Raw genomic sequence first — 44,101 nt, forward strand, 5'->3', positions numbered from 1 at the left:
CCGTGGTTCGGGAGTGGCCAGCTCCATTCTGGCGGCGCTTGAGGCCGAGGCCTACAAACAGGGCATTACCCGGGTCAAAGCGGAGGCCGGCTCGGCACAGCCGGACGGCCGCAACTTCTACCAGAACTCCGGCTTCGAACCCGTCCCCAACTTCGGCGCCTATATCGGGGTGGCACACTCGTACTGCTACGCCAAGGTGATCGATTCCCACAGCGCAGCGCACACCGCCATGGCCTGACCGGGAGAGCCGGCGCCGTCATACTGCCACCGCCACTGCACCCCGCGCGCCGCCGTCGACTAATCTCGCCGTATGGAATCCGCTGACATCACCTTCCGCACCCGCAAGTGGGTCCGCCCCGAGGACCTCAATGCCAACGGCACTTTGTTCGGCGGAAGCCTGCTGAAGTGGATCGATGAAGAGGCTGCGATCTACGCCATCCTCCAGCTCGGAAACGGCCGCGCTGTCACCAAATACATCTCAGAGATCAACTTCGTGAGCTCCGCAGTGCAGGGTGACCTGATCGAAATGGGCCTGACCGCAACCCGGTTTGGCCGTACGTCGCTGACCATGCGGGCCGAGGTCCGCAACATGATCACCCGCCAGAGCATCCTGACCATCGAAGAGATCGTCTTTGTGAACCTGAGCCCGGCGGGAAAGCCTGAACCTCACGGCTACACCGAGATCACTTATGACCGGGACAGGATCCCGACGCACCACCTCACGGAAACGCTCAACCAGGATTGATGCCCGACGGCGGCAGATCAGGGTTTGCCGTCCGTTTACCTCCCGCACGCTGAACGTTTCAGTGCTCGCATCAGACTGATCAGCCGGGCTGTTTATCAAATCGATAGCAATAGACGCCTCCATTCGACGCGCTCAGCTATAGGCTTGCCGAACAATGCTCCGGTCCGCTCCAGCCCAGAAATGAGTCCTGATCGTGCGAAAATTCCATACCTTGGCCGCCGCCGTCGTCGCCGCTACCCTGCTTGCCGGTTGCGGGGGTGGATCCCCTACCCCGGCCGCGTCCGGTGATGCTTCATCCGCGCCCGCCGGTGCGTCCGGCGAAACCCTGGTCATCTACACCAACTCCAATGGTGAGGGCCGTGGCGAATGGCTGACTGCCGAGGCCGCGAAGGCAGGCTTCAAGGTCGAGGTTGTGGGCGCAGGCGGGGCGGATGCCACCAACAAGCTGATCGCCGAAAAGAACAACCCCATCGCAGACATCGCTTTCGGCCTGAACAACATGTACTTCGCACAGATCAAGGCCGAGGGTGCGCTTGAGCCGTACAAGCCGGCCTGGGCGGGCGACGTTGACGCGGAACTTGGCGACGGTGAGGCGTACTGGCCCCTGGTGAAGCAGGCCATTCTCCTCGGCTACAACTCGGACAAAATCAAGGCTGATGCCGCTCCGAAGGACTGGACCGATCTCTGGACCAAGGACGAGTTCAAGGACCGCTACGAGCGTGTCACCGGAATGGGCACCGCCACTGCGCAGCTGGTGTTCGCCAGCATCCTCACCCGCTACAAGGATGACTCGGGTGACCTGGGCATCTCGGATGAAGGCTGGAAGCAGGCGGAGCAGTACTTCCAGAACGGCAGCCCGGCGGTGGCGAAGACGGACTTGTTTGCCCGCATCGCATCGGGGGAAGTGGACATGGGCCAGATGCCGTCCTCGATCATCACCGAACGCGAGAAGACCTTCAAGGTCAATGTGGAGACCGTCATGCCGTCGGTCGGAGTTCCGCTTGCGGTGGAGCAGATTGCCCTGGTCAAGGGCACGGACAAGAAGGAAGAGGCCCAGAAGTTCATCGACTGGTACGGCAGCGCCGAGGTCCAGGGTGCATTCGCCAAGCAGTTCAACTCGATGCCGGTCAACAAGGTCGCGGCAGAACAGGCCAACACTGAGGTCGTGGACTTCTTCGCCGACCTCAAGCAGCAGGACATCGACTGGGACTTCGTCCAGAAGAACATGGGCCCGTGGGTGGAGAAGATCGAACTCGAGTACATGCCGTAGTTCGTCCCTGCCCGCACGTTCCTCAGTTTCACCGGACTCTCCAGTCCCACCGTTCCTTCAGTCCCACCCAGACAGGTTCCGCCATGATCCGCTTGGACAACATCGAAGTTTCCTTTGGTGATTTCATTGCCATTCCCAACCTTGACCTGCACGTCAAACCCGGGGAGTTCTTCACCCTGCTCGGCCCGAGCGGGTGTGGCAAAACAACGGCGCTGCGGACCCTGGCAGGGTTCATTGAGCCCTCCAAGGGAACTGTCCAGGTGGACGGGAAGAACGTGACGAAGCTGCCCAGCGACAAACGCCAGGTGGGCATGGTGTTCCAGAACTATGCCCTGTTCCCCAGCATGAGTGTCTGGGAAAACATCGCGTTCGGCCTCCGGGTGCGGAAGGAAAAGTCAGCTGAGAGCGACCGCCTGGTGCGCGATATCGCGCACCGGGTGGAACTTAGCGATGAACAGCTGCACAAGAACGTGGCCGAGCTTTCGGGTGGGCAGCAGCAGCGCGTGGCTGTGGCCCGCGCCCTGGTGCTCAAGCCCAAGATCCTGCTGCTCGATGAGCCGCTGTCCAACCTTGATGCGAAGCTCAGGCACCAGCTGCGGCAACAGCTCAAGGACCTGCAGAGCGAGTTCGGGATCACCACGGTCTACGTCACCCATGACCAGGATGAGGCCCTGGCCATGAGCGACCGGGTGGCTGTCTTCAACAAGGGCAAGGTAGAGCAGATCGGAACACCGCAGGACATCTACGACAATGCGGCCACCGAATTTGTCTGCAACTTTATTGGTGACAGCTCCGCCCTCACGCCGGAGTTCGTAGCGGAGGTCAGCAGGGCCTCCGGTGAGGAACTCAGCACCGGAGCCAATTCCTACCTCCGGGTGGAAAAAGCCTCCCTGACCCCGCCGGCGGACGGAGGCGCCGCCGTCGGACTTTCCGGGCAGGTGCTCTCACGGACCTACCACGGCCTCCACAGCCGCTATCTGGTCCGCAGCCACGGGGCGGAGATCCGGCTGCTCGTCAAAGAGGACGGCGGTGTGCAGCCGGAGCCCGGCACGGACACCACCGTCTATGTCCAGCCCAACCACATCCTGCAGTATGACCGGGACACCGGGCTGGCCCTGGACAGGCAGGGCGAACCAGTGGCCCTGCCATGAGCGCCCCGTCCTCCACCAAGGCCATGCTCCGCTCCCCGTTCGTGCTGATCGTGGGCGTGATCCTCACGTGGTTCATCACCGCTTTCCTGGTGTGGCCCAACCTGAACGTCCTGATGGTCACGTTCTTTCCGGACGGCAACTTTTCCGGCCGCGCGGCAGAGAAACTGTTCTCTTCGCAGCGGGCCATGAAGTCCCTGGGCAACAGCTTCCTCCTGGCAGTGGCACTGTCCATCACCGTCAATGTGGTGGGCATCTTCATTGTGCTGGTCACGCATTACTTCAAGATCCGCGGATCGAGGATCCTGTTCCTGGGCTACGCCTCGACATTCATCTACGGCGGCATTGTGCTGGCCGCGGGCTACAAGTTCATCTACGGGGACAAGGGAATTGTCACCTCGCTCCTGGTGAAGGTCTTTCCCGGGATGGATCCGGCCTGGTTCTCGGGGTTCTTCGCCGTCCTGGTGGTGATGACGTTCGCCACCACCACCAACCACATGCTGTTCGTGGCCAATGCGCTCAAAGGCGTGGACTACCAGACCATCGAGGCGGCCAAAAACCTGGGCGCCTCAACGTGGACCATTCTGCGCCGGATTGTGCTGCCGATGCTCAAACCCACCTTGTTCGCGGTGACCATTCTGTCCTTCCTGACCGGCCTGGGTGCTTTGAGCGCTCCCCAGGTGCTGGGCGGGCGCGACTTCCAGACCATCACCCCCATGATCCTGACGTTCACCAACAGCCCCACATCACGGGACCTGGCCGCCCTGCTGGCCGTCATCCTGGGTGTGGCCACGATCCTGATGCTTGCGGTCATGTCCCGGCTGGAGAAGGGCGGCACCTACTTCTCGGTGTCCAAGGTGTCCTCCGCGCTGCAAAAACAGCAGATCACCAGCCCGGCAGCGAACGCCGCCGTCCATATCCTGGCCTACCTGCTGTTCGCGATCTACACCCTTCCGGTGGTCCTGATCGTGCTCTACTCCTTTGCTGACGGCGCTGCCATCCAGACCGGGCAGATCTCCTTCGGCAGCCTGACCCTGGACAACTACATCCATGTCCTGACCCAGCCGTCGGGCCTCCGGCCGTTCATCGTCAGCGTTGTCTACAGCGCGCTGGCTGCGGTCATCGCCGTGGGCGGGCTCCTCTTTGTGGCCCGACTGCTGCAGAAGTACAAGAACTGGGTCAGCACGGTGTTCGAATACCTGCTGCACATCCCCTGGGTCCTTCCGTCCGCGCTGCTGGCCCTGGGCCTGATCCTCAGCTATGACCACCCGAATCCCCTCGTGGGCGGCGCCGTCCTCACCGGGACCACGGTGATCCTGCTGATTGCCTTCGTGACGGTCAAGATTCCCTTCACGCTGCGGATGCTCAAAGCCTCTTTCGCCTCGGTCAACTCCTCCCTTGAGGAAGCTGCTGCGATCATGGGCGCCAAAACGCTGTACGTCTTCCGGCGCATCCTGCTCCCGCTGGTCCTGCCCGCCGCCGCCGCCATCACTGCCCTGAACTTCAACAGCATGCTGGACGACTACGACACCGCCATCTTCCTGGCGCACCCCCTCGTCCAGCCGCTGGGCCTGGTGATCAAGGCAAACACCGATGGCGCTGAAGGCGTTCAGGGCGTGGCCAACACCTTCGTCTACACCGTCCTGCTCATGGTGATCACCGGCGTGACCATGTACCTGGTCTACGGCCGCTCCAGCCGGCGCGGCACCTCGGGGAAGCGGGCCGGAGCGGCGGTGGCCCCCACTCTTCCGGGGCCAGCCCTGGCTGAAGTTCCGGGCGGCGTCCCCGGCGGCAAGGAGCCGGCCGCGCCGGTGCGCTGAGTCCCGGTGCGCTGATCCCTTCGCACTTGCTACCGGGCGGTTGACTACCGGGTGGCTGATTACCGGGTGGCTGACTGCCTGGTGGCTGACTACCGGGTACCTGATTACCGGCTGGAACCACTTACGACGGCGGCGCGCGCCTTCCGCCGTCCGGCCACGGCCAGGAGCCGGTCCCGTAACGGCTGGGCAGCCTCGGCGAGAGCCACCCTTCCTACGGCCGAAGATGCCAGGCTCATGCCCTGGGTGCGGAGCCGGCGGGAGCGGTCGTAGGTGCGCAGCGCCTCTGCGCGGGGCCGGGTATTGAGCAGGCCCGCCAGCGTGACGGCGTCCACCAGCGATTCACAGGCGCCGCGGCCAAGGTTGGGCGTCATGGCATGAGCGGCGTCGCCGATCAGGACGGCGTTGCCGCGGACGTAGGACCGCAGCAGAGGAGTTCTCCAGATCCGCTGGGCCAGCGAGAGTTCGGGGGTGGCCCCGGCGAGGACCTGCCGGATAGCCGGCCCGTGCCCTGCGAAGCGCAGCCGGACCTCCTCGAGGGTTGACGCGACGTCGATGCCGGTGGGCCCAAGTCCGGAACGGTAGCCTGCGAACCACAGGGTCCCGGTGGCGATGGGGCCGATCCCGAACAGGTCCCCACGCCCCCAGTACTCCCCCACATGGTCAGGATTGACGGGTACCGGGACGACACCGCGCACCGCGAGGTACGGCGTGAGCCTGGCGCCCGTATGTGGGCCCCAGACGCTGCGGCGCACGGCGCTGTGCACGCCGTCCGCACCCACCACAAGCTCTGGTCCGGACGGAAGTTCCGCTCCGGACGGAACCGTGTCCACCCGTTTGGTGATCCGGCGGACTGAGTCCGGGACCGCGGCGTCAAGCAGGCGCAGCAGGTCAATCCGGGAGACACCCACCACATTCTCGTCGTCGAAACTTACCCACGGAGTCCCTGCAGCATCCCGGAGGGCCCCGCTGCTGATGGCCGGGCTGCACCGCCTGACGTCGTCGAGGATACCCACCGTTTCCAGTGCGCGCTGGGCGTTCGGCCACATGGCCAGCACCGTTCCCACCACCGGCAGTTCGGGCCGCTTCTCGGTGACGGTCACTTCGAAGCGGTCAGGGTCCAGGCAAGCAGCAAGGGCGAGGCCGGCGATACCGCCGCCAATGATCGAGATCGATTCCATGGGCATGATTTTACTACTTTTGTAGTGAAACGGAAGATCCCATCTAGACTTGGCACATGCCTGACCGCCGGACGCAACTCATCGATAACGCATTATCAGTCGTGGCGGACAAAGGAATGAAGGGCCTCACCCACCGCTCCGTGGACGCCGCGGCGCAGCTTCCGGAGGGGACCACGTCCAACTACTACCGGAACCGCGCAAGCCTGGTGGACGCTGTACTGGACCGGCTGGAGGAGCTGGACGTCGAACTGCTGCAACGGCTGGGCCCCACCGGACCCCCACAGGACACCGCGGAAATTGCCGAACAGCTGGCCGCCCTGGTCATGACCTTCCTCCAGCAGCACGCCCCCCTTACGCGTGCCCGCCTGGCCCTCTCGCTGGACCGCCCCGAGGCCGTAACGGCAGGGCACTACCGGCTGGTGGGCGGCCTGGAGCAGGCCCTCGCCGGCCTGGGCGTCCCCGATGCACATGCACGCGCCCGCGATCTGGCCGACTACGGCGACGGCCTGCTGCTCCACCTGCTGACCGCCCGGCGCGCCGAACAGCCGGACCAGGCCGCAGTGGCCAACGCGATCCGGCGGCTGCTGGGACCGTAAACTCTGGGCCTACTGCGCCCCGGGCCAGCCCGTGTAGGCCTCGGCCAGGTAGGCCATGCCGTGCTTCGATGAGACCACGGAGTTCAGTTCGCCGAGCTGGCGGGCGCGGGAGAAGTCGTCCGCGTCGGTGGGGGTGTGCAGCATGGTGGTCATCCAGTACGAGAACTGCTGGGCCTTCCACACCCGTTCCAGCGCACGGTCACTGAAGGAGTCCAGCAGCGCGGTGGAGCCGTTGCCGTAGAAGGAATCCAGCCCTTCGAACAGGACCTTGACGTCATGGATGGCCAGGTTCAGGCCCTTCGCGCCGGTGGGCGGAACCGTGTGGGCGGCGTCGCCGGCGAGGAACAGGTTCCCGTAGCGCATCGGGGTGTGCACAAAGCTGCGGAACGGCAGCACCATCTTGTCGATGACCGGGCCCTCCTTGAGCTCGAACCCGTTGCCGTTGACCCGGCCGCGGAATTCCGCCCAAATCCGGTCATCGTCCCATTCGGCCACGTTCTCCTTGGGATCGCACTGGAAGTACATCCGCTGCACGGTCTCTGTGCGCTGGCTGATGAGGGCGAAGCCGTTGTCCGAGTTGGCATAGATCAGCTCATCGGAGCTGCGCGGGGCCTCGGCCAGGATGCCGAACCAGGCGAACGGGTATTCATGGAAGTACCACTTGCGGTTCGCTTCCGGGATCTGGAAACGGCAGTGGCTGCGGGAGCCGTCAGCGCCCACCAGGAAATCCGCCTGGATCTCGAACTCCACGCCCTCAGCATCCGTGAACCAGACTTTGGGCTTGCCTTCCAGATCATGCACAGTGGTGTCGGTGACGCTGTAGCGGACATCGCCGCCGTCGGCCTTCCGCCGGGCGGCGAGGTCCAGGAAGACGTCCGTCTGCGGGTAGAGCCACACGGACTCCCCCACGAGTTCCTTGAAGTCGATGCGGTGGCTTTCGCCGTTGAAGCGCAGCTCGATGCCGTCGTGCCGGTCACCGTCGCGGAGCACCCGGTCTGACGCGCCGCTTTCCACCAGCATGTTGACGGTGCCGTGCTCCAGGATGCCGGCGCGGACGGTCTCAGAGATTTCCTTGTGGCTGCGGACCTCGATCACGGTGGACTCGATGCCTGATTTTGCCAGCAGGTGGGAAAGCATCAGCCCTGCAGGGCCGGCGCCCATGATGGCGACTTGGGTGGTGATGACTTTGCGTGGAGCCATGACTTGTCTCGCTTCGTTGCGGGACTCCTGCCCGGCAGGAGTCGGTGGGTGCGTCCTGCTACCAGTGTCCGCCGCCTGCCCCCACTCCCCTAGAGCGCTTCCGTTGAATGGAAGGACTCTTCAGTCGGTGAACTGCCGTGCGATGCCACGCGCCGCGGTCTGCAGGGCCGGAACCAACGCCTGCAAGCGCATCTCCTGCAAAGGAACCACGACGCCGAGGGCCGCCACTGCGCGCTGCCTTCCGTCCAGGACGGGGACGGCAATGCCCCACGTGTCCGGATCCACGACGCCGGCCAACTGCGCGAAGCCCTGGTGGGCGGTCTCGGCGAGCAGCAGCCTGACGGCGTCCGGTGTGAGCTTTCCGGCCGGATCAGTGAACTGCTTGAGGTACTCCGCCTGCAGCGGTTTCTCCTGATGCGCCATCAGCGCAAGCCCGGCCGAGGACACATGAACCGGCATCCTTCCTGCAACTTTTGCCCGGTTGGCCACGGATCCGCGGCGGGACATCCGCTCCACGAACAGCGCCTCCCAGCCATCAAGCACTGCCAGGTTTACGTTCTGGTTGAGTACCTGCTGGATGTCCTCCATAAAGGGAAGGGCGGCTTGCCGCAGAGCCAGGGTGGGCGAATTCCGGTTCACCAGTTCCCAGAGCCGCAGGCCGAGCCGGACATTACCGCCGTCGCCAGTTTCCAACAGCCCATGGGCTGACAGCTGCCGCACGATGCGGTGCGCGCTGGTGAGGGGCAGGCCTGAACGGGCGGCGAGCTCGGAGAGCTGGAGGCTGCTCACGCCCTCGGGGAAAGCGGAGATCACCCGGACCACCCGGTCCACCACAGAATCGCCGGACGTCGAATTGGCCATGGCTGCTTCTTCCGTTCAATGGTGCAATCTGCTTCCAGACTACAGCCCTCGCAGCCGCCGCCAGGCCGCAGGAGCGAGCACCACACCAACCCCCACAGCTGCGCCGATCACCGTCTCAATGATCCTGTCCCTGAGCAGGACCGCAGGTGAGGACGGCACCACCAAGAGAGTGGAGATCAGGGCCAGGGGCGTGATGAAGACCTGCGCCAGCAAGTACTGCCGGATGATGAACATCTCCGCCCCGAACTGGCACAGCGCCATCACCAGCACTGTCTGCCAGGGTTCCAGGCCGAGCAGCAGGATGGCGGCCAGCACCACGAGCCCCAGCACTGTCCCGATGATTCTCTGGATGCCGCGGCGGATCCGGTGCCGGGTGGTGTGCCCCACCAGGGGCACCACGGCAGCCACCATGGCCCAGTAGTTGTGGCCGAATCCCAGCCACTGCCCCGCCAAGGTGGCCAGCGAGCCTGCCACACCGGCAGCGACGAGGTAGCCGAGGCCTTCCAGCCAGGCGGCGCGCCTTTCGCCAGGCGGGCGCCGGATGGGCGGCGGCCGCACCCAGGGTGTGCGGCGGCTGGGAAGAATCCGTGACGAGAAGCCGATCAGCAGGGAAAGCGCTGTGGTGAGTAGGGCAACCAGCATTCCCTCCCCCAGGGGTGGCTGGTTGGGGATGGAGGCGATGGCTGCGAACGCGAAGATGTGGAACAGTGAGCCGGCTGGCCGGAGCCGGAGCAGGGAGATCGCCAGGGAGCAGCCGCCTGCCACCACGGTCGTGGCCAGGACCAGGAACCAGGTGGCAGCCATGGCATCCAAGCCCCAGGCGCCGCCCAGCCGGGCCGCGAGGGCCGCCAGGAGTATGACCAGGAGCATCAGCAGGCCCGCCCGGAGCTGCAGCACGAAACGGGTGCCATGGGGTTCGCCGCGCCCGTAGATCCCGGTGAAAGCGCCGAACGACGCGAAGATGGCCAGATCCAGCCGGCCCAGCAGCACCAGGGTGATCAGGGGCACAAACACTCCCACGGCGCAGCGCAGCGCAGGATGGTGGTCCTTGTTGCCGGGAGCAATGCTGAACATTTCAGCGAGGAACTTCACCTTGTGATCCTATGGCCTGGACCTTTCGCACGATCGGAACAGCAGGGCAACACCCCTGAAACACCGTCCTGTGACGCTGATGACATGAAGGACTCTGGGGATAAGAAGCCTGCTGCCACGAACCCTGCCGCCGACCTGAGCTGCGAAGTCTGCGGCCTTATGCCCGAACCCACCAAGACCCGCCTGACGCTCGCCAACATCGCGGTGATGCTCCCGATCGAACTGCTGGTCCACGCCCTGGTGGTGGAAACCCACCTCCCGTACGTGGCGAAAGTCCTGGTGCTCACGCTCACGGCAACCGCGCTGGTGATCTGGGTGGCGGAACCCTCCGCGGCCCGCATCCTGCGTGGCTGGCTGCATGCACCTGCGCTGAAGCTCCGCAGGAAAATGGGCACCGCACCGGCCCTGTGGCGCGCCCGCACGGTCATGCAGGACACACCCGGCTCCCTGCACAGGGTCACCCAGGCTCTGGCCCGCCTGGACACCAACATCCTGAGCATCCACGTCCACCCGGTGCCCGGTGGGGTGCTGGATGAGTTTGTGCTCTCCGCTCCGGGGAACCTCAGTGAACGCCAGCTGCTGGAGGCACTGCACGACGCCGGCGGCTCGCGTTGCCAGGTCTGGCCCACCACGGCGCTTGCCATGGCGGACGGACAGACCAAGGCTTTGAGCCTCGCCGCGCGGATCGCCGGGGCCCCGGACGAACTCCCGCTGGCAGTGGCCGAGCTGCTCCGGGCCCGGATCCTCACCCCTGCAGAGGCCGCGCTGGAAAAGTACGACGCCGGCACGCGCCTGAAGATCCCCACCGCCTGGCACGGGCCCATCACCTTTGCCCGTCCCGGCGAGCCGTTCACGCCGGCTGAATCAGCCCGCGCCCACCGGCTCGCCGAGCTCGCGGAAATCCTTTCGCACCAGCCGGCGGCCGCAGCTCAGTGAACCCAGGGCGTGGTGCCAAACGTTAGTTGGCCGCCATCCGGATGGTCAGGGCCTCGGGATCCATGGTCATGACCACGTGTTTGCCCTCGCCCTCGTGGTCGCCGTCCAGCTGGTAGTCGTCGTTGCGCTCCAACCTGATCTCCACGGATTTGCCCTGGAAGTATTCAACCGAGGTGTCCGGGCCCTTGCCCTTGCCGATCATGCCGGCAATCACGGAGAACCAGCCAAGCTTCCCCTTCGGCGCGAGGACCACCACATCCAGAAGGCCGTCGTCCACCTTGGCGTCGGGGAAGATCTCCAGGTTGCCCTGGACCTTGCCGCAGTTTCCCACCATCACGCTGCGGACACCGCGGTGGACCACGTCCTTGCCGTCCACAATGATGGTGGCCTTCACGGGCTTGCCGGGCAGGTTCCGGATGCCGGCGTCAACGTAGGCCAGCCAGCCCACCTTGTCCTTGAGGTCCTCGTTGGTGTCGGCCATGATGGTGGCGTCGTACCCCACCCCTGCCATGACCAGGAACACCTGCTCCTTGTCCGGGTTGCTCCGGACCGCCCGGACGACGTCGATTTTGCGCTCCCAGCCGGTCAGGGCACCCACCATGGCACCCTCGATATCGGTGACATCCATGCCGAGGTTGCGGGCCAGCAGGTTTCCGGTGCCCAGCGGCAGCAGCCCCATCGGGATGCCGGTGCCGGCGAGCACCTCGGCGACGCACCGCACGGTGCCGTCCCCGCCGGCCGCAATAACGACGTCGGCCCCCTGCTCGAGAGCCTCCTTCGCCTGGCCAACGCCCGGGTCATCCTTGGTGGTCTCCAGCCAGATGGGCTCGCCCCAGCCGTTGTTCTCGGAGTGCTTGGCCATCAGGCCGCGCACGTCGATGTCCACCGGCTTGGCGGGGTTAATGATGACGGCTGCGCGCTTGGGGGAAGTGGAGCTCGTATCTGACATGGTGGTCCTTCGCTGACGGAGAGGTGGGCCTAGGAGCAAGCGTACTTTGCTACAGCGCCTTAACGGCGCCGAGGACCTTGGCCAGGGAATCCTTGGCGTCGCCGAAAAGCAGGGAGGTCTGCGGCTCATAGAGAAGATCGTTCTCGATTCCGGCAAACCCTGGCCGCATGGAGCGCTTCAGGAAGATCACCTGGCGGGCCTCCGCCACTTCGAGGATGGGCATGCCGTAGATGGGTGAGCCTGAGGAGGTCTTGGCGGCGGGATTCACCACATCGTTGGCGCCCACCACCAGCGCCACGTCCGCGGTGCGGAACTCGGAGTTGATCTCGCCCATTTCCTTGAGCGATTCATACGGCACATTGGCCTCGGCCAGGAGCACGTTCATGTGCCCGGGCATCCGGCCGGCCACAGGGTGGATGGCGAAGTCCACCACAATGCCGCGGGCCTCCAGGGCCAGCGCCAGTTCGGCCGCGGTGTGCTGTCCCTGCGCCACGGCCAGGCCGTAGCCCGGCACGATGATCACCCGCTGGGCGTACCCCAGGAGCACGGCTACGTCCTCCGCGCTGGAGGATCTGACGGGACGTTCACTCACAACGGTGGATCCCGCCGTCGACCCTCCCTTGAAGGCGCCGAACAGGATCCCTGCCACGCTGCGGCCCATGGCGGCGGCCATCGCCCGGGTCAGGATGGTACCGGAGGCCCCCACCAGGGTGCCCGCCACCACCAGGAGCACGTTGCCGAGCACCACGCCGGACGCCGCGACGGCCAGGCCCGTGAATGCGTTCAGCAGCGAGATGACGATGGGCACGTCCGCGCCGCCAACCGGCAGCACCAGCAGCGCACCGGCAGCGAGCCCCAGCACCATGAGCAGCACGGCAAGGGGCAGCGAGCCGGTCAGGACCACAGCCACGCCGGTGCCCACTGCAGCGAGCAGTACCGCCGCCATGACCACGGGGAGCCCTGGGAACACGACCGGCCGGGTGGTCATCAGCTCCTGGAGTTTGGCGAAGGTGACCCCCGAGCCGGCAAAGGACACTGCACCCACCAGGAGGGTGAAGACGATGGCGAGCCGCACCCAGGGGTCGCCGGTGTGGCTGAGTTCGAGCAGTGCCACCAGGGCTGCGGCGCCGCCGCCCACCCCGTTGAAGAGCGCCACCAGCTGGGGCATCTGCGTCATCTTGACGCGCCGGGCCACCGGGGCGGCGACGGCGGTGCCCACCGCGATTGCGCCGATGATCCAGGGAATGTTGTCCAGCCGCGCGGAAAGGAACACTGTAACCACGGCGAGCAGCGCCCCGAAGGCACCGATCAGGTTGCCGCGCCGTGCCGTCCGCGGAGAGCTCAGGCCTCGCAGCGCCAGGATGAAGAACACCGCGGCGGCAAGGTAGAGGAGCGAGGTCCAGACCGGATCGAGGAGGGTCATTTCCCCTCCCCTTTCGCCGGCAGCTCTTTTGGCCCGGGGCTATCTTTGCGGGCAGTGGTCTCTTTGCGGGCATGGAACATGTGCAGCATCCGGTCCGTGACCACAAACCCGCCCACCAGGTTCGCCGTGGCCAGGACCACGGCGAGCAGCGCCACCGCGAGGACCCACGGGTCCGCCGCCTGGCCGGCCACAATGATGGCGCCCACCAGGATGATGCCGTGGATGGCGTTGGCTCCGGACATAAGGGGTGTGTGCAGGGTGCTGGAGACTTTGGAGACCACTTCGAAGCCCACAAACACCGCCAGCACGGTGACCGTCAGCAGGCTCATGCCGTCCATCAGCGCTCACCCCTGTCCTGCACGCTGGGTGCGTGGTCCGGTACATGGGGTGCGTGAGCCGGCGGGGCCGGGATGAGCGCCGCGAGAGCTTCCGCCGTGGGCAGATGCCGCACCGCGCCGTCGTGGGTGAGGCACGCACCCGCTATGACGTCGTCGTCGAAATCGGGGGCAACAACACCGTCCCGGGTCATCAGGGCCAGCAGGTTGGCGACGTTTTTGGCGTAGAGGCGGGATGCGTCCGAGGCCAGCGCGGACGGGGCATCCTTCAGCCCCACCAGGGTGACATGGCCATGGCCGTCGGCAGTGGGAACCAGGATGTCCTCGCCGGGAACGGAGCCTTCCACGTTCCCGCCGGATTCGGCGGCGAGGTCGACGACGACTGAACCTGGGCGCATTGCCTGCACCATTTGGCGGGAAACAAGGAGGGGGGCGCGCCTGCCGGGGACAGCCGCCGTCGTAATGAGGACGTCGGACTGGGCCACATGCGGGGCGAGCAGCTCACGCTGGAGGGCGCCGCGATCGGCACTGAGCTCGCGGGCGTAGCCTCCCGATGCTTCGGCAGTTTCCAGGTCCAGCTTGACGAAAGTCCCGCCCATCGAGGCGACCTCGTCCGCGGAGGCCGGCCGGATGTCGTTGGCGGACACGCGGGCACCCAACCGTTTCGCGGTGCCGATGGCCTGGAGGCCGGCCACTCCCGCGCCGAGCACCAGCACCCGGGCCGGCGGAACCGTTCCCGCGGCCGTCATGAACAGCGGGAAGAACCTCGGCAGCCGGATGGCCGCTTCCAGGACGCTGCGGTAGCCGGCCACCAGGGCCTGGGAACTGAGCGCATCCATGGACTGTGCGCGGGAGATGCGGGGCACCAGTTCCAGGGCGAAGGACGTGACCCCCGCTTCCGCGAGTGCCTGCACGGTGGCCAGCTCGGACGACGGCGAGGCCATGCCCACGGTGACGGCGCCGCTTTTCAGGGCCTTCGCCGCCGCGGGTTCCAGGGGGCGGACATGGGCCAGGACATCAAGTTCAGGCAGGTCCAAAGCCTGGACCAGCTGGCAACCGGCTTCCGCGTAATCATGGTCCGGGTAGCCTGCGGGGGCACCGGCCATGGACTCGACGATGACTTCAAGGCCCAGCCCCGCCAGCTGCCTGACGGTTTCCGGGGTGGCGGCCACCCGGAGCTCACCCTCATGACGTTCCCGCGGTATGCCCAGTTTCACCGGCCAACTCCCCTCACGGACGTAGTTGGCTAGAGTCTATGACCCAGCCGAGTGAAGTGGCATCAGTTCCCGGAGAATCGAAGTTTTGTGGGAAGCAGTACCTAGCCGCGGGCGGTCAGGTCCGCGGAGATCAGCTTGGCTGTCGCCACAATTTCCTCAGCCACAGAGGCGAGGTAGGCGTCCCGGTCCGGCTGGGCGGCCACCGACTGGGCCTGCAGCGAAACGTTGACGGCGGCCACCACCTTGGTGGGCCCGTGGTACACCGGGGCGGCAACGGACATCAGCCCCAGCTCGAGCTCCTGGTCCACCAGGCACCAGCCCTGCCCCCGGACAACTTCCAGCACGGCCAGCAGTTCCGGGACGCTGCCCAGCCCCCGCGGAGTCAGGGCTTTGATGTCCGTCGCCGCAAGGTAGGCCTTGAGGCCGGCCGGCGGAAGGGCCGCAAGCAGGACCCGGCCCATGGACGTGGCATACGCCGGGAAGCGCGTGCCCACCGTGATCCCGACGTTCATGATTCGGCGCGTGGTCACCCGCGCAATGTAGGCGATGTCAGTGCCGTCCAGCACCGCAGCGGAGGTGGACTCCCCCAGTTTCAGGGACAGTTCCTCCAGGTGCGGCATGGCAAGCTGTGGCAGGGACAGCCCCGAAAGGTAGGCGTAGCCCAGCTGCAGGACCATGGCTGTGAGCGCGAAGGTCTTGCCGTCGGTGCGGACATAGCCGAGCTCAACGAGCGTATGCAGGAAACGCCGCGCCGTGGCCCTGGTCAGGTTTGTCCGGACAGCGACCTCCGTGAGGGTCATCACGGGGTGTTCGGTGTCGAACGCACGGATCACGGCCAGGCCGCGCGCCAGCGACTGCACGTACTGATCACTCGCCTGCGGGGCGGCCAGCATCTCTTGGCGTGCGTCGGTCATGGTTACCAATCCTACTGGCGCGGCGGGGCCTGGGAACGCTGCTACGTTGCTGCTTTGAGCGGGACCGGAACGAGTTCCTGGAGCTCCTCGAAGGTGCAGCCGAACGTTTCGCGGACCGTGACGCCGTCCGGACCCGTCAGGAACACTGCCTTGTCCGTATACACGCGGGTCACGCAGCCCACCCCGGTGAGCGGGTAGGTGCAGGATTCCACGATCTTGGACGCACCTTCGCGGGTCAGGAGCGTCATCATCACGAACACGTCCTTGGCGCCGGTGGCCAGGTCCATGGCACCGCCCACGGCTGGGATAGCGTCCGGGGCCCCGGTGTGCCAGTTGGCGAGGTCGCCCGTAGCGGAGACCTGGAACGCGCCGAGTACGCAGATGTCCAGGTGGCCACCACGCATGATCGCGAACGAGTCGGCGTGGTGGAAGTAGGAGGCACCCGGGAGTTCGGTGACGGGGATCTTGCCGGCGTTGATGAGGTCGCCGTCGATCTGGTCACCCTTGGCTTCCGGGCCCATGCCCAGCATGCCGTTCTCGGTGTGGAGCGTGATGTTCTGCTCCGGCTTGAGGTAGTTGGAGACCAGGGTGGGCTGGCCGATGCCGAGGTTCACGAACGAGCCCGGGGCGATGTCCCGCGCCACGAGTTCGGCGAGTTCGTCGCGGCCCAGGGGCTTATCAGAGGTCTGGATGCTGGTCTGGATGCTCATGGTCAGGCCACCTTCACGATGCTGTTGACGTAGATTCCGGGGGTGACCACGTTTTCCGGGTCGAGGCCTCCGGTGGGGACAATCTCGGACACCTGGACCACCGTGTGCTTGGCGGCGGCGGCCATGATGGGGCCGAAGTTCCGGGCCGTTTTGCGGTAAACGAGGTTCCCCACGCCGTCGGCCTTCAGCGCCTTAATCAGAGCGACGTCGGCGCGGATGGGGGTCTCGAAGACCTGGCCTCGGCCGTCGATGATCCGGGTTTCCTTGCCTTCGGCCAGCATGGTTCCGTAACCGGTAGGCGTAAAGAAGCCGCCGATGCCCGCGCCGGCAGCACGGATCCGCTCGGCCAGGTTGCCCTGCGGCACCAGCTCCAGTTCGATTTCACCGGCCTTGTACTTGGCGTCGAAGTGCCAGGAATCAGACTGCCGCGGGAAGGAGCAGATCATCTTCTTCACTCGGCCTTCCTTGATCAGCAGCGCGAGGCCCTGGTCACCCTGGCCGGCGTTGTTGTTCACCACGGTCAGGTCCTTGGCGCCGCAGTCCATCAGGGCGTCGATCAGTTCGAACGGCTGCCCGGCGTTGCCGAACCCGCCGATCATCACGGTGGAACCGTCCTTGATGCCGGCGACGGCCTCGTTGACGGTGTCTACAAATGTCAGCATTGCTCAGCCCTTCACTGGTTCTGCCGCCGGGGCGGCGGTCACATTTTCAAGCACGACGGCGAGGCCCTGGCCGACGCCGATGCAGATCGCGGCGACGCCCCAGCGCTCCCCCGAGGCCTGCAGTGAGCGGGCGAGGGTGCCCAGGATCCGGGTCCCGGACGCGCCCAGCGGGTGGCCCATTGCGATCGCCCCGCCGTGCCGGTTCACAATTGCGGGGTCGATGCCCCAGGCGTTGATGCACGCCAGGGACTGCGCGGCGAACGCCTCGTTAAGTTCGACGGCGCCCACCTGGTCCCAGCCGATGCCCGCCTTCGCGAGGGCCTTGTTCGCCGCCTCCACCGGGGCGTAGCCGAAGAACTGCGGATCGTTGGCGTGCGCGCCCCGGCCCGCGATGCGGGCCAGCGGTTCCAGGCCCAGGATCCCGGCGGCGTTTTCGGAGCCGATCCACGCCGCCGAGGCGCCGTCGGAGAGCGGGGAGGCGTTCCCCGCGGTCACCGTGCCGTTCTCGGCCCGGAACACCGTCTTCAACCCGGCCAGCTTCTCCGCCGAGGACCCGGCGCGGATCCCTTCGTCGCGGACCAGGTCAGTGCCCGGGACCGGGGTGACGAGGTTGTCGTAGAACCCCTCGTCCCACGCCGCGGCCGAAAGGTTGTGCGAGTCCGCCGCGAACCCGTCCTGCTGCTCCCGGGTCACCCCGTACTTCTCCCGCAACCGCTCGGTGGCCTCACCCAGGGAAATCGTCCACTCCGCCGGCATGGCCTTGTTCACCAGCCGCCAGCCCAGCGTGGTGGAGGCCAGGGTCAGGTCACCTGCCGGGTAGGGCTTTTCCGTCTTCGGCAGCACCCAGGGGGCACGTGACATCGACTCGGCCCCGCCCACCAGCATCAGCTCGGCGTCCCCGGCGTTGATCTGCCGCGAGGCGATGATCGCCGCATCCAGCGAGGACCCGCAGAGCCGGTTCACCGAGGTGCCCGGGATCGAGACCGGAAGGCCAGCGAGCAGGGTGCCCATCCGGGCGATGTTCCGGTTCTCTTCCCCGGCACCGTTGGCATTGCCGAACACCACCTCGTCGATCCGCTCCGGATCCAGCCCCGGCGCCCGCTTAACGGATTCCTTGATCACGTGCGCGGCCAGATCATCCGGACGGACCCCCGCCAAACCCGAGCCGAACTTACCGAACGGGGTGCGCACAGCGTCGTACACAAAAGCCTGATTCATTTTTACTGCCCGTTTCTTTCTGTATCGATGACGGCGTTGTCCATTTCATGGAATACCTGTTGCGCTGTCTTGAAAGCCGTATTCGCCGACGGAACCCCGCAGTAGATGGCGGTCTGGAGCAGGATTTCCTTGATCTCATCCCGGCTCAGCCCGTTGGTGAGGGCGGCCCGGATGTGCATGGCCAGCTCTTCCCAATGGCCGTGCGCCACCATGGCGGTAAGGGTCACCGCGGAGCGCATCTGGCGGGTCAGGCCGGGGCGGGTCCAGATGCCGCCCCAGGCGATCCGGGTGATCATGTCCTGGAAGTCCTCGGTGAAGGCGTCCATGTTGGCGGTGGCCCGGTCCACGTGCGCATCCCCCAGCACTTCGCGGCGGACCACCATGCCGCCGTCGTAAATTTCCTTGCTGGTGGCCGCCGGCTGGACCACGCCGTGCCGTTCGGCGCCTGGGGAGGTCATTTCGCGGCTCCGCGGGATTCGCTCCAGGAGATCAGGTTCCGCAGCAGTTCCGCCACATGGGCGGGCGCCTCGGCGGGGGCCAGGTGCGCCACTCCCTCAAGTGTCACGGCGTTCGCGGTGCCGCCGCCGGCGGTGATGCCGGCCACGATCTCTTCAGCGAACGACGGCGGCACAACAGTATCTGCCGCGCCCGCCACAGCTTGGGTGGGGACGGTAATGCTGCCCAGTTCGGCCCGGACGTCATACGCGGCCAGCGCCTCACAGCAGTAGGCGTAGCTGAAGCGGTCGGCGTCGCGCAGCGAGTGCAGGAGGCGGCTGCTCAGCTCCGGATCCCGGTCCATAAAGCCGGGGGCAAACCAGCGCTCAGCCGAGCCCTGGAGCACCACTGGCGTCCCCAGCTTCCGGACGGTCTCGGCGCGCTCCAGCCAGCCTTCGGGGGTGCCGATCTTCGCGCCGGAGCACTGCACCGAGAGGCTCTTGAGCCGTTCGCCGTGCTTGATGCCCAGCTGCAGGCCGGTGGCTCCGCCGAGCGAAACACCGGCGTAGTGGAAGGCTTCACCAGGGGCGATCGAGTCCACCAGGTCCACCACGGAATCCGCCAGCGCGGCGACGTCGAACGGCTCAGTGGCTGCCGGCGAAACACCGTGGCCGGGAAGGTCCCAGGCCACGACGTCATAGTCGTTGCCCAGCAGGGACGCCGTTGCGGTCCACAGGATCGAGGAAGTGCCCAGCGAGGGTCCCAGCACCAGGAGGGGGCGTTCGCCCAGGGGTCGCTGGGGCGAAAGCAGGACTGCCTTCAGGGTTGGATTAGCCACGGTTGGCTCCGTTCGCGTTGGGGTTGGGGTTGGGGTTCACAGGTGACCCGGGGTCTGAAAAAGGTTTGGCCGGTGCAGCAAAGTCCGGGTAGGCAGCCAAGATGCGCCGGGAGATGCCGCCCGCCTGGCCGAGGTAGTTGGCCGGGTCCAGCAGTTCGTCCAGCTGTTCATCGGGCAGCCGGTCCGCCGGAGCGGCAGCGCGGAGCAGCCGGCGGTACGTGCCCGCCTGCTCTGCAGCCGGGACCTGGAGGGTCTGGTCCACCACAGCCTGGAGCTGCTCCTTGCCGGTGCGGCCGTCCTTGGCCTCCAGCAGCGGGGCCACGGCGGCACCCACACCTTCGGCCAGGAGCAGCGGGCTGGCGAGGTCCAGGTTGCGGCGCATGGCGGCCGGAAAAACCTGCAGGCCTTCGGCGAGCTCCCGGAGGTGGCCTGCTGCGCCCAGGGCAAGCTGCAGGAGCTGGCGGAGGGCCGGCCATTCCGTGTGCCAGGCACCGTCGGGGCGTTCGTCGTTGAAGTTGGCAGCAGCCAGGTGCAGCTGGGCCACCAGCTGCGGCGCCTGGAGGGCGGCACTGCGGATCAGGACGGACAGGACCGGGTTCTGTTTCTGCGGCATCGCCGAGGACACACCGCGTCCGGCGGCCCGTGGTTCGGCCAGCTCGGCGACCTCGGGCCGGCTAAGGAACAGGACATCGGCCGCGATCTTGCCGGCGGCGTCCAGCACCGTGGCCAGCGCATTACCCAGGGACGTGACGGCCAGCCGGTTGGTGTGCCACGGTGCCGGCGCTGACGCAAGCCCCAACTGCGCGGCGAGAGCGTCAGCGAGGTCAAAGGGATCTTTTGCGGCTCCCGTGGTCAGCACGGTGCCGGCGGCCAAGGTACCTGCCGCACCGCCGAACTGCACCGGGAACTCCGTGCGTTCCAGCTGCCGTCCCGCCGCGGCCAAACCGTAGAACCACTGTGCTGCCCGGAGTCCAAAGGTGAAGGGCAGGGAGTGCTGGGTCAGGCTGCGGCCCACCCCCAGCGTGTCCGCATGCTGCTCCGTCAAGGCCGCGAGCGCCGTCGTCGTGCATTTCAGGTCCGCGAGCAGCGCCTCAACGGTGTTGCGGGCGAGCAGCATGAGGGCAGTGTCCAGCACGTCCTGGCTGGTCAGCGAGGTGTGGATGGCTTTCCCGGCCCCGATGCCCGCGGTATCCAGCGCCGAAACCTGCTTCCGCAGGTCAGCGAGAAGCGGGATCACGGGATTGCCGCCGCCCTGGGCACGGAGCGCGATGTCTGCCACGTCGTAGCGGCCCGCCTCGGCAGCGGAGGCCACGACGGCGGCGGACCCGGCAGGTGCCAGATCAGCCGCCTCGAGCACCGCGGCCCAGCCCGACTCGACGGCGAGAATCGCCGCCAGCACCGCACGGTCCCCCGTCAGCACCCGCACCAGGGGCGAGGCTGACACGGGACTCAGCAGGCCGGCGTCGCCATCAGCGTCGGCTCCGTGACCCAGGGCAGCAGCCGTCACTGGAAGTCCAGGAAGACTGTTTCGCCCTCACCCTGCAGCCGGACGTCCCAGGTGAGTCCGCCGTCGGCGTCGCGGCGGGCGATCAGGGTCTTGCGCCGTTCCGGATCCAGCGAGGACAGCAGCGGGTCCTTGGCCAGCGCCTCCTCATTCTCCGGCAGGTAGATCCGGCTGAAGAGGCGGTTGGTCAGGCCGCGGGCAAAGATGGCGACGGCGATGAACGGTGCCGCGCGTTCCTCGGTGGGTCCGGGGTTGACCGTGGTGAACGTGTAGATGCCGCTGTTGCCCACGGAACTGCGGCCGAATCCTGTGAAGGTGTAGCCGTCACGGACCAGCGATCCGGTCCGGTCCACTACTTTGCCGTCGGAATCGGGCTGCCAGATTTCCAGGATGGCGTCCGGGACGGTGGCGCCGGAGCCGTCGTACACGGTGCCCTGCAGGCGGATGGAGCCGGGCGAGCCGGGGGCCAGCAGTTCGCGGTCCTTTTCGTACGGGAGGGCGTAGCCAAAGAACGGGCCAACCGTCTGGCCGGGCGTGGGGGTGAGTTTGGTCTGGTTGCTCATGTGCCTGTCCTCTGCCTATTCGCTCTGGTCGCCTGCAGTACCGAGGGCTTCGTTCTCGGTCCAGGTCCGCTTGGAACCGGTCAGGACGATGTCCCAGTTGTAGCCCAGGGCCCACTCGGGCTCGGTGAGGTTGTGATCGTAATCGGCCACCAGGCGGTCCCGCGCATCCTGGTCCACGATGGTCTGGTAGATGGGGTCCAGCGGGAAGAGCTGGTCGCCGGGGAAGTACATCTGGGTGATGATGCGCTGGGTGAACTCGGTCCCGAACAGCGAGAAGTGGATGTGCGCCGGGCGCCAGGCGTTCAGGTGGTTCTTCCAGGGGTAGGCGCCGGGCTTGATGGTGGTGAAACGGTAGGAGCCGTCCGGGCCGGTGATGCAGCGGCCCACGCCGGTGAAGTTGGGGTCCAGCGGGGCCGGGTGCTGATCGCGCTTGTGGATGTAGCGGCCGGCAGCATTGGCCTGCCAGATCTCCACCAGCTGGCCGGCGACGGGCCGGCCGTCGCCGTCGAGCACACGCCCGGCAACAATGATCCGCTCGCCCTGCGGCTCGCCGTTGTGCTGGATGGTCAGGTCCGATTCCAGGGCGTGGACGTCCTGGTGGCCGAACGCCGGCGAGTAGAGCTCGATGGTCTCCGGATCGGCGTGGTGCAGGTCCTTGGTGGGGTGCCGCAAGATGCTGCTGCGGTAAGGCGGGTAGTCCAGCCGGGGCTGGATCTCCGCCGGAGTGCCGCTCTTCAGTGCCTTAGCGTAGGCCTCCTTGATGGCATTGATCTCGTCACTGAGATCCTGCTGTGTCTCCACTGCTGCGTCCAGGGGGGCGTGCCCCGCCTTCGGTTCGGCAGCGGGTACAAGCTCGTCCGTCTCAAGCTCGGCTTTGGTTTCTTGCGTCACGGCTGGCTCCTCTCGTTCTGTTCGGTGGTGCTGTTCTGCTCTGGTTTAGTGCGGGTCAGGTGGTGCGGCTCAGGTGGTGCGGCTTAGTTGGTCGTACTGGACGGCGTGCCGCACGGGCGCGTTGGGGGCACCGTAGCCGTCGTAGGCTCCGCGGCGTTCCACCATTTCGAAGAACACGCTGCCCACGGTGGCGGTGTAGAAGTGCAGGAACTCGCCGTCGGCGTCGCGGTCATAGAGGAGGTTCAGCTCCTGCAGCGTGGCCAGGAAATCCGGGGCCAGGCCAAAACGGGCGGCCAGGTCCTCGTAGTAGTTGGCCGGAATCTGAAGGAACTCCAGTCCGCGGGCTTTGCAGTCCCGCGCGGTGGCCACCAGATCGTCCACGGCGAAGGCGATGTGTTCCTGGTACGTCCGGCGCGCGCCCGTCCCGGAGGTTGACCCAGGTCCGGTGGCGCCGTCCTGCTGCATCAGCGGCGCGAGGTTCAGCACCAGCCGCACCGAACGGTCCACCGTGAGCATGACCTGCGAGCGCACCAGCCCGGTGGGGCTGGGCACCTCGGCGAACGGCTGCGGTTCGAGCGCCAGCGCGCTGGTGTAGAACAGGACGGCTTCATCGAAGTGCTGCCAGGGCTGGGCCAGGTTGACGTGGTCAATCACGGCGGTGGCACCGGGCGGCGGCACTTCCAGGCCTTCGCCGAACTCGCGTGTCCAGGCCGCGGTGCCATCGGGGCTGCCCTGGCACAGGAAAATTTCGGTGGAATCCGGGGCTGCGAAGCCCTGGAAAATTTCCTCGTTGGCCTGTGTCTTCCGCGGTACCGCGGGGGCCTTCAGCTGTTGGGCCCGGGCGGCGGCAATCACGGGAGACTCGACGTCGAACCCCAAAGCGGCGATGGCCGGCTCGGCGTGCGCGGGAGCCTGCTCGTTGATGATCACCCGTGCGTGGCCCATGGACCAAAGCTGCACATCCTTGGTGCGGTGCCGGCCGTTGAACTCGAAGCCCAGCTGGCCCAGGACCGTTTCGAGGACTTTCGAGTCAGCGGCCCGGACCTCGGCGAAGTTGTACCCCGCCGGCTCGGCAACCTGCGGCAGTGTGGCCAGTTCCATGGGATAACGACGGCGGCCAGCGGCCTTTGGAGCTGCGGCACCACTTCCCGCGGAACCATTGCCCGCGGAATCATTGCCGGCACCGGCGGTTGCCAGGACCGGGGCGTTGGCGTCCAGCCACTTGGCGCTCTGTTCCTCGAGCCAGATGAGCGAGCGCATGGCATCAACGGCCGTGCGCTCCAGGTCCGACTGGCGGAAGACGTCGTTAAAGATCTCCAGCGACACCGGTCCGCTGTAGCCGGCCCGCACCACGTGGCCCATGAACTTGGCCAGCTCAAACTGGCCCTCGCCCGGGAACACCCGGTAATGCCGGCTCCAGGACAGTACATCCATGGAAAGCTTGGGCGCGTCGGCAACCTGAACGAAGAAGATCTTCTCCGGACTAAACGCTTCAATGGGGGCGGTGTCCCAGTTACGGGAAAGGATGTGGAACGAATCCAGGCAGGTGCCCAGGTTGGGGTGGTCCACGGCTTCCACCAGCTTGTGGGCATGCTCGTAATCGCTGACGTACTTGCCCCAGGCCAGGGCCTCATAGGCCACCTTGACCCCGTGGTCCCCCGCGAGGGCCGCCAGGCGGCCCAGCTGTTCGGTGCGCAGGCTGTCACTGTCGATGCTGGCCGTGGCCACGTTGGAGCAGACCAGGATGGTGTCCATGCCCAGGCGCGACATGAGCTTGAATTTGGCTTCGGCCCGGCGCAGGTTGGCGGCGAGGAGGTCCTCTTCCACACTGTCGAAATCGCGGAAGGGCTGGTACAGGTCCAGGGTCAGGCCGAGGTCTGCGGCCATTTTCCGGACGTCCTCCGGCGCCAGCGGCGAAGTGACCAGGTCCTGCTCGAAGATTTCTATGCCGTCAAAGCCCGCGATGGCGCAGGCCTGCATCTTCTCCTTCAGGGTGCCGGAGAGGCAGACGGTGGCAATTCCGGTGCGCATCAGGCGGCCACCTCTTCAGCGGCCACGAGCTCCAGGAAGTGGCCGCGCATGCGGTCAGCGTCGGCCGTCAGCCCGGTGAAGATGCGGAAAGCATCCGCAGCCTGGCCAACAGCCATCCGCCCGCCGTCCAGGACATCACAGCCTCTGGCTCGGGCAGTCAACACCAGTTCGGTTTCGATGGGACGGTAGACAATGTCCGCCACCCAGTGCCTCGATTCGAGCAGGTCAAGATCCAGTGGGGTTCCCGGGTGGGCGGCCATTCCTACCGGGGTGCAGTGCACCAGACCGTCGGCGAGCGGCATCAGCTGCGGCAGCTCCGCCGTCGTACGTGCTGTGACGGTACTGCCCGGGAAGAAGCCGGCCAGTTCCTCGGCGCGGGCCGCGGCGCGGGCGGGATCGACGTCCACCAGGTCCAGCGTCTTCACGCCTGCCGTGAGCAGGGCGTAGGCGACGGCGGACCCGGCACCGCCGGCGCCAAGCTGGACCACGCGGTCAAGCTTGGCGTTGGGCAGTCCGGAGGCAAGGGCGGAGGCGAAGCCGGAAAAGTCTGTGTTGTGGCCAATAAACCGGCCGTCCTCGATCACCACGGTGTTCACGGCGCCCAGCTTGAGGGCGTCCGGGGAAACCTCGTGGAGGTGCTGAAGGACCAGCTGCTTGCACGGATGGGTGATGTTCAGGCCGTTGAAGCCGAGGCTGCGGGCGCTTTTGAGCAGGTCGCCTACAGCTTCGCCGGTCAGTCCGAGCTCCAGGAGGTCGATGGGGCGGTAGAGGTAGCGCAGGCCCTGCACATCACCTTCGCGTTCGTGCATGGGCGGGGTGAGGGACGGCATTACGCCATCGCCGACCAGTCCTACGAGGTAGGACTCAGTTCGATTGCTCATCCGGGCAGCTCCTTTGGTACGGCACCTGGCGGGCGGCGTCGCACTGGGCGGACGCGGCGGGCTGGGTGATAGGGATTACAGTACAACACTTGTTCACTTCTCGCACTGTTGTTCGAGATAAGAACAAAGGACGACGGCGGCGCCTGACTACGGGTCCCCGGCCGGCGGGGCCGCCCCCTCCCGGCCGGAGCCGCGCATCACCGCTGCGGCAGGCGGGCCGCCAGCTCGGCGGCGGCTTCCTGCAGCAGGGGAACGTGCGCCAGGAGGGCCTCCATGCTGAGGCGGAAAACGGGGACGGCCGTGGCCAGCGAGGCGAAGGCGTGGCCCTGGGGATTGAGCAGCGGCACAGCCACGGCCCGCATCCCGTTCTCGTTCTCCTCATCCATGACGGCGTAGCCCTGGCGGCGCACCTTCTCCATTTCCGTGCGGAAAACTGCACGGTCGGTGATGGTGTGCTCTGTGAGCGGCGCCAGCTCAAGCTCCTCGATCAGGCTTTCGCGCTCGGCGTCATCGGCGAAAGCCACCAGGGCTTTGCCCACCGCGGTTGCGTGAAGGGCGCCCAGATGACCAGGATCGCTGGTGACGCGGAAAGTCTGCGGACCGTCCACCTTGTTCACCGTCAGGTGGTGATGGCCGTCGCGGACACTCAGGATGGTGGCCTCGCCGGTCTGCTCGGTCACCCGCCGCAGGACCGGGAGCGCAGTTCCGGCAAAACCGTGATGGTTCGATACCCGCTGGCCCAGCTGGAAGATCCGGAGGCCCAGGTGGTAGCGCCGGCCGTCCGGCTCGTAGTCCACAAATCCGCCCCGCGTCAGCGACGCCAGCAGGCGGTAGGTGGTGCTGAAGGGGAGTTCGGCGCGGCGTGAGATATCCGCGGCGCTTGCACCGCGGGGCTCGTCACCCAGGAGGACCAGCAGCCCCAGGGCCTTCCCCACCATGTCGGTACGGTCCGCCTTGGCCGCCTTCGCCTCCGACTTTTCGCCGGCACCCCCGCCATTTTCCCCGGACCCGGCCGCAGCCCCAACGGAAGCTTCGTTCGGGTCAGTACTGACGCCGTCGGCTGTTGTGGTTTGATTCACACTCATGACTCGATGTTGCCACATCGTGGGAACAATTTCTAGATGGTGATTATTTTCTTGACAGGTGACCGTCCTCACAGTCATGATTGCTGTATCGCACAAGTAGCTCCCACCATGTGGCTACTGGTCCGGGTCTTTCACTGGACTCCAGCCGCACCGCGCCAGCCAACACCGTCGGCAGTGCGGCTGCGAACCCCCGATCCATCCGCGACAATGTCGTCACATCTAAGGAACTTCATGAGCCAGACACTTCCGTCCGCCGGGCCGGGCACTGTTGCCCCGGCCGGGACGCCCAAGAAAGCAGCCCTCGCCAGCTTCCTCGGCAGCGCCGTCGAATACTACGACTTCTTCATTTTTGGCTCAGCGGCCGCCCTGATCTTCCCGACGGTCTTCTTCCCGGATGCCGGGGCCAACGCGGCCGTTATGTCCTTCGCCACCTTCGGATTCGCTTATGTGGCGCGGCCCGTCGGTGCAGTCATCCTGGGCCACTTCGGTGACCGCGTTGGCCGGCGGAAAGTCCTGATGTTCACCCTGCTGCTGATGGGCGCCTCGACGTTCCTGATCGGCTGCCTCCCCGATTTCAACACCGTGGGCTGGTGGGCTCCGGCCCTCCTGGTGCTGGCGCGCCTTTGCCAAGGCCTCTCCGCTGCAGGCGAGCAGGCCGGCGCCTCCTCCATGACGCTGGAACACGCACCGGACAACCGCCGTTCCTTCTTCACCTCCTGGACCCTCACGGGCACCCAGGGTGGCCAGATCCTCGCCGCTCTCGTCTTTATCCCCGTCCTGGCCCTCCCGGACGAGATCAAGTTCGGCATCGGCTGGCGCATCCCGTTCTGGCTCAGCGCCGTGGTGGTGCTGGTGGCCTTCTTCATCCGCCGCACCCTGCACGAACCGCCGGCTTTCGAGGAAGCGCAGAAGACCGCCCAGATCTCCAAACTCCCCGTCGCCGACCTGCTCAAGGGCCACTGGCGCGACGTCCTCCGCGTCATTGCCTGCGCCTTCATCGCCGCAGTATCCACCGTGTTCGGCACACTGGCCATCACCTATGCCAAGACCGTCGCCGGCGTTGACGGCACCACTACCCTCTGGCTCGTTGTCGGCGCCAACCTGGTGGCCCTCGGCACCCAGCCGCTGTTCGGCATGCTGGCCGACAAGATCGGCCGCAAGCCGGTCTTCATCTACGGCGCCGTAGCCAGTGCGGTCCTCACCCCCGTGTTCCTGTTGAGCCTGGAGTCAGGCAGCGTGCCCCTGATGTTCCTGGCTGCGATCGGCTTCTTCTCCTGCGGCTACGCAGCCTCGAACGCCGTCTGGCCGTCCTTCTACGCCGAGATGTTCAGCACCAAGGTCCGCTTCTCCGGCCTGGCCATCGGCACACAGCTGGGCTTCCTGATGGCAGGATTCGCACCGGCCATCGTTGCAGCCATGGGTGGCATCCGGCCCGGCGGCTGGGTCCAGATCAGCATCTTCACCGCCGTGATCTGCGGTATCTCAGCAATCTCCGCCCTCACCGCCAAGGAAACCTTCAAGGTCCCCACCAAGCAGCTCGGCCTCAAGTAGATCCTGTGGGGGACGGCTGCCCGCTCGTTCCTCCCCGGTTTTCCTCCCCGGTTGCTTGACCGGTTGCTTTACCGGAATGCCCGGCGCGTCCACGGACGCGCCGGGCTTTTCCGTGTTTTTGCTCGGACCGGGGAGGCTTTCCGTGTCCGGCGGGACCAAAGCAGCTGGAGCGTCATGTAGCAACGCGCGGCTGTCCGGCAGCCCACAACACCGCAGGGAAAGCAGAGGCCCCGGGGAAAGTGGAAGAGTACGACGGCGGACGGCCAGCAAGTGCCAAACGCTCGCCTTTTCGCTGGCGCTCGGCTCTTCCCTCTCCCCTCGGCTTTCCACTCGCCCAGCCGTTCTGCCGGGCGAATTCCGGTCTTCGGGCCGGGGCCCGCATCCCGAAGCGTTAATGTCAGACCCACCTGTGATGATGAATTCATGGGAACAAGCGCGGTGGTGGCGGGGGCTTTGGCGGCGATCAATGCCGGCTTCGCTGTGCTTGCCGCCGTGGTCACCGAGGCCCGTGTGGGAGCGGATTCCGGGACGGTTTCCCTTGCGGATGCCGGGACGGATTCCGGCTTGGATTCCGGTGCTGATCCGGCGGCTTGCCTGGCCGAGGATTGCCTGGAGATCCTCGCCGGGATCGCGGGATCGGAGCCCCGGTTGGCCGCTGTGAAGGCTCTCGCTGCCGCGAAATACGTGGAAACCGCGGCGTTGATCGCTGGTCCCTGCACCGCGCCCGGGGACGCTGCAGGGCAGGAAATGGCGGTCCGGGCAGAAATCGCCTGCGTCCTGACCATCGGCGAGCGTGCCGCCGGTGCCCTGCTGGGCCAGGCACAGATGCTCACCACCGCCCTGCCGCTGACCCTGGCCGCCCTCCAGGCAGGGACCATCTCCTGGCAGCACGCCCGGGTCATGGTGGACGAAGCCGCCACCCTTGACCCCCAAGGTGCTGCCGGGCTGGAAGCACACTTCCTGGACCCCGGCCCGGACACCCCGGACCGGGCCCGGGCCTGCCCTGCAGGACAAATGCCGGCGTTCCGGTTCCGGGCCAAGGCCCGGACCTGGCGCGAACGCCACCACACCGAGAGCATCGAGGAACGCCACGCCAAGGCCGTCCTGGACCGCAGGGTCGAATACACCCCGGACCAGGACGGGATGGCCTGGATCTCCGCCCACCTCCCGGCCCACCAGGCCGCAGCGATCTGGAACCGGACCACCGCCATCTCCCGCGGCCTGCAGGGCCCCGGGGAATCCCGCACCCTCACCCAACTCCGCGCCGACACGTTCGCCGCCGCACTCCTGACCACCGGCACCCCGCACACCACCGGCACCCCGCACACCACCGTGAAAGCGTCCGGCACCTGGGAAGAGTCCGGCACCGGGGAAGGCCATGATCCCGGCAAGGTCCCCACCCCGCGGGCGCAGGTCCTGGTCACGGTGTCGGTGTTCGCCCTGCTCGGTGCCACCGATGAACCCGCGATGCTCGACGGGTACGGGCCGATCCCGGCCTCGATGGCCAGGGAACTGGTCGCCAACGGGGCCGAGTCCTTCTACCGGGTCCTGGTTGATCCCCGGGACGGGGCACCGCTGGAGATCGGCCGGACCAGCTACCGGCTCACCAAAGCCATGAAACATGCCCTTCACCTCCGGGACGGCAAATGCACCTTCCCCGGCTGCAACAACCAATCTCTGGACAACGACACCGACCACCTCATCGCCTGGGCCCACGGCGGAACCACAGGCATCAGCAACCTCGCCCAGCTCTGCCCCAAACACCACCACCTCAAACACGGCACCGGCTGGACACCCACCACCGCCGCCAGAAACCAACCACCTGGCTGGACCTCACCCACCGGCCGGCGCTACAAAGCCGAACCCCACGACTGGGAACCACCCCACTGGCCCCAACAACCCCAACAAGAACAGGGCCCCGGTCCCGGCCATCCCGACTTCATCCAGGTGGGCCTCTCCCTCGGAGAAGACGGAATCGAACGGTTCCTCCACACCGCCAGCTGAAGGATCACTCACGCCCGGGCGTCCGTCCCGGGGAGTCCGGGCCTTTAGCCGCGGCGGCTGGCCGGACTGCCTGCTCTGGCCGGCCTGCCTACACTTGCCCCGACTGGCAGGGCTGACGCCCCCCGCGCCTACTGTTGGCCGGTCTGCAGCACGGAAGCCAGGTCGAAATTAACAGGTTCCTCGAGCTGGGCGTAGGTGCAGGATTCCGGGTCACGGTCCGGACGCCAGCGGTTGAACTGGGCTGTGTGGCGGAACCTCTCGCCCTCCATATGGTCGTACCTGACCTCCACCACCAGGTCAGGCCGCAGCGGAACAAAGGACAGGTCCTTCCCTGCGCTCCACCTGCTGCCCTCGGCCTTCCGGGGCGTCCGTTCGCCTTCCTCCTGCTTCGCCCAGGCCCAGGGATGTTCGTCAAAATCCGTAACCAGCGGCTGGAGCTGTTCGAACAATTCCTGACGGCGTTTCATCGGGAAGGCGCCGATCACCCCCACGCTGGCCAAGGCGCCGTCGTCCTTGTACAACCCGAGCAGCAGCGAGCCGATCGCGTCCGGACCGCTCTTGTGCACCCGGTAACCGGCCACCACGCAGTCAGCAGTGCGCTCATGCTTAATCTTGAACATCACCCGCTTGTCCGGCTGATAGCTGCCGCCAACAGGCTTGGCCACGATCCCGTCCAGGCCCGCGCCCTCGAATTGCTGGAACCACTGTTCGGCGAGTTCCTTGTCCCGGGTGGCGGCGGTGAGATGGACGGGTGCCTTGCTGGCGGCGAGCGCCTCCTCCAGTGCCGCGCGGCGCTCGGAGAAGGGGCGGCCGGTGTAGTCGTCGTCGCCCAGGGCCAGCAGGTCGAACGCTACAAACTTGGCCGGGGTCTGTTCCGCCAGAAGTTTGACCCGGCTCGCGGCCGGGTGGATGCGCTGCTGGAGGGCATCGAAGTCCAGCCGGTCCCCTGCGGCGCCCACCAGGACGATTTCGCCGTCCACCACGCAGCGCGGCGGCAGGTTCTCCTTCAGGGCCTCCACCAGCTCAGGGAAATATCTGGTCATGGGTTTCTCGTTGCGGCTGCCGATCTCCACCTCATCCCCGTCGCGGAAAATGATGGACCGGAAGCCGTCCCACTTTGGTTCGTAGCTCAGGTCGCCGTCCGGCACACCGCTGACGGATTTGGCGAGCATGGGCGAAACGGGAGGCATCACGGGAAGGTCCATAGTGCCCATTCTTGCCCGGCCACGGCGGCGGCGAAAGGCCTTCGGCGGCAAAAGCCCAGTTGAGGGCCTCGACACTGCCCACTGCGGGACGGTAGACCTTAACGATGCCCACTATCGGATTTCACGCTTCCCATGAACAGATCAGTCCCGGACAGCTGCTCAAGGACGTCCAGCACGCCGAGCAGGCCGGCTTTGACGCCGCCATGTGCTCGGACCACATCGAGCCGTGGTCGGCCAGGCAGGGGCATTCAGGTTTCGCCTGGTCCTGGCTGGGCGCCGCGCTGGCCACAACGTCTTTGAAACTCGGTGTGGTGACGGCCCCCGGCCAGCGTTACCACCCGGCCATCATTGCCCACGCCTCGGCCACCTTGGCCAGCATGTTCCCTGGCCGGTTCTGGCTGGCCCCGGGAAGCGGCGAGAACATGAACGAGCACGTCACCGGCGATGCCTGGCCGCCCAAGGAAACCCGGCAGCAGCGGCTTGAGGAGTGCGTGGAGATCATTCGGCGGCTGCACCGCGGCGAGGAAGTGACCCATCACGGGCTGGTGACCGTGGAGCAGGCCCGGATCTGGGATGTCCCGGAGCCTGCCCCGCAGCTGATCGCGCCGGCCATCAGCGTGGACACCGCGCGCCGTGCGGCGGGCTGGGCGGACGGTCTGGTGACGGTGAACCAGCCTGCAGAAAAGCTGACGGACATGCTGGCCGCCTACCGGGAGCACAGCGGCAAGGGCAAGGCGGTGCTGCAGGTCCACTTGTCGTGGGCTCCGCGGGAACAGGACGCCGTGGCATTCGCGATGGACCAGTGGCGCACCAACACCTTCGCCCCGCCCGTCCCGTGGGATCTCCCCACGGCGGGACATTTCGACGCCGTCAGTGCCCACATCGGCGAGGATCAGGTCCGCAAAGCCGTGAACGTCTCGGCCAGCCTGCAGCAGCATGCCGAGTGGCTTGCCGGCTACGCGGACCTCGGCTTCGATGAGCTGTACCTGCATTTCGTGGGGCAGGACCAGACCCCGTTCATTGACGCCTTTGCGGCCGATGTCCTGCCGCAGCTGCGCCCCAAACCTCCGCTGGGGTCACCCGCGCTGGAATCCCCAGCACTTGCGTCACCCGCGCTGGAGTCACCCGTCAAGGAGACCACCCCATGAGAATCGCTGAAACGTCGGACCTCTGGTGGAAGAACGCCGTCATCTACTGCCTGGACCCGGAAACCTTTTTCGACGACGACGGCGACGGCACCGGGGACTTCGCCGGTCTCACCCAGCGCGTGGACTACCTCGCAGCCCTGGGCGTCACCTGCATCTGGCTGATGCCGTTCTACCCGTCCCCGGACCGGGACGACGGCTACGACATCACCGACATGTACGGCGTGGATCCCCGCCTCGGAACGCTGGGGGACGTGGTTGAGTTCATCCGCACCGCAAAGGACCGGGGCATGCGGGTGATCGCGGACTTCGTCATCAACCACACCTCGGACAAGCACCCCTGGTTCAAGGAATCCCAAAAGTCCGTGGACAACCCCTACCGCGATTACTACGTGTGGCGTAAGGACACTCCCCCGGACACGTCCGAACAGGTGGTGTTCCCGGGCGAGGAAACGTCCATCTGGACGCAGGACAAGGCCACCGGCGAGTGGTACCTGCACATGTTCGCCAAGCACCAGCCGGACCTGAACGTGGCCAACCCGAAGGTCCGGGACGAGATCGCCAAGTCCATGGGTTTCTGGCTGCAGATGGGGCTTGATGGTTTCCGGCTGGATGCGGTTCCGTTCTTCCTGGAACTGCAGGGCGTATCCAAGGATGATGCGGCGAAGATCGATCCGCACGACTACCTGGCCGCCCTGCGCAGCTTCCTGAACCGGCGCAGCGGGAGCGCAGTGCTCCTGGGCGAGGTCAACCTCCCGTACAAGGAGCAAGTGAAGTACTTCGGCGGGCAAGAGGGCAACGAGCTGAACATGCAGTTCGACTTCCTGACCATGCAGAACCTGTACCTCTCCCTGGCCAGGGAGGATGCCCGCCCGTTGGCCAAAACCCTCGCCGGCCGGCCCGCCATCCATCCGGATAACCAGTGGGCAATGTTCGTCCGCAACCACGACGAACTGACGCTGGACAAGCTCACCGACGACGAGCGTGAGGAAGTATTCGCGGCATTCGGCCCGGACCCGGACATGCAGATGTACGGACGGGGCCTCCGGCGCCGCCTCCCGCCGATGCTCGACGGCGATCCCGCCCGGCTGCGCATGGTCTACTCGCTGATGTTCTGCCTGCCCGGGACACCTGTCCTTTTCTACGGCGAGGAAATCGGCATGGGTGAAGATCTCCGCGCGGAAGGCCGCTCGGCCGTTCGTTCGCCGATGCAGTGGAATGAAACGGACAACGGCGGATTCTCCACCGCACCCGCGGACAAGTTGGTGGCGCAGGTCGTGGAAGGCTACTTCGGGCCGAAGAACATCAACGCAGCGCAGGCCGTGAGGGACCCCGATTCCCTATGGAATTTCATCGCCACGCTCATCCGGCGCTACCGGGAGAGCCCCGAGCTCAGCTGGGGCGACTTCGAACTCATCAAGCAGCCAGATCCGGGGGTCCTCCTGCACAGCTGCACGCGCGCCGGGTCAACAATGGTCCTGGCCCACAACCTGGCCGCCCAGCCGGCCGCGGTCACAGCGAAGGTCTCCTCGCCGGAAAATCCCAATGAGACGTTCGGCGGCGCCATCCTGCTGGATCTGCTCGACGGCGGCAATGTGCCGTTGGAGGCCGACGGCGGTTTCACCGTTGAGTTGGGCCGTTACGGCTACCGCTGGTTCAGGATCCAGCGGCCGGGGGACCGGCGCATCTGAAAGATGCCGCATCTCAAAGGATCGACGCATCTGAAAGGATCGACGCATGGGCACAATGCAGCACTCCAGCAAACTCCAGCACGTCCGGTACGAACTGCTGGGGCCGATTTCCCAGGCTGCCAAGAAGTTGGAGGCCGAAGGGCACCGGATTCTGAAAATGAATCTCGGGGACACCGCACCCTTCGGACTGGAAGCTCCCGAATCGGTGGTGGTGGACATGATTCATCATCTACGGGGCGCCCAGGGCTACAGCGATCCCAAAGGCATTTTCTCGGCCCGCACCGCCATCTCGCAGCACTACCAGAACCGCGGCCTGATGCAGATCGGCGTCGAGGATATCTTCATCGGCAACGGTGTGAGCGAGCTGATCTCCATGTGCCTGCAGGCGTTCATGGAAAACGACGATGAGATCCTCGTCCCCGCCCCGGACTACCCGCTGTGGACAGCCGCCGTGAGGCTCACAGGGGGCAAACCGGTGCACTACCTGTGCGACGAGGCAGAGCAGTGGTGGCCGGACATGGCCGACGTCGAGGCAAAGATCACCCGGCGCACCAAAGGCATTGTGATTATCAATCCGAACAACCCCACGGGTGCCGTGTACCCGCGGCACATCCTGGAGCAGTTCGCGGCCCTGGCCCGCAAGCACAACCTTGTCCTGTTCTCCGACGAGATCTACGAGAAGGTCCTCTACGAGGAGGCGCAGCACATCCATACGGCGGCAGTAGCGGAAGACGTCTGCTGCCTGACCTTCAGCGGGCTGTCGAAGGCCTACCGCATGCCCGGGTACCGGGCGGGCTGGGTGGCCGTCACCGGACCAATGGCGGCCACGGCGAACTACCGGGAAGGGCTGGAACTGCTTGCATCGCTGCGGCTGTGCGCGAACGTCCCCGCCCAGCATGCAATCCAGACCTGCCTTGGCGGTTACCAAAGCATCGATGCTCTGGTCCGGCCCGGCGGCAGGCTGCGGGAACAGCGCGACCTCGCCTTCAACCTGCTGACGGCAATCCCCGGCGTCACGTGTGTCCCCGCCGCAGGTGCCATGTACCTCTTTCCCCGCCTCGATCCTGAGCTTTACCCGATCCGGAGCGATGAGGAATTTGTCCTTGATCTCCTCCGGGACCAAAAGATCCTCGTCTCGCACGGATCCGCCTTCAACTGGCCTGCGCCTGACCACTTCCGCTTCGTCATTCTTCCCACCGTGCTGGAAATCGAGGAGGCGGTCCGCAGGATCTCGACGTTCCTGGCCGCCTACCGCACCCGATCGGCGGCCAAAGCGCAACGGCCCGGCAACACTTCGGCCGGAGAACTAACCGGCCCCTAACGCTGAGGAAACGCGGCCGCAACATTGCCCCGCCACACTGGAAGAGCCGGCAAGCGCAGGCACCAGCTCCAGCCAGGAGGCCCCCATGTTGAAGGAAGCCAGAACCCATGTGACACGAGTCCGCGCCCTGGACCAGCTCCACCGAGGCGACGAAATCGAGGCGCGGCTGTCCGTCGGCCCCAGCTACGACGATGTGGTCATCCGGCGCGGCAGCGTCCAGGAAACCGCACCGGGCATCGGAGTGGTGTGGATCATGGACCACCACACGGGAATGCGCAAGGCAATCAACACCGAGGAATGCCGGATCTGGCGAATCGCCTGACCCGGCTTCTCAAGCAACATTTCAAGCACAGGCAGTGACAGTCAGCGGCGCTGGCCATAGCGGGTGTAGTCAGTAAGGACTGCCCGCCGGCCAGCGCCAGCAGCCAGCAGCTAGCAGAAAATCGTTCCTGCCTCCTGCTTTTACTCTGGATCCGGCCGTGACAGTGAATGCAGCCAGCCACTGAGGTGAAAAACTCCGTCGCGCCGGGACCACTGACGAACAGGTCCGCCATGTGGGGCGACTGGTCCAGCAACGCGCACGAGTCCCGCCACGATGCCTGCTCACGCCGCCAGTTGGTGAACTCCGGGGTGACGGGAAAAGTGAAGGGCCGGGACCTGGCATTGCGCAACACCTCAACGGCACTGCCCTGCTGATCGATCGCGGACTGCAGGCCCTGGTTGGCCATGGCAATTCCCTCCTGTGGAATCCAGAACGGCAACGTTGCCGTCAGTTGTCCCCCCGCCACCTATCCCCCTGCCACCGACTGGATGATGAGCACCTCCTGGCCCGGAGCCACTTCAGTGTCCAGGCCTTGGAGCCGCCGCACTTCGTCGCCGTCCACGTAGATATTTACGAACCGCCGAAGTGCGCCGGTTTCATCCCGCAGGCGCCTGCCCAGCACCGGGTATCCTCCCGTGACCGCATCCAGTAGCGAAGCCACGGTCAGCGGCCCGGGGGCGGGAGCCGTCAGCACCGGCTGCCCGCCGGCCAGAGGCTGGAGGATGCTGGGCAGCACCACACTGATCTCAGGCACCGCTGACAGTTGCCCCTGAGAGTACGGCGGCCCGGACACACAGGACGTCCGGCAAGTGCGAAGCCACCTCGCGGAAGGTCTCCCCCTCATCGGCACTGGCGAATACCGTACCGCCGCGTGTGCCGAAGTAGACCCCTGCCGGTTCAGCCGTATCCACCGCGGCGGCGTCGCGCAGGACGCTGTTGTATTCGTGCCCTGGCAGTCCCGTGTCCAGCCTCTTCCAGGTACCGCCGGCGTCGTCCGTGCGGTGCACGGCAAGCTTTCCGTCAGGCGGGATCCGCTCGCCGTCGGCCTTCAGCGGGACAACCCATGCCGTTCCTTCGCGGCGCGGATGGGTCAGCATCACAAACCCGAAATCGGCCGGCAGGCCTTCTGCGATGGAGTTCCAGTTTTCCCCGTCATCGTCTGTGCGGTAGACGCCGTGGTGGTTCTGCGCGTAGAGCCGGCCGTCGACGGCGGCGTCGGCGGCAATTTTGTGGACGCACTGGCCGAATTCGGGGTTGGGATCCGGCATGAAGTAGGCCGAGATCCCCTTATTCCTGGGCTCCCAAGAGGTTCCGCCGTCGAGCGAGCGGTACACCCCGCCAGTGCTCATGGCGATGTGCACCTTGTCTCCGGTGGGGCTCACCACGATGGAATGGGCTGCGGCGCCGCCATAGCCGGCACCCCATTCGGTGCGGTGCGGGTGGTCCCAGAGCCCGCGGTTGAGCTCGAAGTGCTCGCCGCCGTCAGTCGACTTCCAGACGGAGATGGGTTCGGCTCCGGCCCAGACGACGCCGGGCCGCGACTCTGTGTCCGGGTAGATCTGCCAGATTCGTTCCACCGCAGCCCCGGTGCCCTCCGGAAAGGTGATTGCCCCGTGTTCCGGTTCGGACCATGTAGCACCCAGGTCATCGGAATGGGCAACTGTGGGTCCCCAGTGCTCGGATCTGACGCCCACCATGATCCGCGTGCGGCCGTCCCGGGTATCAATGGCGATGCTGGGGATTTCAGCCATCAGGAAATGCGGGCCGGAAAAGGACCACTGCTGCCTGTCCTGGCTCGTGGCCAGCCACAGGCCTTTTTTGGTCCCAATTGCTAAGACAAAACTCTCTGCGGTTGCCATGCACCCCATGCAACCACCGCGCACGGGCAGCCGCAACGCTTTTCTTCGCTATGTGGAGTGGCAGCGTGCAGCGGGGTGCCCTTGGCAGGGGCCAGCGGCTTCCCCTTAATCCACGAACTCGGACTGCGTCTCGATAAAATCCCAGTCAGCCTCGGTGAGGACCGCGACGGGCGTGCCCGGGTGGGGTCCACCGGCTTCGGCTATGCCCTGCAGGACAGGGAGCGGCAATTCCTCCGCCCGGAGATTCTCCCGCAGCCATTCCTTGCTTTCCAGGTTAAGATCCAGCCACCACATGAAGATTTCCATGACCCTCACGCACCTTTCATATGTTCCAACGTTAGGCTTGGGCCTCCCATCGTTCAAGGGGCCCTGAATCCGAGTAGCGCAATCCCTTTTCCGGGTACAGGCAGGTATCGCCGCAGGTCAACGCCATTCAAAGACGAGTACCCCCTACTCGCGACCCCGCAGCACCCGCACCCCTAGCCTGAAGTCATAAGCAAGCTGGCCATGCTGTTGGGGCATCGAGAGCCGTCGCTATCCCTCCACCATGGTCCGTTTCCAAAACAGACTGGGGAAAAAACCATGAAACGAGCCATCACAACTTTGGGGGTCGTGGGGCTGGCATTGTTCAGTGTCGCGGCACCGGCCTCCGCCGACAACGAAAAACTTGTCGATATCTGCCACGATTCCAAGGTCATCAGCGTCGCCCTAAATTCAGCGATCATCCAAGGCCACGTGCACAAAGACGACATCATCGCACCGAACGAATTCCTCCCTTCGGGATTCAACTGGACAGCTGACGGATTGACGAACTGCGGTGTGGTTGTTCCTCCCATAGACGAGGAACCCGTGAACGAGGAGCCTGTCGACGAAGAACCCGTGGACGAGGAGCCGGTAGACGAGGAGCCGTTCGACGAGGAACCGGGCGGAGAAACCGGCGGGACGGGTGACGAGACTGGCGGCCAAGATCCGACTCCAGTTCCAGTCGCCTTGACGCCGGCCGCTGTGACACCCGCACCCCCGGCGGCCGCTCCTAAGGCAGTTGCCAAGGTTCCCGCAGCAGCAGTCTCTGCAGTCAAGGGCACCAACCAGGGCTACAACGCGCAGACTTCCGTGGGCGGGGCGGGCGAAAGCACCACCTGGCTGGCCGGACTGGGCGTCCTGCTCGGTGCCGGTGCCTTGGTGGCACTGCGTCACAGGTCCCGCACGGAATCGCCGACGGCGGGCTGACGCCGCGGGTTGAGAGGATTCAGTCCGAGGGCGTCCCGTCGAACAAGGCGGGGCGCCCTCGGCGCATTCCCGGCCCTCGGACCGCAACCACACGAACCTAAACGTTCCGGAGAGGCCTTCCCGGACACAACAAGCTCATCTCCAAGGGGACACCATGCCGAAGCACTCCGGCCACCGCGGCGTCCTCGGGCGCGGGCTGCGCACCCGCGGGTGGAACCGGGGGGATCTTGCCATCCTGCTGTGCGGCATCCTCGGTTTCTTTTCCCTTACCTTCGGCGCCCCCCTGCTCAACCCCGCGGAACCTGCCCTGCCCGCGGCGGTAACATCGGCCGCACCGCTGGCCCCGCCGTCGGCCGTTCCCTGGCCCTTGTCTCTGGTGGGCGAGGCGACGGCGCCGGCGCCTGGGCCCGCATCCGGCGCGGCCGTAAGTGCCGCCGCCCCTGCCCTGCCCGATGCCTCTGCACCCGTCCGCATCCTTTATCCCTCAGCGGCAATGGACACCGCCGTCCACCCTTTGGAGCCGGACGCCTCGGCAGTTTCCAGCAGGACTCTCGTCCCGCCCACCACGATGGACGGGTACTGGCTGACTCCGTTCGGGACCCCTGGCAACGGCTCGGGCAACACTACGTACATCATCGGTCACAGTTGGGAAGGCAGGGATGCCCCCTTCAACCACCTCAGCTCGGCCGCAACAGTGGGCGACGAGTTCGACGTCGTCACAGCCACCGGCACCATCGCGTACCGCGTGGACAGCGTGACCACCTACGTGAAGTCCGGCCTCAAGGACAGCGACATCTGGGACATGGTTCCCAACCGCGTGGTCCTGATCAGTTGTTATACCGAAGACCCTTGGGGAAAGAACGTGGTGGTTTCGGCGTCGCCCGCTGTTCCCTAGCGGCCTGGCCGGGCAGGGAGCGCTCTGTTCAAGTGGCGGCGTGCAGGCTAAGAATGGGCATATGACTCCAGAACGATTCAATGGTCCGGCCCCGCTCCTGGTGGGGGTGATGCCCAAACAGCATCCCGAGGTGCTGAAGACGGCAGCAACGCTTGCGGCCAGGCTGTCCGCACCTCTGGTGTGCGCCTACGTGGACGAGGCCAGTTACCTGGTGGAATGGGATCCGGCCCGGTCCGCCCACCGGCTCTCGCTTCACCCGGAACAGAACGATGAGGATATCCGTGCGGTGACCAACGAGCTCAAGGCCGACATCGAACGGTCACTGGCCGCAGTCCCCGCCGGGAGCCCTCAGGTGGAGTGGACGTTGCGGACACTGGCGGGAGATCCTGCCCGTGCCCTGGCCAGGCTGGCCGCGGAAAGCAACGCCCCGATGATCATCGTCGGAACGTCCGAGAAAGGGTTGTCCCACCGGATTGCCGAGGCGCTGAACGGCTCCGTGGGTCACTGGCTCGCCCATCATCAAAGCCGGCCCGTGCTGGTGGTTCCCTACCGGCGGCCTGCACATGAGGACCGCGAATAAGCCCTCACTGGCGGCCGGGCGGCCTTTAAGGGTGCCGGTGAAGGCGGCTGGAGGTGCCGATTCAGGCGGCAGAAATAATAAAGCGAAAGTAGTTATTCGAGGTGGTAGCGGTCAGCCATACCGGCAAGTAAGCTGGTTCAAGTAGAGCGATCCGGCCAAGGTGCCGGGGAGAATCTGCCCAAAAGCTGCTCCGGAGTGCGTATCCCCCAATAACGCACTCCGGAGCTTTTTTGTGCTTCAAACAAAGAGCGGTTCGACGGCGGCACGCGCCTGGGTCAGTAAAGCTGATACCCCCAGGGGGTACTTGCCATATACCCCCACCGGGTATAGGCTGGCAGCATGGAAGCGACCCAAGCAGCAGTGCATGGCTACACCGCGAACAAGGATGCCTACCTTCGCAGGCTCAAGCGCATCGAGGGCCAGGTGCGTGGGATCGCCAGGATGGTGGATGAGGACAAATACTGCATCGACATCCTGACGCAGGTCGCCGCGGTCACCAAAGCACTCCACGCCGTGAGCCTGGGGCTCGTGGAAGAACATATCGGCCACTGCGTGGTCGGGGCCGCTGCGGAACCGGATGCCGGCCTCCGGGCTGAAGCAATCGACGCCAAGGTCAAAGAGGCATCGGAAGCCATCGGCCGTCTCCTGCGCTGACAGCCAGCAACAAGACAAGCCAAAGCCCGCCACCCGCGGGCACCTTACAAAGGAGCAAGCCATGAGCACCACCTCCACCACCGTCAGCGTTTCGGGCATGACCTGCGGGCACTGTGTGTCGTCCGTGAGCGAGGAACTTGAGTCACTCGCCGGGGTTGAAACGGTCGACGTCGAACTCAACGCGGGAGGCATCTCCACCGTCACCATTATCTCTGCCGAGGAACTGTCGCCGTCCGAGATCGGTGAAGCGGTGGCCGAAGCCGGCTACCTGGTTGTCGCCAACGACGCGTAAACGGCTGAAGATCCGGGAGCCCGCCGTGAGCACAGACCACCTTCAACAAGCCGGAACAAGGGTGCTTGAACTGGACATCGAAGGCATGACCTGCGCCTCCTGCGTCAACCGGGTGGAACGGAAACTCGGCAAGCTCGATGGCGTCCAGGCGTCGGTCAACCTCCCCCTCGAATCCGCCCAGGTCACGGTACCGGCCGCCATCACGGACCAGCAGATCGTGGACACAGTCAACGCCATCGGCTACACGGCAAAACTCCGCCAACCACCCACGCCCTACCCGGCCCCAAGTGCCAGCACCGCAACCGACGCACACGACGCACCGTTCGCTGCGTCCAAGCTGAAGCCGCGGCTGATTGTCGCGGCCGTCCTGACACTTCCGGTATTCCTGATCTCGATGATCCCTGCCCTGCAGTTCCCGAACTGGGGTTGGGTGGCGGGCGTGCTGGCGCTTCCGGTGGTCAGCTGGGCAGCGTGGCCGTTCCATCGGGCTGCGGCGATCAATGCGCGCCACCTTGCCTCCACCATGGACACCCTGGTCTCCATCGGCGTCTCGGCGGCCTACCTTTTCAGCGTCTGGCAGCTGGCGATCGATCCGCGCATGACCGAACACCCTGGCATGGCCGGCATGGATTCCGGCGCCCTGTACTTCGAAGTTGCAGCTGTGGTCACTACTTTCCTGCTCCTGGGTCGCTTCCTGGAGGCCAACGCCAAGCGGAAAGCAGGCGACGCCCTCAGGGCGTTGCTGAACCTCGGGGCGAAGGACGCCACCGTCCTGCGCGACGGCACTGAGCATAAAGTCCCGGCCGGCCAGCTCCGGGTGGGCGACGTTGTGGTGGTCCGCCCGGGTGAGAAGATCGCTACCGATGGTGTGGTGATTGATGGCAGCTCCGCGGTGGACGCCTCCTTGTTGACCGGCGAGTCGGTTCCCGTAGAGGTGGGGCCGGAAAGCAAGGTCACCGGCGCCACCATCAACACATCCGGGCGCCTGCTGGTCCGCGCCACGCGGGTGGGCGCCGAAACCACGCTTGCCCAGATGGCACGGCTGGTGTCGCAGGCCCAAACCGGCAAGGCTCCCATCGCACGCCTCGCCGACAGGATCAGCGCCGTCTTCGTCCCTGTGGTGCTGGTCATCGCCGTGCTCACCTTCGTGCTGTGGCTTGCCTTCAGCGGCCCCGGGGTTGATGGCTCCGAACTCCTCGCGGCCTTTACCGCAGCGGTTGCCGTCCTGGTTATCGCCTGCCCCTGCGCCCTTGGCCTGGCCACGCCGGTGGGGCTGCTCACCGGAACCGGCCGCGGGGCCCAATTGGGCATCCTGATCAAGGGTCCCCAGGTCCTGGAAGACACCCGCACAGTGGACACCATCCTGCTCGACAAGACGGGGACCGTGACCACTGGCAAACTCGCCGTCGACAACACTGTGGTTTTCGACGGCTACCACTCCACGGACGTACTGCGCCTCGCCGGCGCGGTTGAAGCAGCGTCGGAGCATCCGATCGCGCACGCGATAGCAGCTGCCGCGTTCGACGGCGGGCGCCCGCCCGCCGTCGAAAACTTCCGTTCAGCACCGGGCGGCGGTGTCGAAGGAACCGTGGAGGGGCAGGTTGTCCTGGCGGGCCGGACCGGCTGGCTCACGGACAACGGAATCCGCATCTCGGCCAGCCAGCAGCAGGCCCTCGCGGCAGCGGAGGCGACGGGCGCTACGGCCATCTGGGTGGCGGTGAACGGCGCACCTTCGGGCCTCATCAGCCTCCGCGACACCATCAAGCCGGGATCCGCGGCCGCCATCGCCAGGCTTAAAGAGCTGGGCTTGCGGCCTGTACTGCTGACCGGTGACAACGCTGCAGTGGCGCAGCAGGTGGCGGCCGCCGTCGGCATTTCCTCTGACGACGTCTACGCGGGCGTCCTCCCCGCCGGAAAGGTTGAAGCTGTCCGCAAGCTTCAGGCGGGCGGCGCAATAGTGGCCATGGCCGGCGACGGCGTGAACGATGCGGCCGCGCTGGCGCAGGCGGACCTGGGCATCGCCATGGGTTCCGGTACCGATGTGGCCATCGAAGCCGCTGACCTCACGGTGATGGGCAACGATCTGGGCCAGGTGGCGCAAGCCATCGAATTGTCGCGCCGGACACTGGCCACCATCAAGACCAACCTGTTCTGGGCGTTCTTCTATAACGCCATCGGCATTCCAGTGGCTGCCCTGGGGCTCTTGAACCCCATGATCGCAGGGGCCGCGATGGCCGCCAGTTCAGTACTGGTGGTAGCGAACTCGCTCCGGCTCCGGCGCTTCGGCAAGTAACTCCCGCATCTGCTTTGGCAAAGTGCTTAAGCAAGGCGCTTGAGCAGTGCGATCAGGCAGTGCGATCAGGCAGCGCGATCAGGCAGCGCGCCTGGGCCTTACTCTCAGGCAGTGCCGAAGCGGACTGCCGACCGGGCCCTGGCCTTGGCGGCCTCTTCGTCCCGGTCCTTGGCTGGCGCATGGGTGACCAGCGAGTCCAGCAGGTGTTGGGTGATGTGGGCGATCTCGTGCACTGCCTCTTCGAAAGCGTCCTCGTTGGCCTTGGACGGCTTCGTGCTACCGCTGATCTTGCGCACGTACTGCAGCGCGGCGGCGTGCACCTCTTCGGAGGTGGCGTGCGGCTCATAGTTGTGGAGGGTTCGAATATTCCGGCACATATTGCCATGCTAGGCTCTGGAGCGCCTGGGATCGACCCCCTGCCTTTTGACACTGGTGTGCATGGGCAGGGCTGTATGGGCAGCGGTCCCCATCGACAGTGTTTGGGGGCCGGGATAGGTTCTAGGTAATGGATCTTCCGGATAAGCCGGAGGCCGCTGGGGATGCCGACACCGTTCGGA

At 65.9% G+C, this 44,101-nt stretch carries 45 protein-coding genes (1 of these 45 cut by a window edge); 20 read left to right on the forward strand and 25 right to left on the reverse strand.

The features are described 5' to 3' along the window. The 5 genes from ACP7AX_RS16695 to ACP7AX_RS16715 all read left to right on the forward strand — a co-directional run. Positions 1–238: the 3' end of a GNAT family N-acetyltransferase gene (locus ACP7AX_RS16695; RefSeq protein ID WP_131683433.1), read on the forward strand. 266 nt of this gene lie to the left of the window's left edge; only the last 238 of its 504 coding nucleotides appear in the window; its start codon lies off the left edge, out of view; it ends in the stop codon at positions 236–238. Positions 239–310: 72 nt separating this feature from the next. Beyond that, positions 311–745 carry a hotdog domain-containing protein gene (locus tag ACP7AX_RS16700; RefSeq protein WP_131683434.1) on the forward strand — a complete coding sequence of 145 codons (435 nt, stop codon included), beginning with the start codon at positions 311–313 and terminating at the stop codon, positions 743–745. 193 nt (positions 746–938) lie between these two features. Next, positions 939–2,015: an extracellular solute-binding protein gene (locus ACP7AX_RS16705; protein WP_426227977.1), complete on the forward strand. Its 1,077-nt coding sequence runs from the start codon at positions 939–941 to the stop codon at positions 2,013–2,015. An 83-nt stretch (positions 2,016–2,098) separates the two neighbouring features. Next, a complete protein-coding gene (locus ACP7AX_RS16710; protein WP_131683436.1) occupies positions 2,099–3,166 on the forward strand; it encodes an ATP-binding cassette domain-containing protein in 1,068 nt (355 codons plus the stop codon). Beyond that, the gene (locus tag ACP7AX_RS16715; protein ID WP_131683437.1) at positions 3,163–4,983 is read left to right on the forward strand and encodes an ABC transporter permease subunit; all 1,821 of its coding nucleotides are present in this window, start codon (positions 3,163–3,165) and stop codon (positions 4,981–4,983) included. The genes ACP7AX_RS16710 and ACP7AX_RS16715 overlap by 4 nt, the downstream gene beginning before the upstream one ends. 104 nt (positions 4,984–5,087) lie before the next feature. Here ACP7AX_RS16715 and ACP7AX_RS16720 read toward each other — a convergent pair whose 3' ends face one another. Beyond that, complete coding sequence (locus tag ACP7AX_RS16720; protein WP_426227980.1) at positions 5,088–6,161, reverse strand: FAD-dependent monooxygenase; 1,074 nt, start codon at positions 6,159–6,161, stop codon at positions 5,088–5,090. A gap of 56 nt (positions 6,162–6,217) precedes the next feature. Between ACP7AX_RS16720 and ACP7AX_RS16725 the strand changes: the two genes are divergently transcribed. Next, complete coding sequence (locus ACP7AX_RS16725; protein WP_426227982.1) at positions 6,218–6,757, forward strand: TetR/AcrR family transcriptional regulator; 540 nt, start codon at positions 6,218–6,220, stop codon at positions 6,755–6,757. Between the two features lie 9 nt (positions 6,758–6,766). Here ACP7AX_RS16725 and ACP7AX_RS16730 read toward each other — a convergent pair whose 3' ends face one another. The 3 genes from ACP7AX_RS16730 to ACP7AX_RS16740 all read right to left on the reverse strand — a co-directional run bounded on the left by ACP7AX_RS16730 (position 6,767) and on the right by ACP7AX_RS16740 (position 9,910). Beyond that, the gene (locus tag ACP7AX_RS16730; RefSeq protein ID WP_426227984.1) at positions 6,767–7,957 is read right to left on the reverse strand and encodes a 4-hydroxybenzoate 3-monooxygenase; all 1,191 of its coding nucleotides are present in this window, start codon (positions 7,955–7,957) and stop codon (positions 6,767–6,769) included. Positions 7,958–8,077: 120 nt separating this feature from the next. Then, a complete protein-coding gene (locus ACP7AX_RS16735) occupies positions 8,078–8,818 on the reverse strand; it encodes an IclR family transcriptional regulator (RefSeq protein ID WP_426227986.1) in 741 nt (246 codons plus the stop codon). Positions 8,819–8,857: 39 nt separating this feature from the next. Then, on the reverse strand, positions 8,858–9,910 hold the full coding sequence (locus tag ACP7AX_RS16740) for an FUSC family protein (RefSeq protein ID WP_426227988.1): 1,053 nt from the start codon (positions 9,908–9,910) through the stop codon (positions 8,858–8,860). An 84-nt stretch (positions 9,911–9,994) separates the two neighbouring features. Here ACP7AX_RS16740 and ACP7AX_RS16745 point away from each other — a divergent pair, with 84 nt between their 5' ends. Further along, the gene (locus ACP7AX_RS16745) at positions 9,995–10,846 is read left to right on the forward strand and encodes an ACT domain-containing protein (protein ID WP_426227990.1); all 852 of its coding nucleotides are present in this window, start codon (positions 9,995–9,997) and stop codon (positions 10,844–10,846) included. A 22-nt stretch (positions 10,847–10,868) separates the two neighbouring features. Here ACP7AX_RS16745 and ACP7AX_RS16750 read toward each other — a convergent pair whose 3' ends face one another. From ACP7AX_RS16750 to ACP7AX_RS16825, 16 genes are all read right to left on the reverse strand, one after another. Continuing rightward, positions 10,869–11,795: a diacylglycerol kinase family protein gene (locus ACP7AX_RS16750; RefSeq protein ID WP_131683444.1), complete on the reverse strand. Its 927-nt coding sequence runs from the start codon at positions 11,793–11,795 to the stop codon at positions 10,869–10,871. A gap of 49 nt (positions 11,796–11,844) precedes the next feature. Next, complete coding sequence (locus tag ACP7AX_RS16755; RefSeq protein WP_426227992.1) at positions 11,845–13,218, reverse strand: NAD(P)(+) transhydrogenase (Re/Si-specific) subunit beta; 1,374 nt, start codon at positions 13,216–13,218, stop codon at positions 11,845–11,847. Then, positions 13,215–13,556 (reverse strand): NAD(P) transhydrogenase subunit alpha, encoded by a 342-nt coding sequence (locus ACP7AX_RS16760; protein ID WP_426227994.1) that lies wholly within the window; start codon positions 13,554–13,556, stop codon positions 13,215–13,217. The genes ACP7AX_RS16755 and ACP7AX_RS16760 overlap by 4 nt, the downstream gene beginning before the upstream one ends. Next, positions 13,556–14,770, reverse strand: coding sequence for a Re/Si-specific NAD(P)(+) transhydrogenase subunit alpha (locus ACP7AX_RS16765; protein ID WP_426227996.1), 1,215 nt, complete (start codon positions 14,768–14,770; stop codon positions 13,556–13,558). Before ACP7AX_RS16765 ends, ACP7AX_RS16760 begins: the two co-directional genes overlap by 1 nt. A gap of 101 nt (positions 14,771–14,871) precedes the next feature. Next, positions 14,872–15,684, reverse strand: coding sequence for an IclR family transcriptional regulator domain-containing protein (locus ACP7AX_RS16770; RefSeq protein ID WP_426227998.1), 813 nt, complete (start codon positions 15,682–15,684; stop codon positions 14,872–14,874). Positions 15,685–15,725: 41 nt separating this feature from the next. Beyond that, the gene (locus ACP7AX_RS16775; protein ID WP_426228000.1) at positions 15,726–16,394 is read right to left on the reverse strand and encodes a 3-oxoacid CoA-transferase subunit B; all 669 of its coding nucleotides are present in this window, start codon (positions 16,392–16,394) and stop codon (positions 15,726–15,728) included. Positions 16,395–16,396: 2 nt separating this feature from the next. Continuing rightward, a complete protein-coding gene (locus ACP7AX_RS16780; RefSeq protein ID WP_426228002.1) occupies positions 16,397–17,056 on the reverse strand; it encodes a 3-oxoacid CoA-transferase subunit A in 660 nt (219 codons plus the stop codon). A gap of 3 nt (positions 17,057–17,059) precedes the next feature. Next, positions 17,060–18,274: a thiolase family protein gene (locus tag ACP7AX_RS16785; protein WP_426228004.1), complete on the reverse strand. Its 1,215-nt coding sequence runs from the start codon at positions 18,272–18,274 to the stop codon at positions 17,060–17,062. Between the two features lie 2 nt (positions 18,275–18,276). Next, positions 18,277–18,732, reverse strand: coding sequence for a 4-carboxymuconolactone decarboxylase (pcaC, locus tag ACP7AX_RS16790; RefSeq protein WP_426228006.1), 456 nt, complete (start codon positions 18,730–18,732; stop codon positions 18,277–18,279). Continuing rightward, positions 18,729–19,547, reverse strand: a complete 819-nt coding sequence (locus ACP7AX_RS16795; protein ID WP_426228008.1) for an alpha/beta fold hydrolase — start codon at positions 19,545–19,547, stop codon at positions 18,729–18,731. Before ACP7AX_RS16795 ends, pcaC begins: the two co-directional genes overlap by 4 nt. Next, on the reverse strand, positions 19,540–21,054 hold the full coding sequence (locus tag ACP7AX_RS16800; RefSeq protein ID WP_426228010.1) for a lyase family protein: 1,515 nt from the start codon (positions 21,052–21,054) through the stop codon (positions 19,540–19,542). Before ACP7AX_RS16800 ends, ACP7AX_RS16795 begins: the two co-directional genes overlap by 8 nt. Next, positions 21,051–21,614, reverse strand: coding sequence for a protocatechuate 3,4-dioxygenase subunit alpha (pcaG, locus tag ACP7AX_RS16805; RefSeq protein WP_426228012.1), 564 nt, complete (start codon positions 21,612–21,614; stop codon positions 21,051–21,053). Before pcaG ends, ACP7AX_RS16800 begins: the two co-directional genes overlap by 4 nt. Positions 21,615–21,629: 15 nt before the next feature. Continuing rightward, on the reverse strand, positions 21,630–22,505 hold the full coding sequence (pcaH, locus tag ACP7AX_RS16810) for a protocatechuate 3,4-dioxygenase subunit beta (RefSeq protein ID WP_131683455.1): 876 nt from the start codon (positions 22,503–22,505) through the stop codon (positions 21,630–21,632). A gap of 69 nt (positions 22,506–22,574) precedes the next feature. Further along, positions 22,575–24,536: a bifunctional sugar phosphate isomerase/epimerase/4-hydroxyphenylpyruvate dioxygenase family protein gene (locus ACP7AX_RS16815; RefSeq protein WP_426228014.1), complete on the reverse strand. Its 1,962-nt coding sequence runs from the start codon at positions 24,534–24,536 to the stop codon at positions 22,575–22,577. Further along, positions 24,536–25,417, reverse strand: coding sequence for a shikimate dehydrogenase (locus ACP7AX_RS16820; RefSeq protein WP_131683457.1), 882 nt, complete (start codon positions 25,415–25,417; stop codon positions 24,536–24,538). The genes ACP7AX_RS16815 and ACP7AX_RS16820 overlap by 1 nt, the downstream gene beginning before the upstream one ends. Positions 25,418–25,614: 197 nt before the next feature. Continuing rightward, entirely contained in the window at positions 25,615–26,355 is a 741-nt protein-coding gene (locus ACP7AX_RS16825; protein ID WP_426228050.1) for an IclR family transcriptional regulator, read from the reverse strand. 378 nt (positions 26,356–26,733) lie between these two features. Here ACP7AX_RS16825 and ACP7AX_RS16830 point away from each other — a divergent pair, with 378 nt between their 5' ends. Further along, a complete protein-coding gene (locus ACP7AX_RS16830; protein ID WP_131683458.1) occupies positions 26,734–28,053 on the forward strand; it encodes an MFS transporter in 1,320 nt (439 codons plus the stop codon). Between the two features lie 423 nt (positions 28,054–28,476). After that, positions 28,477–30,057, forward strand: a complete 1,581-nt coding sequence (locus ACP7AX_RS16835; protein ID WP_426228017.1) for a DUF222 domain-containing protein — start codon at positions 28,477–28,479, stop codon at positions 30,055–30,057. Between the two features lie 128 nt (positions 30,058–30,185). Here ACP7AX_RS16835 and ACP7AX_RS16840 read toward each other — a convergent pair whose 3' ends face one another. After that, positions 30,186–31,262, reverse strand: coding sequence for an ATP-dependent DNA ligase (locus ACP7AX_RS16840; RefSeq protein WP_426228019.1), 1,077 nt, complete (start codon positions 31,260–31,262; stop codon positions 30,186–30,188). Between the two features lie 104 nt (positions 31,263–31,366). Between ACP7AX_RS16840 and ACP7AX_RS16845 the strand changes: the two genes are divergently transcribed. The 5 genes from ACP7AX_RS16845 to ACP7AX_RS16865 all read left to right on the forward strand — a co-directional run bounded on the left by ACP7AX_RS16845 (position 31,367) and on the right by ACP7AX_RS16865 (position 36,115). Further along, positions 31,367–32,410 (forward strand): TIGR03885 family FMN-dependent LLM class oxidoreductase, encoded by a 1,044-nt coding sequence (locus tag ACP7AX_RS16845; protein WP_426228021.1) that lies wholly within the window; start codon positions 31,367–31,369, stop codon positions 32,408–32,410. Next, the gene (locus ACP7AX_RS16850) at positions 32,407–34,098 is read left to right on the forward strand and encodes an alpha-amylase family protein (protein WP_426228023.1); all 1,692 of its coding nucleotides are present in this window, start codon (positions 32,407–32,409) and stop codon (positions 34,096–34,098) included. Before ACP7AX_RS16845 ends, ACP7AX_RS16850 begins: the two co-directional genes overlap by 4 nt. A 46-nt stretch (positions 34,099–34,144) precedes the next feature. Next, positions 34,145–35,419 carry a pyridoxal phosphate-dependent aminotransferase gene (locus ACP7AX_RS16855; RefSeq protein ID WP_426228025.1) on the forward strand — a complete coding sequence of 425 codons (1,275 nt, stop codon included), beginning with the start codon at positions 34,145–34,147 and terminating at the stop codon, positions 35,417–35,419. An 85-nt stretch (positions 35,420–35,504) separates the two neighbouring features. Next, positions 35,505–35,741, forward strand: a complete 237-nt coding sequence (locus tag ACP7AX_RS16860; RefSeq protein ID WP_108600514.1) for a hypothetical protein — start codon at positions 35,505–35,507, stop codon at positions 35,739–35,741. Between the two features lie 185 nt (positions 35,742–35,926). Next, positions 35,927–36,115 (forward strand): hypothetical protein, encoded by a 189-nt coding sequence (locus tag ACP7AX_RS16865; RefSeq protein WP_426228027.1) that lies wholly within the window; start codon positions 35,927–35,929, stop codon positions 36,113–36,115. 92 nt (positions 36,116–36,207) lie between these two features. On the opposite strand, the gene ACP7AX_RS16870 is transcribed toward ACP7AX_RS16865, so the two are convergent. From ACP7AX_RS16870 to ACP7AX_RS16880, 3 genes are all read right to left on the reverse strand, one after another. Then, positions 36,208–36,495 carry a MoaD/ThiS family protein gene (locus tag ACP7AX_RS16870; protein WP_426228029.1) on the reverse strand — a complete coding sequence of 96 codons (288 nt, stop codon included), beginning with the start codon at positions 36,493–36,495 and terminating at the stop codon, positions 36,208–36,210. Beyond that, on the reverse strand, positions 36,488–37,609 hold the full coding sequence (locus ACP7AX_RS16875) for a WD40/YVTN/BNR-like repeat-containing protein (RefSeq protein ID WP_426228031.1): 1,122 nt from the start codon (positions 37,607–37,609) through the stop codon (positions 36,488–36,490). The genes ACP7AX_RS16870 and ACP7AX_RS16875 overlap by 8 nt, the downstream gene beginning before the upstream one ends. Before the next feature lie 96 nt (positions 37,610–37,705). Then, a complete protein-coding gene (locus ACP7AX_RS16880; protein WP_131683467.1) occupies positions 37,706–37,906 on the reverse strand; it encodes a hypothetical protein in 201 nt (66 codons plus the stop codon). A 276-nt stretch (positions 37,907–38,182) separates the two neighbouring features. Here ACP7AX_RS16880 and ACP7AX_RS16885 point away from each other — a divergent pair, with 276 nt between their 5' ends. The 6 genes from ACP7AX_RS16885 (at position 38,183) to ACP7AX_RS16910 (ending at position 43,544) form a co-directional block, all read left to right on the forward strand. After that, on the forward strand, positions 38,183–38,830 hold the full coding sequence (locus ACP7AX_RS16885; protein WP_426228034.1) for a hypothetical protein: 648 nt from the start codon (positions 38,183–38,185) through the stop codon (positions 38,828–38,830). 154 nt (positions 38,831–38,984) lie between these two features. Further along, on the forward strand, positions 38,985–39,725 hold the full coding sequence (locus ACP7AX_RS16890) for a class F sortase (RefSeq protein WP_426228036.1): 741 nt from the start codon (positions 38,985–38,987) through the stop codon (positions 39,723–39,725). 61 nt (positions 39,726–39,786) lie between these two features. Then, positions 39,787–40,305, forward strand: a complete 519-nt coding sequence (locus ACP7AX_RS16895) for a universal stress protein (RefSeq protein WP_131683469.1) — start codon at positions 39,787–39,789, stop codon at positions 40,303–40,305. 339 nt (positions 40,306–40,644) lie between these two features. Then, positions 40,645–40,959, forward strand: coding sequence for a metal-sensing transcriptional repressor (locus tag ACP7AX_RS16900; protein WP_131683470.1), 315 nt, complete (start codon positions 40,645–40,647; stop codon positions 40,957–40,959). A 61-nt stretch (positions 40,960–41,020) separates the two neighbouring features. Continuing rightward, a complete protein-coding gene (locus ACP7AX_RS16905; protein ID WP_131683471.1) occupies positions 41,021–41,251 on the forward strand; it encodes a cation transporter in 231 nt (76 codons plus the stop codon). Between the two features lie 85 nt (positions 41,252–41,336). Next, entirely contained in the window at positions 41,337–43,544 is a 2,208-nt protein-coding gene (locus ACP7AX_RS16910; protein ID WP_426228052.1) for a heavy metal translocating P-type ATPase, read from the forward strand. 104 nt (positions 43,545–43,648) lie between these two features. On the opposite strand, the gene ACP7AX_RS16915 is transcribed toward ACP7AX_RS16910, so the two are convergent. After that, positions 43,649–43,921: a DUF2277 domain-containing protein gene (locus tag ACP7AX_RS16915; RefSeq protein WP_426228039.1), complete on the reverse strand. Its 273-nt coding sequence runs from the start codon at positions 43,919–43,921 to the stop codon at positions 43,649–43,651. Positions 43,922–44,101: the final 180 nt, after the last annotated feature.

Source organism: Pseudarthrobacter sp. DSP2-3-2b1, from assembly GCF_049895945.1.
Classification (GTDB): domain Bacteria; phylum Actinomycetota; class Actinomycetes; order Actinomycetales; family Micrococcaceae; genus Arthrobacter.

Coding starts and splice junctions, on each gene's coding strand:
- ACP7AX_RS16700 (WP_131683434.1), top strand. CDS start 311: ATGGAATCCGCTGACATCACCTTCCGCACCCGCAAGTGGGTCCGCCCC.
- ACP7AX_RS16710 (WP_131683436.1), top strand. CDS start 2,099: ATGATCCGCTTGGACAACATCGAAGTTTCCTTTGGTGATTTCATTGCC.
- ACP7AX_RS16715 (WP_131683437.1), top strand. CDS start 3,163: ATGAGCGCCCCGTCCTCCACCAAGGCCATGCTCCGCTCCCCGTTCGTG.
- ACP7AX_RS16720 (WP_426227980.1), bottom strand. CDS start 6,161: ATGGAATCGATCTCGATCATTGGCGGCGGTATCGCCGGCCTCGCCCTT.
- ACP7AX_RS16725 (WP_426227982.1), top strand. CDS start 6,218: ATGCCTGACCGCCGGACGCAACTCATCGATAACGCATTATCAGTCGTG.
- ACP7AX_RS16730 (WP_426227984.1), bottom strand. CDS start 7,957: ATGGCTCCACGCAAAGTCATCACCACCCAAGTCGCCATCATGGGCGCC.
- ACP7AX_RS16735 (WP_426227986.1), bottom strand. CDS start 8,818: ATGGCCAATTCGACGTCCGGCGATTCTGTGGTGGACCGGGTGGTCCGG.
- ACP7AX_RS16745 (WP_426227990.1), top strand. CDS start 9,995: ATGAAGGACTCTGGGGATAAGAAGCCTGCTGCCACGAACCCTGCCGCC.
- ACP7AX_RS16750 (WP_131683444.1), bottom strand. CDS start 11,795: ATGTCAGATACGAGCTCCACTTCCCCCAAGCGCGCAGCCGTCATCATT.
- ACP7AX_RS16755 (WP_426227992.1), bottom strand. CDS start 13,218: ATGACCCTCCTCGATCCGGTCTGGACCTCGCTCCTCTACCTTGCCGCC.
- ACP7AX_RS16760 (WP_426227994.1), bottom strand. CDS start 13,556: ATGGACGGCATGAGCCTGCTGACGGTCACCGTGCTGGCGGTGTTTGTG.
- ACP7AX_RS16770 (WP_426227998.1), bottom strand. CDS start 15,684: ATGACCGACGCACGCCAAGAGATGCTGGCCGCCCCGCAGGCGAGTGAT.
- ACP7AX_RS16775 (WP_426228000.1), bottom strand. CDS start 16,394: ATGAGCATCCAGACCAGCATCCAGACCTCTGATAAGCCCCTGGGCCGC.
- ACP7AX_RS16780 (WP_426228002.1), bottom strand. CDS start 17,056: ATGCTGACATTTGTAGACACCGTCAACGAGGCCGTCGCCGGCATCAAG.
- ACP7AX_RS16785 (WP_426228004.1), bottom strand. CDS start 18,274: ATGAATCAGGCTTTTGTGTACGACGCTGTGCGCACCCCGTTCGGTAAG.
- pcaC (WP_426228006.1), bottom strand. CDS start 18,732: ATGACCTCCCCAGGCGCCGAACGGCACGGCGTGGTCCAGCCGGCGGCC.
- pcaG (WP_426228012.1), bottom strand. CDS start 21,614: ATGAGCAACCAGACCAAACTCACCCCCACGCCCGGCCAGACGGTTGGC.
- ACP7AX_RS16815 (WP_426228014.1), bottom strand. CDS start 24,536: ATGCGCACCGGAATTGCCACCGTCTGCCTCTCCGGCACCCTGAAGGAG.
- ACP7AX_RS16820 (WP_131683457.1), bottom strand. CDS start 25,417: ATGAGCAATCGAACTGAGTCCTACCTCGTAGGACTGGTCGGCGATGGC.
- ACP7AX_RS16825 (WP_426228050.1), bottom strand. CDS start 26,355: ATGGTGGGGAAGGCCCTGGGGCTGCTGGTCCTCCTGGGTGACGAGCCC.
- ACP7AX_RS16830 (WP_131683458.1), top strand. CDS start 26,734: ATGAGCCAGACACTTCCGTCCGCCGGGCCGGGCACTGTTGCCCCGGCC.
- ACP7AX_RS16835 (WP_426228017.1), top strand. CDS start 28,477: ATGGGAACAAGCGCGGTGGTGGCGGGGGCTTTGGCGGCGATCAATGCC.
- ACP7AX_RS16840 (WP_426228019.1), bottom strand. CDS start 31,262: ATGGACCTTCCCGTGATGCCTCCCGTTTCGCCCATGCTCGCCAAATCC.
- ACP7AX_RS16845 (WP_426228021.1), top strand. CDS start 31,367: ATGCCCACTATCGGATTTCACGCTTCCCATGAACAGATCAGTCCCGGA.
- ACP7AX_RS16850 (WP_426228023.1), top strand. CDS start 32,407: ATGAGAATCGCTGAAACGTCGGACCTCTGGTGGAAGAACGCCGTCATC.
- ACP7AX_RS16855 (WP_426228025.1), top strand. CDS start 34,145: ATGGGCACAATGCAGCACTCCAGCAAACTCCAGCACGTCCGGTACGAA.
- ACP7AX_RS16860 (WP_108600514.1), top strand. CDS start 35,505: ATGTTGAAGGAAGCCAGAACCCATGTGACACGAGTCCGCGCCCTGGAC.
- ACP7AX_RS16875 (WP_426228031.1), bottom strand. CDS start 37,609: ATGGGGTGCATGGCAACCGCAGAGAGTTTTGTCTTAGCAATTGGGACC.
- ACP7AX_RS16880 (WP_131683467.1), bottom strand. CDS start 37,906: ATGGAAATCTTCATGTGGTGGCTGGATCTTAACCTGGAAAGCAAGGAA.
- ACP7AX_RS16885 (WP_426228034.1), top strand. CDS start 38,183: ATGAAACGAGCCATCACAACTTTGGGGGTCGTGGGGCTGGCATTGTTC.
- ACP7AX_RS16890 (WP_426228036.1), top strand. CDS start 38,985: ATGCCGAAGCACTCCGGCCACCGCGGCGTCCTCGGGCGCGGGCTGCGC.
- ACP7AX_RS16895 (WP_131683469.1), top strand. CDS start 39,787: ATGACTCCAGAACGATTCAATGGTCCGGCCCCGCTCCTGGTGGGGGTG.
- ACP7AX_RS16900 (WP_131683470.1), top strand. CDS start 40,645: ATGGAAGCGACCCAAGCAGCAGTGCATGGCTACACCGCGAACAAGGAT.
- ACP7AX_RS16905 (WP_131683471.1), top strand. CDS start 41,021: ATGAGCACCACCTCCACCACCGTCAGCGTTTCGGGCATGACCTGCGGG.
- ACP7AX_RS16910 (WP_426228052.1), top strand. CDS start 41,337: ATGACCTGCGCCTCCTGCGTCAACCGGGTGGAACGGAAACTCGGCAAG.
- ACP7AX_RS16915 (WP_426228039.1), bottom strand. CDS start 43,921: ATGTGCCGGAATATTCGAACCCTCCACAACTATGAGCCGCACGCCACC.